Source organism: Nostoc mirabile CHAB5784 (genome assembly GCF_020829645.1).
Lineage (GTDB): Bacteria > Cyanobacteriota > Cyanobacteriia > Cyanobacteriales > Nostocaceae > Nostoc > Nostoc mirabile.
Map to the genome: position 1 here is coordinate 1 of NZ_JAIVFS010000007.1, position 57671 is coordinate 57671.

The 57671-nt window shown below is 43.4% G+C and carries 49 protein-coding genes, 1 tRNA gene and 9 pseudogenes (1 of these 59 running past the window's edge); 27 read left to right on the plus strand and 32 right to left on the minus strand.

All coding sequences use genetic code 11. The features are described from left to right. Positions 1-109 (plus strand): annotated as a pseudogene (locus tag LC653_RS47865) (IS982 family transposase); the annotation flags it as partial. A 19-nt stretch (positions 110-128) separates the two neighbouring features. Here the strand turns inward: LC653_RS47865 and LC653_RS07060 are convergent. After that, positions 129-878, minus strand: a pseudogene (locus LC653_RS07060) (chlorophyll a/b binding light-harvesting protein); the annotation flags it as partial. A gap of 83 nt (positions 879-961) precedes the next feature. Continuing rightward, positions 962-2020 (minus strand): chlorophyll a/b binding light-harvesting protein, encoded by a 1059-nt coding sequence (locus tag LC653_RS07065; protein ID WP_229493676.1) that lies wholly within the window; start codon positions 2018-2020, stop codon positions 962-964. Between the two features lie 230 nt (positions 2021-2250). On the opposite strand from LC653_RS07065, the pseudogene LC653_RS07070 reads away from it, so the two are divergent. After that, a pseudogene (locus LC653_RS07070) lies at positions 2251-2526 on the plus strand (hypothetical protein); the annotation flags it as partial. A gap of 334 nt (positions 2527-2860) precedes the next feature. Here LC653_RS07070 and LC653_RS07075 read toward each other — a convergent pair. Together LC653_RS07075 and LC653_RS07080 are read right to left on the minus strand one after the other, a co-directional pair. Next, complete coding sequence (locus tag LC653_RS07075) at positions 2861-3382, minus strand: 2'-5' RNA ligase family protein (RefSeq protein ID WP_229493678.1); 522 nt, start codon at positions 3380-3382, stop codon at positions 2861-2863. A gap of 66 nt (positions 3383-3448) precedes the next feature. After that, positions 3449-4141 carry a haloacid dehalogenase type II gene (locus LC653_RS07080; protein ID WP_229493680.1) on the minus strand — a complete coding sequence of 231 codons (693 nt, stop codon included), beginning with the start codon at positions 4139-4141 and terminating at the stop codon, positions 3449-3451. Between the two features lie 109 nt (positions 4142-4250). Between LC653_RS07080 and LC653_RS07085 the strand changes: the two genes are divergently transcribed. Beyond that, on the plus strand, positions 4251-4406 hold the full coding sequence (locus LC653_RS07085; protein WP_229493682.1) for a hypothetical protein: 156 nt from the start codon (positions 4251-4253) through the stop codon (positions 4404-4406). Here the strand turns inward: LC653_RS07085 and LC653_RS07090 are convergent. After that, positions 4354-4551 (minus strand): annotated as a pseudogene (locus LC653_RS07090) (hypothetical protein); the annotation flags it as partial. The gene LC653_RS07085 and the pseudogene LC653_RS07090 overlap by 53 nt on opposite strands. 173 nt (positions 4552-4724) lie before the next feature. Then, positions 4725-4871 carry a ribbon-helix-helix protein, CopG family gene (locus tag LC653_RS07095; RefSeq protein ID WP_229493684.1) on the minus strand — a complete coding sequence of 49 codons (147 nt, stop codon included), beginning with the start codon at positions 4869-4871 and terminating at the stop codon, positions 4725-4727. Between the two features lie 737 nt (positions 4872-5608). Here LC653_RS07095 and LC653_RS07100 point away from each other — a divergent pair. From LC653_RS07100 to LC653_RS07150, 11 genes and pseudogenes are all read left to right on the plus strand, one after another. Further along, positions 5609-6109, plus strand: a complete 501-nt coding sequence (locus tag LC653_RS07100; RefSeq protein WP_229493686.1) for a sterol desaturase family protein — start codon at positions 5609-5611, stop codon at positions 6107-6109. A gap of 382 nt (positions 6110-6491) precedes the next feature. Then, positions 6492-6938 carry a hypothetical protein gene (locus LC653_RS07105; protein ID WP_229493688.1) on the plus strand — a complete coding sequence of 149 codons (447 nt, stop codon included), beginning with the start codon at positions 6492-6494 and terminating at the stop codon, positions 6936-6938. Then, positions 6925-8886, plus strand: a complete 1962-nt coding sequence (locus LC653_RS07110) for a GAF domain-containing sensor histidine kinase (RefSeq protein WP_229493689.1) — start codon at positions 6925-6927, stop codon at positions 8884-8886. The genes LC653_RS07105 and LC653_RS07110 overlap by 14 nt, the downstream gene beginning before the upstream one ends. Positions 8887-8900: 14 nt before the next feature. After that, positions 8901-12650 (plus strand): PAS domain S-box protein, encoded by a 3750-nt coding sequence (locus LC653_RS07115; RefSeq protein WP_229493691.1) that lies wholly within the window; start codon positions 8901-8903, stop codon positions 12648-12650. A 66-nt stretch (positions 12651-12716) separates the two neighbouring features. Then, the gene (locus tag LC653_RS07120; RefSeq protein WP_229493693.1) at positions 12717-13094 is read left to right on the plus strand and encodes a response regulator transcription factor; all 378 of its coding nucleotides are present in this window, start codon (positions 12717-12719) and stop codon (positions 13092-13094) included. Between the two features lie 459 nt (positions 13095-13553). Beyond that, positions 13554-13691 carry a hypothetical protein gene (locus LC653_RS07125; protein WP_229493695.1) on the plus strand — a complete coding sequence of 46 codons (138 nt, stop codon included), beginning with the start codon at positions 13554-13556 and terminating at the stop codon, positions 13689-13691. A 447-nt stretch (positions 13692-14138) separates the two neighbouring features. Continuing rightward, complete coding sequence (locus tag LC653_RS07130; RefSeq protein ID WP_229493696.1) at positions 14139-15233, plus strand: phosphotransacetylase family protein; 1095 nt, start codon at positions 14139-14141, stop codon at positions 15231-15233. A 379-nt stretch (positions 15234-15612) separates the two neighbouring features. Continuing rightward, positions 15613-15795, plus strand: coding sequence for a virulence activator alpha C-terminal domain-containing protein (locus LC653_RS07135; RefSeq protein WP_229493697.1), 183 nt, complete (start codon positions 15613-15615; stop codon positions 15793-15795). A gap of 84 nt (positions 15796-15879) precedes the next feature. After that, positions 15880-16383, plus strand: coding sequence for a DNA recombination-mediator protein A (locus LC653_RS07140; protein WP_100902618.1), 504 nt, complete (start codon positions 15880-15882; stop codon positions 16381-16383). Positions 16384-16675: 292 nt separating this feature from the next. Beyond that, positions 16676-17097: pseudogene (locus tag LC653_RS07145) on the plus strand (MAPEG family protein). Positions 17098-17210: 113 nt separating this feature from the next. Beyond that, a complete protein-coding gene (locus LC653_RS07150; RefSeq protein WP_012411046.1) occupies positions 17211-17702 on the plus strand; it encodes a YajQ family cyclic di-GMP-binding protein in 492 nt (163 codons plus the stop codon). Positions 17703-17772: 70 nt separating this feature from the next. Here the strand turns inward: LC653_RS07150 and LC653_RS07155 are convergent, their stop codons facing one another. After that, positions 17773-18330 carry a glutathione S-transferase family protein gene (locus LC653_RS07155; RefSeq protein ID WP_229493698.1) on the minus strand — a complete coding sequence of 186 codons (558 nt, stop codon included), beginning with the start codon at positions 18328-18330 and terminating at the stop codon, positions 17773-17775. Positions 18331-18336: 6 nt separating this feature from the next. Beyond that, complete coding sequence (locus LC653_RS07160) at positions 18337-18801, minus strand: hypothetical protein (RefSeq protein ID WP_229493699.1); 465 nt, start codon at positions 18799-18801, stop codon at positions 18337-18339. 516 nt (positions 18802-19317) lie between these two features. On the opposite strand from LC653_RS07160, the gene LC653_RS07165 reads away from it, so the two are divergent. Next, positions 19318-20079, plus strand: a complete 762-nt coding sequence (locus LC653_RS07165) for a tetratricopeptide repeat protein (RefSeq protein ID WP_229493701.1) — start codon at positions 19318-19320, stop codon at positions 20077-20079. Positions 20080-20305: 226 nt separating this feature from the next. Here the strand turns inward: LC653_RS07165 and LC653_RS07170 are convergent, their stop codons facing one another. Next, positions 20306-20716 (minus strand): slr1601 family putative cell division protein, encoded by a 411-nt coding sequence (locus LC653_RS07170; RefSeq protein WP_229493703.1) that lies wholly within the window; start codon positions 20714-20716, stop codon positions 20306-20308. Positions 20717-20967: 251 nt separating this feature from the next. Further along, entirely contained in the window at positions 20968-21057 is a 90-nt protein-coding gene (gene psaM, locus LC653_RS07175) for a photosystem I reaction center subunit XII (protein ID WP_040630342.1), read from the minus strand. Positions 21058-21256: 199 nt separating this feature from the next. Between psaM and LC653_RS07180 the strand changes: the two genes are divergently transcribed. Next, positions 21257-22525 (plus strand): FGGY-family carbohydrate kinase, encoded by a 1269-nt coding sequence (locus tag LC653_RS07180; RefSeq protein ID WP_229493705.1) that lies wholly within the window; start codon positions 21257-21259, stop codon positions 22523-22525. 178 nt (positions 22526-22703) lie between these two features. On the opposite strand, the gene LC653_RS07185 is transcribed toward LC653_RS07180, so the two are convergent. Both LC653_RS07185 and LC653_RS07190 read right to left on the minus strand, forming a co-directional pair. Beyond that, a complete protein-coding gene (locus tag LC653_RS07185) occupies positions 22704-23420 on the minus strand; it encodes a transposase (RefSeq protein ID WP_229493706.1) in 717 nt (238 codons plus the stop codon). A gap of 419 nt (positions 23421-23839) precedes the next feature. After that, on the minus strand, positions 23840-24103 hold the full coding sequence (locus tag LC653_RS07190) for a hypothetical protein (protein WP_229493708.1): 264 nt from the start codon (positions 24101-24103) through the stop codon (positions 23840-23842). Between the two features lie 490 nt (positions 24104-24593). Here LC653_RS07190 and LC653_RS07195 point away from each other — a divergent pair, with 490 nt between their 5' ends. Next, entirely contained in the window at positions 24594-25274 is a 681-nt protein-coding gene (locus LC653_RS07195) for a dienelactone hydrolase family protein (protein WP_229493710.1), read from the plus strand. Positions 25275-25605: 331 nt separating this feature from the next. Here LC653_RS07195 and LC653_RS07200 read toward each other — a convergent pair whose 3' ends face one another. Continuing rightward, positions 25606-26280, minus strand: a complete 675-nt coding sequence (locus tag LC653_RS07200; RefSeq protein WP_229493711.1) for a helix-turn-helix domain-containing protein — start codon at positions 26278-26280, stop codon at positions 25606-25608. 442 nt (positions 26281-26722) lie between these two features. Beyond that, positions 26723-26860 (minus strand): annotated as a pseudogene (locus LC653_RS07205) (GxxExxY protein); the annotation flags it as partial. A gap of 60 nt (positions 26861-26920) precedes the next feature. On the opposite strand from LC653_RS07205, the gene LC653_RS07210 reads away from it, so the two are divergent. The 4 genes and pseudogenes from LC653_RS07210 to LC653_RS07225 form a co-directional block, all read left to right on the plus strand. Then, a complete protein-coding gene (locus LC653_RS07210; RefSeq protein ID WP_229493718.1) occupies positions 26921-29905 on the plus strand; it encodes a valine--tRNA ligase in 2985 nt (994 codons plus the stop codon). 288 nt (positions 29906-30193) lie between these two features. Beyond that, entirely contained in the window at positions 30194-30628 is a 435-nt protein-coding gene (locus LC653_RS07215) for an HmpF-related protein (RefSeq protein ID WP_229493720.1), read from the plus strand. A 392-nt stretch (positions 30629-31020) separates the two neighbouring features. Continuing rightward, positions 31021-31575, plus strand: a complete 555-nt coding sequence (gene cysC, locus LC653_RS07220; RefSeq protein WP_229493722.1) for an adenylyl-sulfate kinase — start codon at positions 31021-31023, stop codon at positions 31573-31575. A 62-nt stretch (positions 31576-31637) separates the two neighbouring features. Next, positions 31638-31828: pseudogene (locus LC653_RS07225) on the plus strand (hypothetical protein); the annotation flags it as partial. 182 nt (positions 31829-32010) lie between these two features. On the opposite strand, the gene LC653_RS07230 reads toward LC653_RS07225, so the two are convergent. The 4 genes from LC653_RS07230 to LC653_RS07245 all read right to left on the minus strand — a co-directional run bounded on the left by LC653_RS07230 (position 32011) and on the right by LC653_RS07245 (position 36398). Continuing rightward, positions 32011-32586: a hypothetical protein gene (locus LC653_RS07230; protein WP_229493724.1), complete on the minus strand. Its 576-nt coding sequence runs from the start codon at positions 32584-32586 to the stop codon at positions 32011-32013. A gap of 23 nt (positions 32587-32609) precedes the next feature. Then, positions 32610-33485, minus strand: coding sequence for an aspartoacylase (locus LC653_RS07235; RefSeq protein WP_229493901.1), 876 nt, complete (start codon positions 33483-33485; stop codon positions 32610-32612). 558 nt (positions 33486-34043) lie between these two features. Next, the gene (locus LC653_RS07240) at positions 34044-36053 is read right to left on the minus strand and encodes an ABC1 kinase family protein (protein ID WP_229493726.1); all 2010 of its coding nucleotides are present in this window, start codon (positions 36051-36053) and stop codon (positions 34044-34046) included. A 30-nt stretch (positions 36054-36083) separates the two neighbouring features. Beyond that, positions 36084-36398, minus strand: a complete 315-nt coding sequence (locus LC653_RS07245; protein ID WP_229493728.1) for a hypothetical protein — start codon at positions 36396-36398, stop codon at positions 36084-36086. Positions 36399-36544: 146 nt separating this feature from the next. On the opposite strand from LC653_RS07245, the gene recN reads away from it, so the two are divergent. Continuing rightward, the gene (gene recN / locus LC653_RS07250; protein ID WP_229493730.1) at positions 36545-38293 is read left to right on the plus strand and encodes a DNA repair protein RecN; all 1749 of its coding nucleotides are present in this window, start codon (positions 36545-36547) and stop codon (positions 38291-38293) included. Between the two features lie 608 nt (positions 38294-38901). Beyond that, the gene (locus LC653_RS07255; protein ID WP_229493732.1) at positions 38902-39294 is read left to right on the plus strand and encodes a hypothetical protein; all 393 of its coding nucleotides are present in this window, start codon (positions 38902-38904) and stop codon (positions 39292-39294) included. Positions 39295-39956: 662 nt separating this feature from the next. Here the strand turns inward: LC653_RS07255 and LC653_RS07260 are convergent. The 5 genes and pseudogenes from LC653_RS07260 to LC653_RS07280 form a co-directional block, all read right to left on the minus strand. Beyond that, a pseudogene (locus LC653_RS07260) lies at positions 39957-40505 on the minus strand (MFS transporter); the annotation flags it as partial. A 166-nt stretch (positions 40506-40671) separates the two neighbouring features. Next, a pseudogene (locus tag LC653_RS07265) lies at positions 40672-41412 on the minus strand (MFS transporter); the annotation flags it as partial. Continuing rightward, the gene (locus LC653_RS07270) at positions 41378-41851 is read right to left on the minus strand and encodes a MarR family winged helix-turn-helix transcriptional regulator (RefSeq protein WP_229493734.1); all 474 of its coding nucleotides are present in this window, start codon (positions 41849-41851) and stop codon (positions 41378-41380) included. The gene LC653_RS07270 and the pseudogene LC653_RS07265, both read right to left, overlap by 35 nt. A gap of 19 nt (positions 41852-41870) precedes the next feature. After that, the gene (locus LC653_RS07275; protein ID WP_229493736.1) at positions 41871-42725 is read right to left on the minus strand and encodes an ABC transporter permease; all 855 of its coding nucleotides are present in this window, start codon (positions 42723-42725) and stop codon (positions 41871-41873) included. Beyond that, a complete protein-coding gene (locus tag LC653_RS07280) occupies positions 42682-43533 on the minus strand; it encodes an ABC transporter ATP-binding protein (protein WP_229493737.1) in 852 nt (283 codons plus the stop codon). Before LC653_RS07280 ends, LC653_RS07275 begins: the two co-directional genes overlap by 44 nt. A gap of 208 nt (positions 43534-43741) precedes the next feature. Between LC653_RS07280 and LC653_RS07285 the strand changes: the two genes are divergently transcribed. Beyond that, positions 43742-44326 carry a hypothetical protein gene (locus LC653_RS07285; RefSeq protein ID WP_229493738.1) on the plus strand — a complete coding sequence of 195 codons (585 nt, stop codon included), beginning with the start codon at positions 43742-43744 and terminating at the stop codon, positions 44324-44326. An 85-nt stretch (positions 44327-44411) separates the two neighbouring features. Continuing rightward, on the plus strand, positions 44412-45203 hold the full coding sequence (locus tag LC653_RS07290) for an SDR family NAD(P)-dependent oxidoreductase (protein ID WP_229493740.1): 792 nt from the start codon (positions 44412-44414) through the stop codon (positions 45201-45203). Positions 45204-45337: 134 nt separating this feature from the next. Here LC653_RS07290 and radC read toward each other — a convergent pair whose 3' ends face one another. Continuing rightward, entirely contained in the window at positions 45338-46069 is a 732-nt protein-coding gene (radC, locus tag LC653_RS07295) for a RadC family protein (RefSeq protein WP_229493741.1), read from the minus strand. A gap of 995 nt (positions 46070-47064) precedes the next feature. Between radC and LC653_RS46775 the strand changes: the two genes are divergently transcribed. Continuing rightward, complete coding sequence (locus LC653_RS46775; protein WP_308189049.1) at positions 47065-47199, plus strand: hypothetical protein; 135 nt, start codon at positions 47065-47067, stop codon at positions 47197-47199. Between the two features lie 121 nt (positions 47200-47320). Here the strand turns inward: LC653_RS46775 and LC653_RS07305 are convergent, their stop codons facing one another. Next, the gene (locus LC653_RS07305) at positions 47321-48259 is read right to left on the minus strand and encodes a phosphoribulokinase (RefSeq protein WP_229493902.1); all 939 of its coding nucleotides are present in this window, start codon (positions 48257-48259) and stop codon (positions 47321-47323) included. 858 nt (positions 48260-49117) lie between these two features. Continuing rightward, positions 49118-49762 carry an ATP phosphoribosyltransferase gene (gene hisG, locus LC653_RS07310; protein WP_229493743.1) on the minus strand — a complete coding sequence of 215 codons (645 nt, stop codon included), beginning with the start codon at positions 49760-49762 and terminating at the stop codon, positions 49118-49120. A gap of 75 nt (positions 49763-49837) precedes the next feature. Between hisG and rppA the strand changes: the two genes are divergently transcribed. Beyond that, entirely contained in the window at positions 49838-50584 is a 747-nt protein-coding gene (gene rppA, locus LC653_RS07315) for a two-component system response regulator RppA (protein WP_229493904.1), read from the plus strand. A gap of 74 nt (positions 50585-50658) precedes the next feature. Here rppA and LC653_RS07320 read toward each other — a convergent pair whose 3' ends face one another. The 6 genes from LC653_RS07320 to LC653_RS07345 form a co-directional block, all read right to left on the minus strand. Beyond that, positions 50659-52155, minus strand: coding sequence for a flavin-containing monooxygenase (locus LC653_RS07320; RefSeq protein ID WP_229493745.1), 1497 nt, complete (start codon positions 52153-52155; stop codon positions 50659-50661). A gap of 154 nt (positions 52156-52309) precedes the next feature. Then, positions 52310-52579: an antitoxin family protein gene (locus LC653_RS07325; protein WP_229493746.1), complete on the minus strand. Its 270-nt coding sequence runs from the start codon at positions 52577-52579 to the stop codon at positions 52310-52312. A gap of 140 nt (positions 52580-52719) precedes the next feature. Next, a complete protein-coding gene (locus LC653_RS07330) occupies positions 52720-53157 on the minus strand; it encodes a DUF29 domain-containing protein (RefSeq protein WP_229493748.1) in 438 nt (145 codons plus the stop codon). A 1454-nt stretch (positions 53158-54611) separates the two neighbouring features. Beyond that, a tRNA-Lys gene (locus tag LC653_RS07335) sits at positions 54612-54683 on the minus strand. Between the two features lie 211 nt (positions 54684-54894). Next, positions 54895-57138 carry a sensor histidine kinase gene (locus LC653_RS07340; protein ID WP_229493758.1) on the minus strand — a complete coding sequence of 748 codons (2244 nt, stop codon included), beginning with the start codon at positions 57136-57138 and terminating at the stop codon, positions 54895-54897. A 329-nt stretch (positions 57139-57467) separates the two neighbouring features. Continuing rightward, on the minus strand, positions 57468-57671 hold the 3' portion of the coding sequence (locus LC653_RS07345; protein WP_229493760.1) for a hypothetical protein. It continues 360 nt past the right edge of the window; the window shows 204 of its 564 coding nt (coding positions 361-564); the start codon falls outside the window, past its right edge — the gene reads right to left on this strand; it ends in the stop codon at positions 57468-57470.

Sequence of the window (57671 nt, forward strand, 5' to 3'; positions counted from 1 at the left end):
TTTGGTTAACTTGATAGCTGGTTTAACCGCCTACACCTATTTACCCAAAAAACCTGGTATTGACATTTCCCCGAAAGATTTACCTGCTCTACCTCCTGCGATTTTTTAGTTCCATCGAACTCACGTTAAATTAAAACTTGTCGCGCCCAGGCAAATGGCTTAGTCAAGATATGGAAAATACCACCGCCAATTAGCATCAAACCAACCCAGATGTGACCGCCGACAACATCTTCCAAGTTATCGACAGCTGCCATTCCGTCTGATCCCCAAACCCCAAACAGATAGCCAAAGATGCGGAATGGGTTGAGCGTCGGATGATTGATTATCCTTACGTCTCCACCGCCAGCAGCCCAGGGGTCAAATAGTCCACCCCAAAACATTGCTTTGGCAACCAAAGCTAAAGCACCTAAACCTAAAAGCGTTAGGTGAATGCCCAAGATTGTAGTCATCTTGTCCTTATCCTTCCAGTCATAGCCAAAAAAGCCAGCCCAAGTAGGATTGTCTTCTAACACCTCTGGCCCCAGCAGAGAGTGGTAAATACCACCAGCTGCCAGAATTACTGAAGGTATCAGATGCAAGACGCTGATTACGAAGTATGGATACGTGCTAATAACTTGCCCGCCAGCACCAACACCAAAACCCAGAGTTGCTAGATGAGGTAGTATGATTAACCCTTGCTCATACATTGGCTCATTAGGGTTGAAGCGCGACAATTCAAACAGCGTCATCCCTCCAGCCCATAACAAAATCAATGCAGAATGGGCAATATGAGCGCCTAGTAATTTTCCCGATAAATTAGTGAGACGAAAGTTACCAGCCCACCAACCAACATCAGGTATCTGTTGCTTATATGGGCTATCTTCAATTACTGCTGTCATTTTCAGAACTCCTTGAGAATTTTTAGCAATATTATTGAGCTTTTATTTCAAGATAATTGCAAATTTATTGCATTAAATTGAATTTAGCTAATTGGTTGTGGAATTACCGCCTCCTGACTCACCCTACCTTTGCGAAAATCGAACCCACGCGCCCGCAAGGCGTGCCAGATATGACCTTGGAGAAAGAAGAAAGCTAACCAAAAATGGGCATTAGCTAACCAAGTCCGGGCAGTTACAAGGTCAGGATCGGGTGATGAAAAGTACGGCACGATATTCTGTCTAACCACGAGTGCGGGACCATAAAAAACTTCGGGATAAACAGTAGTGTTTACCGATACGAAGAGAGTTGCAATAAAACCCATCAGTGCTAAAGCGCCCAGACTGTATGAGAGGTAAGCTTCTCCAGACCAAACAAATAGTGGATGCGTCCAGGTAAAGGGCTTAGTGACAATGTGGAAAAATCCACCGAAAATCAATATCGCACCAACCCAAATGTGACCGCCAATCACATCTTCAAGGTTGTCAACACCAGCAATCCAGAATTTACTAATTCCGCCAAACAGATAGCCAAAAATGACACCTGGGTTTAATGTCGGATTTGTAATTACCCGCACATCTTCAATATTGGGGTCGTACAAACCACCAAAGTACATTGCTTTGACAACTAACAAGAATGCTCCAAAACCTAGTAAAACCAGGTGAATACCAAGAATTGTAGTCATTTTGCCCGTATCTGCCCAATCGTAGCCGAAGAAAGGAACTCTGCCCTCTAATTTTTCGGGGCCACGTAGGGAATGAAAGATTCCTCCAAAGCCTAGAAAGGCTGAGGAAATCAGATGTAAAGCTCCGATTACGAAATAGGGATAAGTATCCAAAACTGCACCCTCTGCACCTACACCCCAACCTTGAGCAGCTAGGTGAGGTAGCAAAATTAAGCCTTGTTCGTACATCGGGTTTGCTGGATTTAAATGGGCTAGCTCAAATAAAGTCATGGCTCCTGCCCAGAAAACTATCAGACCAGCATGAGCAACATGAGCGCCTAGTAATTTCCCCGATAAGTTAGTCAGCCTTGCGTTACCAGCCCACCAAGGCGAGTCGGCGAGGTCTTGCTCCACCGACAACGGACTTGTAGAAATTGTCATTTTACACCTATCTAGATTTGTTGAGAATCTTATGCAATAACTTAAAAAAAAGCTTACACCAAATTTTTGCTTATTGCAATTAAATTTCATTAATTCTAGGAAGATGGTGACTGACGACTTTCAGTAGACCGAAAAGTTCTGCGATGTACTCTGCCCTAAAAGGAAATCCCAATTTCTCAGTTACGGCTTGGTTTGAGCTTTGGTGTTAGTGGTCAGAAAGAGTTGGAAGGAGAAAGGGAAAGAAATATCACGAGATTGTTTGTTATCTCAGTAGCCCGCTTTGCACGGCAAAGGAATTTGCTGGTGGTATTCGCGGACATTGGGGTATCGAAAATCGCCTTCACTGGGTGAAAGATGTTGTTTTTCATGAGGACGGTTCAACAATACGCATGGGCAACGCTCCTGCAAATCTTTCAATCAGAAGTTACCGAAGAAGAATTCAGCAATTCTTGAGCCAGAATCCAGCTTGGGGATTTGTAGCGACTGGATGTATAAGAGAGGTTTAGAGCAAGCGATTTTAAACGCGCGTGATATTAAATTCTTTTTTTTTGCGAAACCTCTGACTTCAGACATGGGGTATTCACCAATTCTGAATTCAGAATTCAGCAGGACTTCTCATTCAATGCCGAAAATCTGGATTTCCTTGTTTTTTCCGTGGTTTACTCATGGCTCAAATCAACACCCTTGTGTTGAGTTTAACCATTGAGTTTAACCATTGAGTTTTACCCTCTTGACAAGACTCTAATTTTCTTAACTTGACACCAATGCTGCGCTGACTGCCCTTAGAAAATGCTTACTCTAATTCCCTCCTTTTTAAGGAGGGTTAGGGAGGATCAAGTCCTAACCCAAGCGTATTGATATTATATATTCTTCACTCCAAACTATTTGTCTATTCACATCAATAATCTTCAACAAACTTAGTTTGTCCACCATACAACGATAATCTAAATCTAACTCCTGTGCTTCTTCCAAGGCTTGTGCGTATTGAACTCTATTTTCACTAAACACTCCTAGCGTTAGATGTGGAACAAAGGGTGGATTTTCTCTGCAATATTCAGCCAATATACCCGTATATAATTCATTATGTAATTTGATAATATCTTCCTTTCCTTCCTGAACCATCAAGAACAGATATTCATCCCATGATTTTTGTAATCCCTTTAGATGAATAGGAAATGGTTTCCACGTACTCAGGATGCTCTTAATATGAAGAGTAAGACTATCTTCATCAATAGATTGCAGTAGGGGAAACACCAGGGTGATGTGCGGTTCAATTAAATCAACTTGCGGATCATATTTCTGCCTAAATTTATTGATCCGCTTTGTGTTGATATTTAGGTAATATACGAGCGCGTAAGCCATACTTATGAATACTTTTTGGATGCTACTTTTTGTTCCTCCCGTGGTTAAATCAAGATTAGCCAATTACTATGAACTCAAAGCAGCGAGAGTTTTTAAATCCGGCACTTCTAAGTCAGGTTGACTTATTGCTGAACCTGTGGTGGGGGGTCTTTTTTGGACTGCTCGACGGTTTACCCAGACTGTTGATATTCCCAGAGATTTGGCTGTAACGATATCGTGATATACACTAGCAGCAACGTGTAATATCTGCTCTAGCGGCAAATCAATTCTTTCAATAGCCAGTTTGAAGTTGTTTAAGGAGGGTTTGTAGCTTTTTGCCTGTTCTGCTGTGATTATCTGGTCAAATTCCACCTCCAAGTGCTTTGCCGAGAAAGCAAAGAGATCGTCATCTACATTTGAGATAATTACCAGCTTAAACTTTTGCTTGAGGATTTTAAGTGCCTCAACTGTATCAGGGAAAGGCAGCCAATGCTGAATCGAATCAGCAAGTGAATTTATTTCCTCAGCAGTTGGCTCAAAGCCAAATCGTTCACCAAATTTCTGGACTACTCTTGTCAAAACTTCTCGATATTTGATATATTCTCCAATTTCGAGTTCTGCTTCAAATTGAGCAAACAGTTCCAGAATTTGATCGTCATCCAAATTAGTGTTATGTGCCAGCAGAAGTGGCTTTAGCACCCCTAAGATACCGTTTTCCCAATCAATCAGGGTTCCATAACAATCGAAAGTTAAAGCCTTGTACTGATTGAAGTCAATCACTTTTTATACTCCAGAGCTTGATTAATAGTGTTCAGTTTTCACAAACCAAAAGAGGGGTGAACCCATCTGTGTTGGCGCAGCCCGCACTTCGACAAAGTTCAGCGCCCCAGTGTGGGCTGCGTTACATCAAAGTCCCATCCAGGTGCTGCACTTTCGCCAAGAAGCTGGAGCAGCTTTTGCAGCCATTGAGGCATATTTTGCTAGCGATCGCTCAATAAAGATTCCACAGCCTCTAGTAATTTTGCTGATGGTACTGGTAATATAATATTATTATCTCGCAATTGTGAGAGTGTAATCGACTCCCGATTAATCGCTAGCCAGTACATTATGTCTTTTTCTAAATCTGACAAGCGCTCAAACTGCTGATGTAAAATATCGCGAATGTCGCCAAAAACAACCGTATCTTGTTTTCGGCGTGCTGCACTCGTTTACGGCGGGCGTAGCACACCTTCACTCAATTTTTACGTCCCTCTCAATCCTCACAAAAAATTACCACTCGTTAATTTAACACCTCCAATTCAACCAGATTCTAATGCTTATATCTTGAGAATGAACCAAGGCGAAATGGTTCGCATATCTACTTTTATTTTATCAGTGGCAAAGCTCGAATCAGTTCTCGAATCACATCCGTTGCTGGTCTGCCTGTCTGTTCACAATACTTTTCAAGGTTCTTGGCTTCATTTGATGCCAGGTTTATAGTGATTCGTTTGACGGCCCATTTTTTGTTCATGCTGAAACAGATAAATCGTGTAATCATAGCTTCAAACCCTGATTTTACCTTCCAAACTGGAAAGTAAACTAAATTTGGGATATGCCGAGATACCTTTTCAAGAGGACAAGTTGTAATTGAAGGAGCCAGGAGGAGCAAATCATCCGGGAATTTAAAGAGAGGATGATGCTGATTTATAGCCTACTATTATGGCATCTAGTTAATTCTAGATGATCCAAATTTTGCCGCTTCTTAATTTAATTGTCAAGCAGCTTTCCTCACCTTGATAACCCACGTTATCTTGGCAGAATGCCTATTTCTATCGTTCTGATTAGATTTTTAATTAAAGCTTAATTGCAATCAGCTTAGTATTAATAATACTGAATAACGCCTTAACCTAAATTTGTACTAATTTTAACTTAACCTTTGCTTAAGCTGTATGCCTTAGTAAGAAGATTATGTAGTAACTATGGTTAAATACAGTATTCCTATCGGAATTTAGATGTATTGCGACCATTAATCCAGAGTTAAAAGCCAAATTGGAGGTTCTTACGAGTTGCTGTTTACTGCATTAAGGATTGTAGATTCATGAAACTGCAACTCACCCAATTACATATACTCTGAGCCAAATTAACTGGAGTGTAGACCCATGAAATGCACAGATGATGCTTGCATAGTAGAAAATGAGGTGTCTACGCCTACAGCGTAAAATTTGCATATTTTCTGTGGAGTTTTCTTAACTTACTTGAGGAGTACAAATGCTTGAGGCTATCGCTGTTGCTTGGTTATTACTGTTTTTTGGCGATTTTTTATCTACATTCTTTTATCACGTACCCGAGCACGTTTTTGGTAGCCTACATTTAAAAACGCACCACTCGTGGAAGAAGGACTTCCGCCACTACGCTATTTTGACTTTTAATCCCCAGGTTCTTTTAGATGGTATCTTGGGAGCTTTGCCTTATGTACTTGTAGCAGTTGTCTTGTGGCCTTTCTCTCCCATCGGCGTTATCTCTGGATTACTGCTTGGTCAGTTTCATGTATGGTGGAGACACATAAGTGTGCTAGGTTGGCAAACTTCAAAGGCTGGCAATATTTTATGCCAAATTCTATTTATTACTACTCCTGAGAGACACTGGTTGCACCATCACAAAACTAATTTGGGTTTCGGTGATATTTTCACGTTCTTTGAACAACCTGCACAAATGTGGTTACGCTGGCTTCGGCTACTCAGACTTCGTTTTCGCTACTCTCGGATCTAGGTGAAGCTACCGCTTACCTAAATACTTTTTAAAATTAACAAAAAAAGCTGCGATCGCAGCTTTTTTTGTACACTATTTATTTTTTGCCAAAGAGCGGATTGCGCTTACCTACATACTCAAAAAAGCTGATTCCCAATTTTCGACTAGTCGTAACAAAAGACATCAATTGACCATAAAGTTAAATCTATGCCTTTCTATAATTATGAAAGCTTTACTTATGTTTTTCTATAACTCATCAAAAAATAAGCGAGTTACGCAGACCCAAAGACGCCTCTGGTAAGGAGTTTAAATATATTTGCTAATGCTCAACTTCGGTGTTATATCGCCCATCTTTTTGGGAAAACTAGTCTTAATTAGTAAATTCTTATATCCCTAGATTTTTATGACAATTTCTCTCTTTTCCGGAGATGCTGGGCGTAGCTTACTTATCCGAAGGCGTATGGATAGCTATGGTGAAGTAAGCAGGAGGCAGGAGGCAGATAAAATTAATAACCCGGTTGGCTTGAACTTGAGGCAAGGGAGCAGGGAGCAGGGAGCAAGGGGGATAGAAAAGAATTGGGATGTAGCACTTCGACGTTGCTCAGTGACCACCCCACCTGTTGCATTAGCTTCCCGCTCTTTACGAGAACCACGCTTGCTTTTTTGGGGGAGTCAAACCCATGTTCCTCCTTTCATTCCACGGCAGTTCTTGATGGAGTCATTTCCCCAAGCTTTTAGCCCCCTCTCCCCCAATCCCCACTCCGTGGGGGCCCCGAGTCCCCCTGCCTCTTCGTTGAATGCGGTCAATTTACAACCTGCTGCTTATGAGGTGTTTCATGTCCGCAGTTAGCCTCAGAAAGATTCTTAACAAAAAAGAGTTGCCATCTCTCCTTCATAACTTGGTCAACCAGTTGAACATTGCAATTGATGTTGAACTGGTTGACGGCACGAAACTGATTAGCATTGGGGAGCAAACTGCAAAAAATCGATTTCCAATCGAGGTATCAGGAGAAATCATCGGTTGGGTTGTTGGGGAAGAACAGGCAACTCTACTTGCGACTTTGCTCTCCTTTCTGGCAAAGCAGGAAGCTGAGAAGAAAGTACTCGCCAAAGAATTGCTGGAGCGATACCAGGAAATTGATTTGTTTGAGGATATCTCGACTCAACTGACAACAAGTTTGGATACTCGACAGATTGCCCAACTCGTGCTTCAGGAATTGAGACAATTAATTGAATCATCTGCGGGGATGATTCTGCTTTTGAGTCCAGATGCAACTGCGTTTGAAATCATTGCTGAATTTGGAGTCTTTTTTGACCACAGTCAGCCGGAACCAGGTAAGGGAATTATTGGCAACATTGTGGAATCCAACCGGGCAGAACTGGTCAATGATGTGCAAGCCGATCCTCGATTAGAGGGGCAAAAAAACGTTAGCGCATTGATTTGTGTACCGTTGCGAGCCAAGGAGCGGGTCTTGGGAGCGATCGCTATTGGGACGCCCAAACCTGACTCATACAAGGCTGAACACCTGAAACTTGTGAGTATCTTTGCCTCTCAAAGTGCGATCGCCATTGACAAAGCTGTGCTTTACGAGCAAAGCACTCAAGCAGCCGTCCAGGCAAAAGCCCAAACACAGAAGCTTCAGCAAGCTCTCCATGAGTTGCAATTAGCCCAAACTCAGTTAATCCAAAGCGAAAAAATGTCCAGTCTCGGACAACTCATTGCCGGAGTTGCCCACGAAATCAACAACCCGGTTAACTTTATTTGCGGCAATTTAAAGTATGTTGCCGAATACTCCCAAGACTTGTTGCACCTGTTGGAAAACTATCAGAAATTCCTACCTGTTGCTCCTCCAGAACTGGAATCAGAGTTAGACAATATAGACCTGGAATTTATCATGCAGGATCTCCCCAAACTGCTAGATTCGATGAAACTGGGCACAAGTCGCATCGTTGAAATTGTCCAATCCCTGAAAAATTTCTCCCGCCATGACGAAGCTGAAATGAAAGCCGTCAACATCCACGATGGCATCGACGGGACGCTGATGATTCTTCACCATCGCCTGAAAGCGGCTATTCGCCGACCGAAAATTGAAATTGTTAAAGACTATGCCAAAGTTCCCCTGATTGAATGCTACCCCGGACAGTTAAATCAGGTGTTTATGAACATCCTGGCAAATGCCATTGATGCTTTAGAGGAGGGAATGAGCAATGAAGAAATATCCCCCCCTACTGCCCAAATCACCATTCGTACTGAAGTCCTCGACAACCAGTGGGTTGTGATTCGCATTGCCGACAACGGCCCAGGCATGAAAGAGGAGGTAATCCGCCGCATTTACGATCCCTTCTTCACCACGAAAGATGTTGGTAAGGGAACCGGGTTAGGCATGGCAATCAGCTACCAAATTGTTGTAGACAAACATAGGGGAATGCTCAAGTGTCGTTCTCAACCAGGTGAAGGGACAGAATTCTGGATTCAGATTCCGGTAAATTGTGCAGTGGTGGACGCGGCTGTTGAGGAGAATTGCACTTCTGCCTTGCCAACTCCCACAACCGAATCATCCCATACTCCCGATACCGATGGCTTCATTCCATCAACAACTCCAATGCTCAAACCGACGGATTTGTTGATTCGCCATACTCAATTGATCCAGCGACTTTCACAGCACAATCCAAATGTGGAAGGTGCATCACCCGATCAAATTTACCAGATGTTCCAACGCCACCCAATTTCGTTAAGGCTTTACGCCACTTTGTTGTCTTGGTTCTGTTGTTCTAACCCTACCCAAATACGCCATTAAAAGAAACCTCAACCATGTTTAACCAACTTGATGAATACAACAGTCACCTATTTGAACAATGTCCTGTTGGGCTAGTACTATGCCGAACAGATGGGACGCTAATTAACATCAACCCCGCCTATGCTGCCATTTTGGGGCGCACTGTTTCAGAAACCTTGAATCTCAACTACTGGCAAATTACTCCGGAAAACTATGTCGCCGAGCAAGCCGTGCTAGAGAATTTAGAACGGACTGGTCGCTACGGTCCCTATGAGAAGGAGTTCATCCACAAAAACGGGCATCTCGTTCCAGTCAGGGTCTCCGGACTCATGATTGACAAGGATGGAGAGCGCCTGATCTGGTCAAGTGTGGAAGATATTAGCGACCTCAAGCGTGTCCAGCAGGAACGTCAACACTCCGAAAAAATCTTGAAACAGAGCGAAGCACGATACCGCTCTCTGGTCAAAACTAACACACAAATTATCTGGGTCAGCACACCAGAAGGAATTTGCTTTGAATTGACAGACTGGATCGCCTACACAGGTCAAAGTTTAGCTGAAGCGGAAAATGGGGGCTGGATTGATGCTGTACATCCCGATGATCGTGGGTATACCGGAGAAGCCTGGGGTGTTGCCGTAGCAAACCTGAGCATGTATCAAATTGAATACCGAATTCGGGGCAAGGATGGCAACTATCGCTACTTTTGGGTCTGGGGTGCCCCCGTCATTGAAGATGATGGTAGCGTTCGGGAATGGATTGGCACCTGCACCGATATTCACGATCGCAAGCTGGCAGAAGCCGAAAAGCAGTATCTAGAACAACGGTATCGCTCTTTAGTAACTGCCACTTCACAAATTGTCTGGGTGACTACACCTGAAGGACTGGGGGTAAGCAGTGAAATGCTTACCTGGTTAGCGTATACAGGTCAGAGTGCAGATGAAATCGAGGATTTAGGCTGGCTCGAGCCGATTTACCCTGATGACCGTACTCGCACAGCCCAAGCCTGGAGTACTGCTGTGGCGAATCAGAGTCTCTTTCAAACCGAATATCGGCTGCGTGGCAAGGATGGCACATACCGCTACTTTTTTGTCTGTGGCACCCCCATCCTAGAAGCAGACGGTAGCGTTCGAGAATGGATTGGCACCTGCACCAATATTCACGATCGCAAGCTGGCAGAAGCCGAAAATCAGCGTCTTAAAGAACGATATCGCTCCTTAGTAACTGCTACTTCACAGATTATCTGGGGAGCTACCCCGGAAGGGCTGGGAATAAGTAGGGAAATGCTCACCTGGATGGCCTATACGGGGCAGAGCGAAGCTGAAGTTGAGGGTTGGGGCTGGCTCGATCCGATTCACCCCCATGACCGTGCCAGCTCCACAGAGGCTTGGAATGCTGCTGTGGCAAACCGAGGTATCTACCAAACCGAATATCGGCTGCGTGGCAAGGATGGCACATACCGCTACTTCTCTGTCTGTGGTGCCCCCGTCCTAGAAGAAGACGGCAGTATTCGGGAATGGATTGGCGCTTGCACCGATATTCACGATCGCAAGCAGGCAGAAGCTGAAAATCAACGTTTATTGGATATGTTAAATCATTCCAGCGATGCGATCATTGTGCGCGACATGAGCGACAAAATCTCTCACTGGAATCAGGGTGCTGAAAGGCTCTACGGTTGGACGCGTGAGGAAGTAAAAGACCAATGCATTCAAGCTTTTATCAAAAAAACTTTTCTAAAGCCAAAGGAAGAAATTGTCGCAGAGTTATTAGAGCAAGGAAATTGGGAAGGAGAAGTGGAACACCTCACCCATGATGGCAGACTGATTACCGTCCAGAGTCGATGGACTTTGCAACGAGACATCTCTGGTCAGCCCTGCGCTGTGCTAGAAATCAATACCGATATCACTGCTCGCAAACAAGCAGAAATCGCTCTGCGGCAACTGAATCAAGAACTGGAAGCCAGAGTTGCAGAGCGGACGGCTGCCCTGCAAAATACCCTAGCAGAAGCGCAGGGGTTAAATGCTATTTTAGATAACTTAGCAGATGGTTTGTTAGTGGCAGACACCGCAGGACAAATCACCCACTTCAATCCTGCCTTTTTAACCATGTATGGATTGACAGCTACCGCCCTCAACGGTCACTACCGAGAATTGCCGATATCTGGTTTAGCAGACCTGGTAGCACGAACTCAGTCCCATCCTAAAGAGGTGTTCTCTGCCGAAGTTGCACTGACAAAGGAACGCATTGGTCAGGCAGTGGCAACCGCCATTTTCAAAAAGACGGCAGATTCAGAACCAGATGCCTGCTTTGGTTCGGCGCTGCTGATTCGGGATGTGACGGCAGAAAAGGAAATCGACCAGATGAAAACCGACTTCATCTCAACAGTTTCCCATGAACTACGAACGCCACTGACTTCTGTTCTCGGTTTTGCCTCCATCATTCAAGAAAAGCTGCAAACCGATGTGTTCCCAATGATTTGTACCGAAGACCGCAAGCTTCAGAAAACGATTAAGCGAGTGGCTGACAATCTCAACATTATTGTGTCGGAAGCAGAACGGCTTACATCTTTGATTAACGATGTCTTAGACATCGCCAAGATGGAAGCAGGTAAGGTGGAATGGCAGATGCAGCCCCTCGATCCCAGCGAATTACTCGATTGGGCAACCAATTCTACCGCCGGGTTATTTGAAACCAATGGCTTGCAGTTGGTGTGCGAGATTGAACCTGGACTGCCTCAGATAGTAGGCGATCGCAATCGTCTGCTGCAAGTTTTAATCAACCTAATTTCCAATGCCGTTAAGTTTACCGAATCTGGTTGTGTCACCTGCCGCGTCAAACAAGGAAACGACGGTGTTTGCATCAGCGTCATCGACACAGGCATTGGGATTGCACCTGAAGACCAGCCAAAAGTGTTCGAGAAATTCCGCCAAGTTGGCGACACCCTCACCGACAAACCCAAAGGTACAGGATTAGGGCTGCCCATTTGTAAACAAATCGTCGATCATCACGGCGGTAGAATCTGGGTTGAAAGTGAACCAGGTAACGGCAGCGTATTCTCATTTATCATTCCCACATACACCAGCGATCAAAAAACCACTGCTAATCTGAATCTGGATACGCTAGTCAAACAACTCAAAGAACACGTCATCACCAAAAACCCTGTGCTGAACCAAAACCGTAAAACCATTTTGGTTGTAGATGATGACGCTAACATTCGAGAACTGCTCCGTCAACAATTGGAAAACGAAGGCTACAATGTTCGGGAAGGAAAGGACGGCATGGATGCAATTCATCAAATCAAAACAGCCCGTCCCGATCTGATTCTCTTAGACGTGATGATGCCCCAAATCAACGGCTTTGATGTGGCAGCCGTCCTCAAAAATGATCCTCAAACCGCAGACATTCCGATCATCATTCTGTCAATTATTGAAAACAAAGAACGGGGCTATCATATTGGCATTGATCGCTATCTCACCAAGCCCATTGACACAGAGAAACTCCTGAACGAAATTGGCTCACTGCTTTACCAGGGTACTTCTAGTAAAAAGGTATTGGTTGTAGATAAAAATGCATCAGCCTTAAAAACCCTATCAGATGTACTGCAAACTCAGGGATACAGCGTGATTGAAGCCTCTGATCCGCAAGAATGCATTCATAAAGCCCTGTCAGCCAAACCTGACATGATCATCATCGATTCTATCTTCTCTCAAGAAGCCGATTTGGTGAAAACCCTACGGTTTGAAAAGGAGTTGGAAAATGTATTTTTTATTATGCTGTCTGAACAGTAATCGCTGCGACTCTGTACTGGTAAAAAATTATTTTAACCCACTCCCCACTCCCCACTCTCTAATTTTATGACTCAGAAAATTCTAATTGTTGACGATGAACCCAATATCTTGATTTTGATGGAACAAGCCCTAGAAGCATTAGAAGACGAAGGTGTTGAACTTCTAACTGCTAAAAATGGAGAAGAAGCTCTCGAAACTATTAAAACTGAAAAACCAAATCTAGTTTTTCTCGATGTGATGATGCCTAAAATGAATGGTCTGCAAGTTTGTCATATTGTTAAACACGAACTGCAAATGACTGATATCTACATTATAATCTTGACAGCGAAGGGACAGGAATTTGATAAACAAAAAGGAATTGAGGTTGGTGCAGATTTATATCTAACTAAACCATTTCGCCCCAAAGAAGTACTTGAAAAATCAATGCAGGTGCTGGGTTTTTGAAGAAAATTATGAATGTTTTCCACCTGCTTTCGCCTACAGTGGACTGGAAGCGAAAGCAGCACTTTATCTTGCTAATTCATCATACATAATGGGCGTAGCTTGCTTCTGCAACTACGCTATTTTTATTTTCAATCACCAGGTTATTTTAGATGGAATTAAATACTTTTGAAAATTGTTAAAAGTAGCTGCGATCGCATCTGCTTTTGGTATAGTAATCCTATCTAACTTATGAGAAATAATTTTTTATAACGTAAACACCGAGTGGCTTGCCGTAGGCGATCGCTCCAGACGCCGAGAGAATCAAGAGAGATTTTCACGAATTATTTAAGATTGCTATACGTTATTTATATGATTAAATAGTTAAATCTGAAAATTACAATCCACATTCTACACTAATCTCAGGAAATTAGAAGCTCCTGAATTTATGCTTGATGTAAATAAAACCATAGATAAACACAAATGCATATTTTGCGTGAATATCATGCAAATCTCATCAGCAATGGTGTTTTTGGCTATGATTGGGAGCAACTGGTCAACGATTATAAACTTACCGCACAGTTCAAAGTCTTTACGTTGCTACAGAGTGGTGCGTTTTAGCACAAGACCGCCAACGGATGAAATGGCTATGGTTTTCGCAATTGCAAAAATCCATAACAGCTTTCTTGGACTTGGAATGCTCTGAATTATGGACAGGGAAAGTGGACTAGTTAGCATTTTCGCTTTCCCAACCCCAAGTTAAGGATAATCGTAGGTTGGGTGGAACTTAAGTGTTACCCAACAAACCCGCGTCGTAGGTTGGGTTTCGTTCCTCCAACGCCACTTGCTTCAAGTCGGGAAACCGCAAGGGCGCAGTGGCTCCCCAACCTACGCAGTTTATGGTTTTTGGCGCTAACTGAACTGTATTGAGTTATGCCCCTGCTTGTTCAATCAGAAGGTAATTCTGGGAAACCTTAATTTGTGAGAGCGAGAGGCTTTTGCTAGAAGGAACTAGAATTAGGAAACACCTAGTGGGTTCTTCTGACTTTTGAAATTAGGAGTGCATGTGTGCCAAAATCCCCTAAATATTTGCTGATTGGATCAACCGAGACTTACAGCGGTAAATCTGCAACTGTTCTGGGTTTGTCTCATCAGCTACAGCAAAAAGGACTGGATATTACCTACGGTAAACCGCTTGGTACGTGTTTGAATTCGTCCAGTGGAACCGTAATTGAGGAAGATGTCCAATTCATCGCTCTTAGCCTCAATTTGCCGGAAAACCGTGTTGCACCTACAATGCTGGCTTTGGATGAACTAAATGTGCAAAAACGCTTGCGAGGGGAAGACCAAACCGATTATCAGCAGTCCTTAATACAGCAATATTTGCATAAATCTCAAGGAGATTTAGTGTTATTGGAGGGGCCTGGTGATTTGTCCGAAGGCAATTTGTTTGACTTGTCTTTGCTACAAATGGCTGAACTATTGGATGCTGGCGTGCTGTTAGTAGCCCGCTATAAATCGTTGCTTTCGGTTGAGTCGCTATTGGCTGCTAAAGGGCGTGTGGGCGATCGCTTGATTGGAGTTGTAATCAATGATATCCCTGTCACCCAACTAGAAGCAGTTGACACTCTCTTGCGCCCATTTTTGGAACAGCAGGGGATTCCGGTGCTAGCAATGCTGCCTAATAGCGATTTGCTCCGCAGTGTCAGTGTTGGCGAACTGGTCAAACAGTTAAAGGCTGATGTTCTCTGTCGCAACGATCGCATGGATTTGTTGGTGGAAAGTTTAGCAATTGGAGCGATGAATGTCAACTCTGCTGTCAAGTATTTTCGCAAACGCCGAAATATGGCAGTGGTAACAGGAGGCGATCGCGTGGAAATTCAGCAAGCGGCTTTGGAAACTTCTACCCAATGTTTAATTCTCACCGGGCAACTACCGCCGCCGCCGTTTATTCTCAGTCGCGCTGAAGAACTAGAAATCCCCATTTTGTCTGTTGACTTAGATACCCTAACTACTGTAGAAATTGTTGACCGCACTTTTGGTCAAGTCCGTGTCCACGAGCCGATTAAGGTTCAGTATATTCGCAAGTTGATGTCGGAGCATTTTGACATTGACCGCTTGTTATCCAAACTAGGTTTAACTCCTGCATCGGCATTGTCTTAGATTCATTGCTCAGTTATCAGTTAGGAGGCTGTATTACTGGTAAGGGTACAGCTGGCTCACCGTCACCTCCCAAGGGACGGCGAGCTGTTTCCTTTTGCCCATAGCTGGGATGTGTTTATATCATGTCCGTATAATTAGTTATGATTTCCACAGTCATTGCACCCCACACGCTATCCGGCTCCACTTGGGGAGACCCCAAGACCGCACTGGCTCCCCAAAATCTCCCCTCCCCGCAAGCAGGAGGGGAGACAAAGCTACGCTTTGGCGGGGTGGGGTTCTTCGGGTTTAATAAGTAATCAAGCGGACATGATATTAGTTGCAGCAGCTAATCCAAAGACAGGCATATTGCCGTAAATAGCCTTTTTACTGGTTAAAATTTTTGTTAGTCATATCGTCTACGTACAAAGACATAGAACAGGATTACTTTCAGAATCCGCAAGAACTGCCAGAATCAGGCAAATTTCAGTACTTGACTCTTCCAAATGGCATTAGTTACGAAACACATTGGCTAGCCTGGTGTAACCAAGTAATAGAGTTACTGAACCAAACAATCGAAAATTAGTAGCAATGTTTAACTCAAGTTTTCCTCGCATCTACACGCTGTTTGGTAGAATATCTGGGTCGTTTAATCTGATTATCTCCATCTTTGAGCCAATCAACAGACCTTATTAACCTAGATACATTAGCGCAAGAACTAGCGACAATCCAGCAAACGGGTTCTAAAAGAATTGCCTTGCTGGGTTCTCGTCATGTCCCGATTACGCATCAGAATCTTATTGAAATGATGACATACGCCCTAGTTTTATCGGGTAATCGAATCATTACTTCTGGTGCTACAGGTACAAATTCAGCGGCCATCAAGGGAGCAACCCGGGCTGATGCAAATTTGTTGACGGTGATTCTACCCCAAAGCCTGGAACGCCAGCCTTTGGAATCGCGCCAGCAACTGGAACAGGTAATGCATTTAGTCGAAAATCCCAGTAATGATACTCTCTCCCTTGCTGAAGCTAGTTACCTGTGCAACAAGGAGATTGTCTCCCGTTGCCAGCAACTAATCTGCTTTGCGTTTCACGACAGTCGCACCCTGTTACAAACTTGTCAGGATGCAGAAGAACAAAGAAAAGTAGTGACGCTTTTCTACTTTGATTAGTCATTTGTCATTTGTCTTTTGTCATTTGTGTTTGACTAATGACTGATGACTGATGACCCTTACGGGTGACGCTCGTTCCTCGCTAACGCTGCGCTATCGCTCTAAGCGAAGCCATGCCGTTCGCGCAGCGTCTCGAAGAGAAGGCTTTACGCTGCGCTAACGCCAGTCACTCATGGGGGAAACCCCCAGACGCTCGCGGACTCGCTAACGCTGCGCTATCGCCCTTGGCGTCTCCCCTTGGGAGAAGACCGTGCTGGCTCACTGATGACTAATAACCAACGACTAATAAGTAATGATAATTTTTTTGTACTCGATCGCTGCTGCTGCCGTTCTAATTTACGTGCCATTTTTGCTAGTAGCTTATGCCCGTGTGCGTATTGGGTATGAAATGTTTTCTACTCCTGGCGCTATGTTTGATAAATTGCCACCTTATGCCCAACAAGCTACTTGGGCACATCAGAACACCTTTGAAGCGTTTATGGTGTTTGCGGCAGCAGCATTGATGGCTTATGTAACTGGTGTAAATTCAACTAAAGCCCAAGTGGCTGCGATCGCCTTTGTGGTGGCTCGTTTGTTATACTCAATTTTTTATATTTTGAATATACCCTTTTGCGTTAGCGTAGCTCCTCTGAAAGAGGCTCGCTGATGTTTGCCATTGGCATCCTTAGCTCTGGCACTCTCATCTTATTGAGTATTATCCAAACTAGTAGTTAATTGGGGAGTGGGGAGTGGGGAGTGGGGAGTGGGGAAAACTTTTCCCAATCCAAAATCCAAAATCGTTCGACTGAGCGAAGTCGAAGTCCAAAATCTAAAATCCAAAATGTTTTATGGCTTCTACTTTTTCCTTTGACATTGTGAGCGACTTTGACCGACAAGAGTTAGTTAACGCTGTCGATCAAGTTATACGAGACATCAAAGGTCGTTACGACCTCAAAGACACTGAAACTACTGTCGAGTTAGTTGAAGAAAGCATTAACGTTAGTACTGACAGCGAGTTCACCTTAGATTCTGTACACACCATTCTGCGAGAAAAAGCCGCCAAGCGTAACCTATCCCAGAAAATCTTTGATTTTGGCAAAGTTGAATCAGCCAGTGGTAATCGCGTGCGTCAAGAAATCAAACTCAAAAAAGGCATTAGTCAGGAAATCGCCAAACAAATTTCCAAATTGATTCGGGACGAATTCAAAAAGGTACAAGCTTCAATTCAAGGGGATGCTGTGCGGGTTTCTGCCAAATCTAAAGATGACTTACAAGTAGTCATGCAGCGCCTGAAACAAGAAGACTACCCGGTGGCTTTGCAATTTACAAACTATCGTTAACAGATTCGTAATTCGTAGTTAAGAATTCAATTACGAATTACGAATTACGAATTACGAATTACGAATTATTTTAAGCCCGGACGCTAATACTTTTTTGAAATGCCGGACGCTCAGATAACTGCTTCATATAGTTCAACACCTCTGGGTAGGAACTGAGGTCTAGCTTCAGCATGATGGGAATATAATTCAGAATAGACCCCACTGCCACATCAGCAACAGTGAACTCATCGCCAAGCAAAAAAGGTTGCTTACTGAAAATTTCATTTAACGGAGTCAACAAGCGGGGCATTTCCCGCTCCCGACTTGCTTCTACAAAAATTCCTGGGCCAAGGGTAGCATTGGCAAACAACACCCATTGGGAAAATACACCACGTTCTTGGAGTGAAAGTGGAGTTTTACTGTATTTATCGGCAAGATACAGCAAAATTGCCCCAGATTCCCAAAGTTTAAAATCCCCATCAACAATTGCTGGAACTTTACCAACTGGGTTAATTGCCAAATATTCAGGTTTGAGGTGTTCACCTGCCTGCATATCAAGCTTGACAAATTCGTAGGGAACTTTTAGTTCCTCTAAATACCAGTGAACAATTGACGCTCGACTACGAGCGCCACCGTAAAGTTTGAGCATAATTACTTAAAGAACTTTGTGAGTGTGAGAATGTTGTTTAACGTTGTCTTCTTTGGTGACAACTCTAGCGGCGTTTAACACCCGCTTGCGCTCAATGGAATACTTAAATTCGGTATAGTTTGTACCTAAGGGAATTAAAGATTTTGCAGATTCACGACGCTTGTAGGTACGAGCTGCTGCAAATGCCCGTGGGACAAATTCCTCTCCAAACTGAGCCGACTCTGGGAAGCCATCTGGAAACAGTTGTGAATCGCCATCCAGCACAGATCCCAAAGTTGTTGCATGAGCCAGCTTATAAGAGGTAGGGATGCCCTTTAAGAGCGCTTCCAAAGCCGCAGAGGGAATCGGTTCTATAACTTCGATTTGATAAACTTCTCCATCTTCTTTGACGAAGCAGGTTGCCAAGCCGATAACAATGTAATCATCGGTTGCTAAATCAGGGGCATTGGGATAGGAAATTGCGGTTGTCATCGGAAAATTTCTCAAAACTTAGAAATTGAATTTAGGGATTGGGGATTGGGGACTTGTACTGAGCGAACGCGAGTGCGTCTGGTAGAGAAGCCGTTGGTGCAGCCTCTCCAAGAGTTGTATTGGGGATTAGGGATTGGAGATTAGGATTGAGTGAAAGTGGGAAGTGAATTCTCCCCAGTTCCCAGTTCCCAGTCCCCAGTCTCCAATCCCCAATCCCCTCTTTAAGGAACAGCTTGTTGGCATTCTACCAATTTGTCGCTCTCACTACTTGACTAGCCTTTGAGATTGACATCTGCTATTTCTGGAATTCACCCTGGGGATGAAGTATTCATGATTAGGTTTGAGGATCAATTGTTTATCTAGGGGGTAGATTTCTCTTGTGCGGCTAGGTTAAGTTCTCTCTTGAGTGGCTTTACTGTAACCCTAATTACTTTAAAAATAGACATAGTAGTAAAACCACTAGCAGACAAAAACTAGAATTGGATTCCACAAAACACGGATTTAGTATAGGTAAATATGAATATTCACTCATTTTTAGCTGATGGTGACCAGCAAAGTAGCAAATGTAAAATCGTTTCAAATATTACACATAAAGCCCAAGCACAGAGGAAAAATGACAGTGGCGAATCTGTTTTAGGCGATCGCTACTTACGCTCTTGTGCTTTGAGGTCGGCTCAACAAGGAGATTATACTGAGGCGATCGCACTTTTAAGCCAACTAATTTCCTGCCATCCCCACAATGCCATTGATTACAACAACCGGGGGCTAATTTATTTCCAAAGTGGTGAAACGCAAAAAGCGCTTGACGACTATAATACCGCCCTCAAACTTAATCCCTATCTGGCTAGTGCTTATAATAACCGGGCAAATTACTACGCGGCTTGTGGAGAATTCGCAGCAGCACTTGCCGATTACGATCAAGCGATTGATTTGAATCCTCGCCATGTTCGGGCGTGGATTAATCGAGGCATTACCTGGCGTGATTTGGGGCAATATGAGGAGGCAATTGAGAATTTTGAGGTAGCACTGCTTTTCGGTCAACTAGAAGGTCATATCTGGGCTGAACGCGGCAGGACTTACCATCTTTGGGGCAACTCGAATTGTGCGTTAACGAAGCTTGCCGTTCGCGTAGCGTCTCGTAGAGAAGGCATCGCTGATTATCGTCGTGCCCTCACTCAACTGCCTTCTCTCGACAACAGTAAGGATATTACTGGTTATCGCTTGCGTTTACAACTCGAAAATTGGCTAAACGAGTTGCTATCTGAATCAGCGTCCTAGTTGGTAGATTAGTTCTTCTGGGGGATTCAAAATTCAAAATAAATTATTAAATTTTGAATAGGAGTTTAGTGACGCTGTATCGCTAATGACTAATAGATGATAGCTACATAGCTATTCAAAAATTAGCTATTAACCATTATTTATTAGCAATAATATAAATTAACACCCGGTTTATACGTAGCCTGAATCACAAGAAACTTAAATAATCCCAAATTCGCTATTTGTCTTAGGGTGATGACTCTGTTTGTTCATCTTCTCGGCGATCAGGATTCATCAACACGACCCGACGTTGATTAGGATCAAATCGGTATCCTTGTTGTTGCATAATACTTTTAGTTTGCTGAGGATCGAAGTTACGGCTAAATTCCACCTGCAAACCATTGACATGTCCTTCCATCAGCTTGACTTCAGTACTAATTTCGCGCAACTTTTCTTGCTGTGACCAATGATAAGGCAAAAGTTGTGATAAGGCAGATGCTGCAACGGCTGTAATCACAACATTAACCGCTATTTTGGCTGTGCTTTCCAGAGCCATCACCTGGTAAGAACGTTGGCGAAGATGCCGCTTTGGTCGAGGAATGACCCGGCGTTTTTGTATAGGTTGTAACGGTGGTCTGGAGGGTTGAATCGCGTTCATGATGCTAAAAAATAACCTCGCTGAGTGAAGGGAAGCACTGTAAAAGCTCTCTGGCGCTAATTACTGCTGATTTAGCTGTCATATTACTTCATTTTTTTAAAATAACTACAAGTGTTGCACCAGTTAAAAAATAACCTGGCTTACGCAAGTGCCAGTTTCCTAGATACTTGTGGCATAAAGCCACAAGTATCTGGAAATTGCACCCCGTACTGCCAGGATTATTAGCTTTTTAACTGTGTCACATCAGAGCCTTATTTGTAAAGTTCTGTGGCTAATCGCCAAGCGAGAACTCCGGGGATCAATGCTACAACTAGAGCGATGTAGACTTGAGTATCTGAGATGGAAGATATCTGAGCGATGTACAGAGTATCTAAGATAGGCATGGCTGAAAACCTCCTAACCTGAATAGATTTTGAACAGTTCGTTTACTACTTTTCCTTGTTTTGCCAAGATTGGGGAATATCTTGTTACAAGATGCAACAAAAGCAGTTATTAATCAGTAGTCCTTAGTGATTCTTTATTAAAAAAATTCATAAAACTATGGATTTGTATTTGGGTATCGACTTTGGCACCTCTGGCGCACGCGGTATGGTGATTGACGAGGAAGCTAGCATCCAGGCACAGGTGCGATATCCCTTCCAGGACTCACCAGCCGCCGTTACGCCCAAAATTTGGCAGGAGGCTTTGTTTATGCTGGTGGAACAAATACCTAACCAATTGCGGCGAGAAATTAAAGCGATCGCAATTAATGGTACTTCTTCCACCGTCTTGCTGGTCGATGCTGCTGGCAATCCAACAGATGCACCATTGCTGTACAACGATGCGCGGGGATCATTGGTGCTAGAGCATTTGAGGAGTATCGCACCCCCTAATCATACCGTGTTGAGTGCCACCTCCAGCCTGGCCAAGCTTTTGTGGATGAGGCAATTACCCTCTTTTAGTGAAGCTAGATATTTCCTGCATCAAGCAGATTGGCTAGCGTTTCTCCTACATGGACAGTTGGGTATTAGCGATTACCATAATGCTTTAAAGCTGGGTTATGACGTGGAAGAGTTGAAATACCCAGAATGGCAAGAATTGTTGCAAATACCGATTCAGCTACCCAAAGTTTTAACTCCTGGGACTCCCATTGCCGAATTGCTTCCTGAAATTGCGGACAAGTTCGGTTTCCGGCGTGATTGTCTGGTGTGTGCAGGTACAACTGATAGTATTGCTGCTTTTCTCGCTAGTGGGGCAAAATTACCTGGTGAAGCCGTGACTTCCCTTGGTTCAACGTTGGTACTAAAGTTGTTAAGTCGTACCCGTGTAGAAGATGCCAGATATGGGATTTACAGCCATCGCTTGGGGGATTTGTGGCTGACTGGTGGTGCTTCTAATACTGGAGGTGCAGTACTAAAGCAATTTTTCACAAACGCTGAGTTAGAAAGCCTTAGCCGTGAGATAGATGCATCAAAAGCCAGCGAGTTAGATTATTATCCGTTGTTGAAGGTAGGCGATCGCTTTCCGATTAATGATCCAAATTTACCTCCACGTTTGGAACCACGCCCAGATAACCCAGTGGAATTTTTGCATGGGTTGTTAGAAAGTATTGCCCGCATAGAAGCGCGAGGGTATGAATTATTACAGCAAATGGGCGCGGATAAATTGAGCCGTGTTTATACTGCTGGCGGTGGCGCGGCGAATGAAACTTGGGCTGCGATTAGGGCGCGTCATTTGCAGGTTCCTGTAGTAGCGTCAGTGTACACAGAAGCAGCTTACGGAACGGCGCTGCTGGCGATGGGAGGCGGAAGAAGGGGTGAACAAGAGTAATTGTGTAACAATCTTTTCGTAGGTATTTCGTAAATCAGTATCTATCCCAGTGACAATCAACATATCTCGGCCGATACTAGGATGATTAGATACCGGACTATAGATTCCAGGTTTATGATCTGGGCAGCTATTCGGGGATGGGTGCTTCGCAGCAAGCGAATGTCATCTGTCCCCTTTATTAATTACTGGTGTGAGTTTTAACTAGCCTGCATTCCGATACCTGGCACTGTTCCAAAAGTGTGAGTTGACCAGGTGAGCATTTGTGCTTACCCTTATTTCGGCTAATTTTATGGCCAGCCAGCAACTTACTTCCCCAGCAAGAAAGTTTGGCTGGTTTTGCTTTCGGTTTATACCTTTGACAAAACCCCCGATATTTTTTGGCACATTCATCTAATGTTTTACCCAGTTCTAGAAAAGCCGGATGCCATTGAGTCAATCCATCAACAGTCAATTGGTCATAACTGCCGTAATTACTGAAATCGTAGAAAAAACTGCGTCGCATTTGAGCAGCTTTGGGATTGCCATGAATGTAGCGTAGAGTATTTAATGCTCGCTTAGTATCCGTGGGTGGAAACCCACAGCTATAATATCTCGCCTCCCAAAAGTGCCCTGTGCGATTGAGCATCCGATTAAAGCACATGGCTGTGTACCAATTGAGAAAATGCATGATTTTAGGCAAATCTTCTGGGGTAGCTGGTTCTATGAGATAGTGGACGTGGTTCGACATGATGCACAACGCATAAAGTTTGAAGCCATATTTGTCCAAACCTTTTTTGATCGCATATAAGAAGACTTCGCGGCATTCCCGCCGCGCCAAGTTAAATTCGCGGTTGTTGCAGCGCGTAGTAATGTGGTAAGAAAATCCTGCTGACAAATTTCTTTTCTGGCGGGTCATTTAAGTTATACCAAGTTGTCAAACTTAACAGGCGGATTGCTAATTATCGGCTACGTTCTTTCACATCTTGAAAATAACGATACCGTTGCGTCAATTCTACGTTCTTTTACATCTTGACAATAGACCTCTTGCATAAATCAAAAATAAGAACCCCACCCCGCCAAAGCTACGCTTTGTCTCCCCTCCCCGCAAGCGGGGAGGGGTTGGGGGTAGGGTGTTAGGGACTTTTGCAAGAGGTCTAATGATATATAGCGCTTCTAGATTGAGTCCAATACAGACCTAACCCCCAGCCCCTTAAGAGCAAGGGAAGCTACGGTATACACACAAGTCGGAAAAACTTCATTCACCAAAGATTTGCAGTGCGTTACGCTGGCGTGACAAAGCTAAATTGTTGCAATCATGGCGATGCCTGCGGTGGGCTACGCCAACGCATTTGTTATTTGAGCGAACTCATTTGTTATTTCGGCGAACGCATTTGTTATTTCGGCGAACTCATTTGTTATTTCGGCGAACGCATTTGTTATTTCGGCGAACGCATTTGTTATTTCGGCGAACTCATTTGTTATTTCGGCGAACGCATTTGTTATTTCGGCGAACGCATTTGTTATTTCTGTGAACTCATTTGTTATTTTGGCGAACTCATTTGTTATTTTGGCGTTTCCATAACGCACTCTACGAAACAACTAGAAGAGTTGAAACCTATGCTGTCATACTTGTGTGTACACCGTAGTGCAAGGGAAGGGGAGTAAGATTCAAAGCTTCTCTCCTGAAAGGCTACAGTGTACACACAAGTCGAATTACCCCCCTTAGTCCCCCCGATATATTGGGGGGAAACAGGAAATCTAGTTCCCTCCCCTTTATAAGGGGAGGGTTAGGGTGGGGTGATTTGCAAACTGAAAACTCCTATTATTGCTTTGGCGTTACTGAATCAAGGCATGATTCTTATAGTGTGGGCAACATGAGCGCCCCGATATACAAGGGACGCTCATGTTGCCCGTCTCACAAAACTAACAAAATCATCCCGCAAATATGCAACGCCATTGCTTTCTTTCATTGACAGTTAGTAGCCTATCCTGATTCTGGAAAAACCTTCGGGTATTTTATAAATGCAGATGAATGCCTGACGGCAGTAGGCTGCTTTAATAACAGCAAGCGGAACATGGAGACAAAAAAGTGCAAATCACTAAGCGCAATGTTGAATTAAGAGTAGATGGCAGCTTAATGCGTGTTTATGTTGCGGCTCCCAAAGCAGCAGGAAAATACCCTGGTATTGTCTTCTACAGTGATATTTATCAGTTAGGTGATGCAATGATTCGTCTAGCTAACTACTTAGCAGGATACGGCTATGTAGTAGCAGCCCCAGAAATTTTTCACCGAATAGAGCCAGTTGGTTTAGTAATTGAGCCAGACGATCTTGGACGGATGCGGGGTAATGACGATGCTTGTCGAACCTCCGTAGCTGATTATGATGCCGATTGCCTTGCTGTAATTGAATTTCTGAAAGGAGAAAGTGCGGTTTCTCCAAATCAAATAGGCACTCTCGGCTTTTGTATTGGTGGACATTTAGCTTTCGGCGCAGCATTTCAAAACGAAATTCGGGCTGCGGTTTGCTGTTACCCTACTGGTATTCCCAGTGGTAAACTGGGTAAAGAGGTAGCCGATACAATCCAGAGGGTAAGTGAAATCAAAGGCGAGATGCTAATGGTGTTCGGTACTCTTGACCCTCATATACCAGAGAGCGATCGCCAAACCATAATAAGAGCAATTGAGAACTGTGCTTTTAGCACTGGAAAGGGGTATTCTCTTAAAACTTCAGTTACTTCTCGCCCAAGAGCAGTGTTAACGCTGGGATAATAGCGTCAACGGTATCCCAAATACGGTACATCCATTTTTAGAGTTCAAACACCTTCTGAGGCTGTATTCGCGTAGAACCATCATTTTTAAGAGTGCTTTTAATCTGCAAACAGTAGTTCGATGTTGCCACTAAGTAAAAAACAATTTGTATGAACACTAAAAAATACTGGATTTTTTGATCCCAAGCTTTGGATAAATTTGGATTTTTCATCATAACTCTTGATAAGATTCGCTTTTTTTAATTCTATAAAGCCATAGCTCAAAAGGAATTAGATGAGAAGAGAATCTGCACAAACATGATAGTTCTAGTGGCGGCTCAGTTAAAAACTTCTTAATCAGTTTCTAACGCATTGATAATTCGTTCAACATCACTGAGAGAATTAATTAAGTGCCAGTGAATAGCTTCAGTTAGTTGAGATTGGTTTTGCTCAAGGATAGCTTGAAACATATTCAAGTGAATTGGGTGTTGTCCTAGTGATATATTGAAATTTAGTTGGGGAATCCAAATTTTGAAGAATTCTATATAATCTTGTCTATATCGCTCGACTAAAATTCTTGTAGTTTCGTCAGGATGGGCATTCATGATGCGTGTGTGAAGATACTCATCCAAAAGGAGCATTAATACACTATCCTTTTGATGCGATGCCATTTTATAAAGATAAAAAACCTCTTGAAAACTATCTAAATCTTTCTGGTTAACAATATCTAAAAAATATTTACTTGCTGATTTTTCATGCTGAAATCTGATTTTCAATCGCTGCGAAAATTGTCCAATAGAATATTGTGGAAAGTATTCAAGTATAGGGTTAGATAAAGCTTTGGCGAACTCGACTCTAAGAGAGGGATTAGGGGCGATTTTTCCGGTTTCAATGTCTACTATTGTTCTCCGAGACGAAAAACACACTTGAGCTAATTTCTCTTGTGAGCAATTTTTGAGGTTTCGCACATTTTTTAATATGCGTCCATAGGCTTTCTTTGTTAACCTATCATTTGACAAGCCATCCATAGCTATTCTCGCTCGAATACACACGCCAGATTGTTCTTTAATTTATCAAACGCGAAAAGGCAGATTTACTAAATGAGCAGTTTTTCTGCACAATCAAGATGCCTGCGGAGATATCGGCAAGAACGGACATATAGTTAAGTTTTATTTCATTACTAAAATGCTACAACAGCACTTCCTAGATTTCCTTATGTCAAGAAGATAGCCTAACCGCCCCAAACCTCCATCTTGCGTGGACAATGCACTGAGTATTTAATCATGCTTATCAGTGACCGTGGCTGTAACCCTGATTCGGTCGTAAGAATATAACTAATTTTTATTGGCTGCAACGGCTAGGAGCTAACAGGGGCAGGGAACCACGGTTGAATAAAGTTGGGGAGAGGCTCTACAAACAGGTCAGGAACATCAAAATAGACCAGTTTTGGGCTGGATGAAGTGATTTTGACACTTCCTCCAAAAACCCTGGCTCCAACACCCTATGCACCTCAATCGCCGCCCCAATCACCTCGCCCGTAAGCCGATTCATTTCCTCTCCTACCTCTCTTCCCTCCGCGTTCTCTGCGCCTCTGCGGTTCGTTTCCATATAAACCCTCTCTCCAACCCTGTGGCAAAATTTATTAGAGTCCTTCCTTAGTTTTCCCGCATGACCGCAACCATTCCCAATCTCCCCAGCCTCTACGACCCCTTTTCTACCGAAGCCAAATGGCAAAAATTCTGGGAAGACAACCAAGTTTACAAAGCTGACCCCAACAATGGCGGCGAACCCTACTGCATCGTCATTCCCCCACCGAATGTCACCGGCAGCTTACACATGGGTCACGCCTTTGAAAGTGCCTTAATTGATACCCTCGTGCGCTACCACCGGATGCAGGGACGTAATACCCTATGGCTACCCGGAACTGACCACGCCAGCATTGCTGTGCATAGTATGCTGGAAAAGCAACTCAAAACAGAGGGTAAGACTCGCTACGAGTTGGGGCGCGAAAAGTTCCTAGAACGCGCTTGGCAATGGAAGGCGGAGTCTGAGGGAACGATTCTGAATCAGCTACGACGCTTGGGTGTCTCGGTGGACTGGTCACGGGAAAGGTTTACCCTGGATGAGGGTTTATCTAAAGCTGTTGTCGAGGCGTTTACTCGCCTTTACGAGGAAGGCTTAATTTATCGTGGTGAATATTTAGTTAACTGGTGTCCCGCTTCTGGGTCGGCTGTGTCTGACGTGGAAGTGGAAAATCAAGAAGTGAATGGAAATCTCTGGCACTTCCGCTATCCCCTCACCGATGGTTCCGGTTTTGTAGAGGTGGCGACAACTCGACCAGAAACGATGCTGGGTGATACGGCAGTAGCAGTTAATCCCAATGACGATCGCTACAAACATCTCATCGGCAAAACTCTCACTCTGCCAATTCTACAACGAGAAATTCCTATCATTGGCGATGAATTTGTTGACCCCACTTTCGGCACGGGTTGCGTGAAGGTAACTCCCGCCCATGACCCAAACGATTTTGACATGGGTAAGCGTCACAATCTGCCGTTAATCAACATTATGAACAAAGACGGCACTCTCAACGCCAATGCCGGGGAGTTTCAAGGACAAGACCGCTTTGTTGCTAGAAAAAATGTCGTTTCTCGCCTAGAAGCAGATGGCTTTTTGGTGAAGATCGAAGATTATAAGCATACCGTTCCCTACAGCGATCGCGGTAAAGTACCCATTGAACCCCTGCTTTCAACTCAGTGGTTTGTCAAAATTCGCCCCCTCGCTGACAAAACTCTCGAATTCCTCGACCAGCAAACTTCTCCAGAGTTTGTCCCCCAACGCTGGACAAAGGTCTATCGTGATTGGCTAGTAAAACTCACTGATTGGTGCATCTCTCGCCAACTATGGTGGGGACACCGAATTCCTGCTTGGTACGCTGTTAGTGAAACGGATGGGCAAATTACCGATAACACGCCCTTTGTGGTGGCAAAATCGGAAACTGAAGCTTGGGAGAAAGGGAAGTCACAATTTGGCGAAAATGTCAAACTAGAACAAGACCCAGATGTGCTAGATACTTGGTTTTCTTCTGGACTCTGGCCGTTTTCGACTTTGGGCTGGCCGGAACAAACTCAGGATTTAGCAACTTATTACCCGACTACTACCTTGGTGACAGGTTTTGACATCATCTTTTTCTGGGTAGCCAGAATGACCATGATGGCTGGGCATTTTACCGGACAAATGCCTTTCCAAACAGTTTACATCCACGGCTTGGTGCTGGATGAAAAAGGTCAAAAGATGGGAAAGAGCAAAGGTAATGGTATTGACCCGTTGTTATTAATTGACAAATATGGTACGGATGCCCTGCGCTATACCCTAATTAGAGAAGTTGCGGGGGCTGGACAAAATATCCGGTTAGAATACGATCGCAAAAAGGATGAATCGGCATCGGTGGAGGCATCCCGCAACTTTGCAAATAAGTTGTGGAATGCTGCCCGATTTGTGATGATGAATTTGGATGGACAGACGCCACAACAATTGGGGAATCCAGTTGCTACCGAATTGAGCGATCGCTGGATTCTCTCGCGGTATCATCAAGTTGTCAAACAAACCACCAATTACATCGATAATTACGGTTTAGGGGAAGCAGCAAAAGGACTCTACGAATTCATCTGGGGTGATTTCTGCGATCAGTATATTGAACTGGTGAAATCCAGATTGCAAGCAGATGCCGACCCAGTATCGCGGCGGGTAGCACAGCAAACCCTCGGCTACATACTAGAAGGGATTATGAAACTGCTTCATCCCTTCATGCCTCATATTACCGAAGAAATTTGGCAAACTCTCACCCAACAATCAGCAGATTCACCGCAAACTTTACCGTTACAAATCTATCCCCAGGTAGATGCAAACTTGATTGATCAAGCTTTAGAAGAACAGTTTGAATTACTGATTGCCACTATCCGCACAATTCGGAATTTGCGGGCTGAGGCGGATATTAAACCAGGGGTAAAAGTTACAGCGAATTTGCAAACTGAAAGTGAGAAAGAGCGGGAAATTCTCACTGCTGGGCAAGATTACATTAAAGATTTGGCGAAGGTTGAGACTTTAACCATTACTGACAAGCAAGAAAACCAAACTGTTGCTGTTAAAAAACCTTACAAGGGTTTGAAGATAATTGGCTTAATTATCGTGGCCATTGTCTTTGGTAGATTGGGTTTAGCTGCGGGAAATGCCGTTGATGACATTCCCATTGTCGGAACTTTCTTTGAACTAGTTGGTTTTGGTTACACAGCGTGGTTTGTTAGCCAAAATTTACTCACTGCTCAAGCAAGACTTAAGTTATGGAGACAGTTTTTTCCGCAGAAAGAATTAGAACAATCACAAGAACCAGAAAATGCGATTGCAGGTGTAATTGGTACAATACAAGTGCTAATTCCTCTAAGCGGTGTGGTAGATATTGAAGCTGTACGTGGCAAGCTAGAAAAAAGCTTGAGTAAAGCTGAAGCAGAAATTGAGTCCCTGAGTAGCAGATTAAACAATCCTAGTTTCGTAGATAGAGCTAGGGCTGACGTGGTACAAGGAGCGCGGGATGCCTTAGCAGAAGCACAGAAGCAAGCTGAAATTTTGCGCCATCGCCTCAAGGGATTGTCGTAGCGATCGCCTGCGTGGCTTAGGATAACTGTAATGGGTAATGGGATTATTAATTCCCCATTACCCATTACCAATTAAATTTATTCCAAACACCAATTTTGTCCTTGTTTTTTATTAAAAATCATTTTTTGAATTTTGAGCGGAGCCGGAGACGTTTCCGTTACTCCAGAGAAGTTGAAGCTAAGGTTTCCTTAGATGGCTTGGCCATCCCCAACGGGTACAGAACTTCTCCTCTCGGAGATGCTGCGCTAACGTTGATTTTGAATTTTGAATTGGAGCAAAGCGACTCTCATGCTATATCTAGCCCAGGTGCGTAAAAACGATTTTTTAGACCAGCACCAGTTACGCTTGTTGGCGCGTCAAGAAGCTGATAACTTGTGGGCGATAATTCCAGAAGAGACTCCTATTCTGCTAGGAAAGGGAAAGATTATGAGTGAAAACTTGCTTGTTTTAGTAGAACTTTCCCCTACAGGCGAAATTGAAAGAATAGAAGATGCCACCAACTGGGTACTCCATTTGGTACAAAGCTACCTCACCATCGGCATCACCCCGGAATTTTTGCAGCACGAAGCCGAACGAGCAGAACATTGGCGACAATCCCTGACGTTGCAAAACCAAGACTTAGCGCGGCGTTCCTTAGAATTGGAAGCTCGTCGTGAACAAATTCAAGCCTTAGAAGAAAGCCTCAAACGCGAGAAAAATGGTTATCCCCAAGAGGAAAGTTAAAATAATTCGTAATTCGTAATGACGCTCGTTCCGAGGCTCGATGACTCGCTCTAAGCAAAGCCATGCCGAACGCGAGTGCGTCTCGTTCGCGTTAGCGTCTCCCCTTGGGAGAAGAGAAGGCTTTACGCTGCGCTATCGCTACCGCAACTCTTGGAGACGCACTCGCGTTCGCTAACGTAATTCGTAATTAAGTTTTGCAACGGGGATTTATACTCCGCCACAAAACTTACCGCTTGTTAGAAGCGGGGGACTTAAACCCCCAGAATTTGTTAAAAGTTTGCAATTGTATTGCCCATAAAGCCACAACATGCTCAAGTGTGTATTTATTGACCTAAAATTACCCAAAAAAGCATTTTTTTGGTGTGCCATTTGAAGGGTACGGCGGAGGTAAGATGAGACAACAAGAGTATGGCGTGACAGTATGGTTCACTGGTCTAAGTGGTGCAGGTAAAACTACTATCTGTAAATTCGTGGAGAAGGAACTGCGGATACAGGGATACAAAGTTGAAGTTCTAGATGGCGATGCGGTACGTCAAAACCTATGCAAAGGATTGGGTTTCAGTAAAGAGGATCGAGAAGAGAATATTCGGCGCATTGGCTTTGTGGCTCATCTTCTTACGAGAAATAATGTAATTGTATTGGTTTCGGTCATTTCACCATACCGTGAAATTCGGGAACAAGTGCGCCAAAGTATTCCATCTTTCATTGAAGTTTACGTCAATGCATCATTAGAAGTTTGTGAACAGCGAGACGTAAAAGGGTTATATAAAAAAGCAAGATCCGGGCAGATTAAGCACTTCACTGGTATTGATGATCCTTATGAAATACCACTCCGTCCGGAAGTCGAATGCAAAACTAACCAAGAAAGTGTTACCCAAAGTGCAACTAAGGTCTTAGAAAAGCTGGAAGAGTTGGGTTATATAGTTGCTAAAATGAATCACTTATGAGTTAAAGAAAGTTTTTAACTCATAACTTTTACTAGGATGCCAATAATTACCGAATTAATCTGGCCGGCATTACCCCGCAATTTTTGCAGCAGCAAGCCGAGCCAGCAGAACATTGGCGACAATCGCTGAAGTTGCTCCCACCAAGACTTAGCGCGACGTTCCAAGGAACTTGTCAGCTCGTCATAAACAAATTCAAGCCTTAGAGGAAAGCCTCAAACGTGAGAAAAATGGTTATTCTCAAAATGAGGGATGAGAGGCTAGAAATTATTCTCCCCTACTCCCAATACGCTTCGGATAAGACTCGATCCCCCCAACCCCCCTTAAAAAGGGGGGCTAATTTCCTCGTTTACCCCCTTTTTAAGGGGGTCGCCACAGGCGGGGGGATCTTATCCGAACCGTATTGCCCCTACTCCTGTGCGCCCATTAACAGGAATCTTAAAACGAAACGGGATTAGTTAGTTGAGGGTTGATTTCAAATTCAGGATTATTTAGTTGAGAGTTGATTTCAAATTGTACAAGTTCTGGTTTACTATCCTTCACCAACCAAAAAAAAGTTTCCCGAACAGATGATTTAGAGAATACTGTAATGTAGCGAAGGAGAATGTACTTATCAGAGTCCTTGTCAGTAGGTTGTCCCCACCAATCAGTTATTTGAGCCGAGTTTACAGTTCCAATTTGCTGTTTTAGTCTTGCACAAACACTGAGCATTTCTGACTGACTTAAACTCTTCTTAAACATCTCATTTGCTTGGTCATAAATATCTTGACATTTGCCTTGTCCTAGTTGGGTATGAAATTTTTGCACAGCTTCCTCAGCGAGTTTCTTACTGGACTCCAAATCAGTTAAGTAGTTATTGATAATTTGTTTTTGATCAATTAGATTTTTACCTAGCACAAAACCAAAGCTACCAACCCTCATTAAAACTCCTCCGCCAAAGAACATTGAGCCAATGAAAGTCCAGAAGACCAAAGCACCTAAACAACCAAGACAACCAGATCCATTATTAGACATAATTTCTCCTTATAATCACTGTTTTAAACTATTACTTGGTGCTGCTGAGTTATGCACATGGCAATTCCCTTCTCGTAGTAAGCCGCTTCGTTAATAAAAACCGGATAGATTGTTGAGGTTCCTTCATAGGCGATCGCTTTCCCTTCAAATGTTAAAAATATCGGCTCGCCGGGGGTAAGTGGTTGATAATCTTTAAACTGAAGTTGGGGATGAATCATTGCTTGAATCTCACCAGACTCATTTCTGGGATAATCAATTGTTCCACTATGCCGATAAAATGTTAGTTTGTTATCAAATAATAGAATTTCTCCCCGATTATATAGCTCGAAATAATTCAAAGCAGTGTCAATCAATGCTTCAGTTTGCTGAAAGAGATCGGCTTGCAAAACCCCTTGAGGTACTGCTCCCACCTCAATCGTGCAGCCTAATTCACAAATTGATGGCAAACTAGAAGATTCTTTCGATATTGGGATAATATAAACTTTTACTAAGGAATTTACACTCTGAAGATAAGTAACTAATTGCAAGTTGAAAGGATGCTCATTGGTAATTACAGTTAAGCCCATATTTGCAGTCGTACTATGGATATCTACAATCACATTAACTGGAGTTTTACCATTTGCACCAAATAAATTATTGATTTCTCTAGCTCGAATATCTTCGTAACTAGAGCGCGTCAAATCTTGCAGATCCATTTGTCGAAAAGAACGGTTGAGGTCTTGATCAATGTATCGCCGCACTGCTGCAAATGCTTTCGGATTTGCCAACAAAGTTACAGTTTCAAAGTTTGCGCGACGCACCAGATTAGGATGCTGATCAAGTTTTTTGATGATATAAGCACCAGTGAACTCATTCCCATGAGTTCCTCCAACAAGCAAAACTCGTTGAATTGGAGGTATTGAATTTGTAATCAAGTCTCTAGTTCCTAATGATTGATATCATGTCCGCCAAATCACCCATAATAAAAGAACCCCACCCCCAACCCCTAAGAGCTTGCTCTTAGGCAGGGTGGTTTCATACGAAAAAAGAAAAATACATAAGTCTTGATTTCTCGTTTTGTGACATAGCTTTTTACCCCACTTCCATTCCTCTCCCCGAAGCGGAGAGAGGCTTTGAAACCCAGTTTTAGTTTTTCTCTGCTTGTATGAAACCACCCTGCTAAGAGCTTGCTCTTAGGGGAGCTAAAGCGCAGCTTTTGCGGGGTGGGGTTCCGGTTATTATGGTTAATTACCCGGACATCATATGATATAACGAATCTTAGGAGATCACAGACTATAACTCAATGATCAAATTAGACATCGTACTATATGTAAATACATATAGTAAATCAGTTCTATCGCTTGGCGACGAGATAATCAATCGAAAATCTTGTCTAACTTCCTCAACGTGGTCAGAGAAGTTTCCCGTAGGTAGCTTCACTAGTGCTGAGTGCATACTTAAAAAACTCCTAACTCTGACTAAGATGCCAATAATTGCCGAATTAATCTGGCTACAGCTTTTTGCGTGAAGCGGTTGGCAATTTGTTGACCCAAACGCTGTACATCTGAATTTACCAATAACTGGGCAATTTTGGGCGCAAGTTCCATTGGATCAAAGCCTCGTGTTTCTCGAAGAATACCTAATATCCGTTTGATATGCTCCAAGGTTTGTTGTTGCTCAACTGTCGCCGCCGGAGTTTCATTAACTGCTGTCAACCCAACGCGTTCCCGCAGCAAATAGGTGAAGTTATGCAAAACATTTTTACCTAAAGCATCGAGTCCATTAACAGATTCATCTACTAGCTTGTCACGAATGAAAGCACCACGTTCAGATGACAGAAATTCTATCCCCTGATTCAGCACTAAATTAAAGTCGTAGTCTTGACTATTACGCGCATTTTTTAACAAGTTTTCTAAGCGATTCCAGCGAAATCTGCCATCTTTAAAGAGCAAATCTTGCAATGATGCTCTTAATTGCGGTGCTGGATCGGTTAACAGGCGTTTAGAAACGTAGGGATAAGCTTCACTGAGAACTTTAAAGTTGGGATCTATATATATTGCAATACCTTCCAGCGTCACAAGGGAGCGAATAATTAAGGCGTAGTAGGGCGGTACGCGGAAAGGATACTCATACATCAAAGCCGATAGTTCATCGGTGATGCTTTTAATGTTAAGTTCGGCAACGCTGGCTCCTTGGGCATCAGCAAAGACTCTGGCAAAAGCTGGGATAATTGGTGTTAAATCGGTTTCTGGTGATAAGAAATCTAACTTAACATAGTCTTTTGCTAATCCTTCAAAGTCGCGGTTGACGACGTGGACGATCGCTTCAATTAAACCATAACGTTGTGCTGGCTTAATCTCGCTCATCATCCCAAAGTCAAGATAAGCTAATTTGCCATCGGTTGTCGCTAACAAATTACCAGGGTGGGGATCTGCATGGAAAAATCCATGTTCTAGCAGCTGGCGCAAGGAACACTGCACACCCACTTCAATTAAGTAACGAGCATTTATACCTTGGGCGCTAATTTCTTCTGTCTGCGTTAATTTAGTGCCGTTAATCCACTCCATCGTCAAGACGCGGCGATTGGTGTATTCCCAGTAAATTTTCGGTACATATACGTCTTTCATGTGACCGTATAACTCGAAAAATCGCTCCGCATTTTCACCTTCGTGGATGTAATCCATCTCTTCAAAAATGCGATCACCTAATTCATCGAGAATCCCAACTAAGTCACTTCTTACCCGTTTGACCTTTTTCTGCACCCAAGCGGCGAGGTTACGCAAGATATACAAGTCAATGGTAATCCCCTCTCTTAAGTCAGGGCGTTGAACTTTAACAGCGACTTCTTCACCAGTTTTTAGTTTACCTTTATACACTTGCCCCAATGAAGCCGCAGCAATTGGATGGGCCGAGAGTTCGGCGTAAACCTCTTCTGGACGTGCGCCTAGTTCTTCTTTAATAAACTGGTAAGCAATTTCGTTAGGAAAAGGCGGTAATTGGTCTTGTAGTTTAGTTAATTCTTCTAGGTATACGGGAGGAACCAGATCCGGTCTGGTGGATAAAGCTTGTCCAATTTTGATGTAAGCAGGCCCCAGTTTAGTCAGCAATACTCGTAGCTGGGTAGCTCGGCGGCGGTCATTTTTGACGACAATTCCCCGTTTACTATCCGACCACAACCCAAAAACAAAGGATAGAACTGGCCCCAACACGGCGAAAATCCGCCGTAGAACTTGCACTTTTCTGTTTTGGTAATGCGCTGCTATGCCCACGGGATCGTAAAGCGTCTCAGGTTGGGCTATTGTCCTCACCTTTTGGGCTGCTAAGAGCCTTGGCGATGTCTGCGACGGGCTATGCCTACGCACAACTAAGCTTGATGTACCATCTTCTGGCACTACATCAATAAAGTCCAGTTCGCCTCGGCGATTTGTGCCGTTGCGACTGTCCTCCTGAATCGGTCGGGAACTAGGGGGAAGTGTCTTAACAATCATGAAGAATGGCCACCAGTCAGAACGATCACATTAAGTATTGTAACAATATGTTGAGGGATTGGGGATTGGGGATTGGGGAATAGGAAGTTCTAAGGTCGAAGTTCCGAGTTCTAAGGTCGAAGTTCCGAGTTCTAAGGTCGAAGTTCCGAGTTCTAAGGTCGAAGTTCCGAGTTCTAAGGTCGAAGTTCCGAGTTCTAAGGTCGAAGTTCCGAGTTCAAAGGTCGAAGTTCCGAGTTCAGAGGTCGAAGTTCCGAGTTCAAAAGTCGAAGTTCCGAGTTCAGAGGTCGAAGTTCCGAGTTCAGAGGTCGAAATAATAATCTTTTCTCCCCAGTCCCCAGTCCCCAATCCCCAGTCCCCAGTCCCCAGTGGTCTGCTACACTTGGATGGGCATACTAGTTCAGTAGTAGGTATTGCTAGTTGCTAAAAGATGAGACTTATTATCTTGTAAGTTGGAAGTATTTGGCATCTGCCCTCATGGAGAATTTGGCTTGATGTTGCTTTGCCTGCGAATTGAAAACTTTGCCCTAATTGACCAACTGGAATTGGAATTTGGCGCGGGATTAAATGTTTTAACAGGTGAAACCGGCGCTGGAAAATCGATTATCTTGGATGCCATTGATGCCGCTTTGGGCGGTAAAGTCTCTAGTCGAGTCATTCGCACGGGGACAAGTCGGGCGATGGTAGAAGCTACTTTCACCTCAAACGCCCCCCTAGCCGCTTGGTTAACTGAACAAGAAATAGATTTGCTTGATGAAAATTCCGTAGTCATTAGCCGAGAAATCACAGCTACTGCTAGTAATATCCGCAGTCGATCGCGGGTGAATGGCGTGTTGGTTAATCGGCAGATTATGGGAGGAATGCGCGATCGCTTGGTGGAAATCACAGCCCAAGGTCAAACTGTACAAGTGGGACAATCTGCCCAAGTCCGCGATTGGTTGGATTTATATGGCGGTGACTCTCTGATGCAACAGCGTCATAAAGTCGCCACTAGCTTCAGTGCTTACCAACAGGCGCATTTAGCACTTGAAAAACGCCGGACATCAGAACGGGAACGGTTGCAACAACTCGACTTGCTCACTTATCAAGTGCAAGAACTGGGAGCAGCCAATCTCAGCGAAGCTAATGAATTGGAACAGTTGGGACAAGAACGGGAACGCCTAAATCATGTCGTCGATTTGCAACAGATGAGTTACAAGGTTTATCAGGCTTTGTATCAAAACGATAATGAAACTCCCGCCGCCGCAGATTTATTGGGAGACAGTGAGGCAACATTAAATGACATGGTGGATTATGATACCCAACTACAACCCTTATTAGAATTGGTGAGGGACGCGCAAGCTGCGGTAATGGAAGTGGGAAGGCAGATTAATGCTTATGGGGATGGTTTGGAAGCCGATCCGCACCGATTGGAAGAGGTGGAAGAACGAATTCAGGAATTGAAGCAAATTTGCCGCAAGTATGGGCCGACACTTACAGAAGCGATCGCCTATTACCAACGTATCCAAGGGGAATTAGCCCAACTTAACGACAGCGAACAATCTATCGAAAGTCTAGAACAGCAAGAAAAGGCGTGTTTTGAGAAACTCACCCAAACAAGTAATCAGTTAACTCAATTGCGGAGTAAGGCGGCTGCTAATTTAGAATCACGTTTGATCGCTGAACTCAAGCCCCTAGCGATGGAAAAGGTAAAGTTTCTGGTTGAGATAGTGCCTGCTCCCCCAACTGCTATGGGAGCAGATAAAATTACCTTTATGTTTAGTTCCAACCCTGGAGAACCACTGCAACCTTTAACGGAAGTTGCCTCTGGCGGGGAAATGAGCCGCTTTTTACTGGCGCTGAAAGCTTGTTTTTCTCAGGTTGATGCGGCTGGGACAATGGTTTTTGATGAAATTGATGTTGGGGTTTCCGGAAGAGTCGCCCAAGCGATCGCTGAAAAATTACACCAGCTAAGTCAACGCAACCAAGTATTATGTGTTACTCACCAGCCTTTAGTTGCGGCAATGGCCGATCGCCATTTCCGCGTAGATAAACAAACTATCAATCAAGGCAAAGGTAAAAAAGCCAACAATGACAACGCCGATCAGCGTACCGTTGTCAGAGTTACTACCTTGGAGAATTTAAATACTCGCCGGGAAGAACTAGCACAGTTAGCTGGTGGTAAATCTGCAAGTGACGCGATCGCTTTTGCCGAATCTCTGTTATTACAAGCTGCTAACCATCGTCAAAAAATTAAAAATTAAAGATAAATTTACACTTTGGTGCTTTACAGACTCTGCCCTAACGCACCCTACATATACCTAGATTTTTTTCACATTATCAAATCAGACGTAGGTTGGGTGGAGCGGAGCGCAACCCAACATATATCAGGATGTTGGGTTACGCAAAGCCTCCACCCAACCTACATTTTTTTTGCAACATTTTAGCCTTGTCACGCCACTACATATACCTAGATTTTTTCACGTAATCAAATCAAGATTGCTCTAGGAGTAATCTGCTCATTGCTATTTTTTACTCATGATGCCCATTTGTCAAGTCCGATTTATACCAATTTAGATGATCTTACCCTTCAAATTGCATTAGTAAAAGTATCTAAAGATTTGGCACAAGCATCTAAAGATTTTTCATTGTAAAAATAAGTTAATTTTTTTATATTTATTGGCATAACCAGCGTTAATTGCAGGTTTCTTTTAATCAGTAATTTTCATAAAAACACTCTGTAATTTAGTCAGAAAATATCAATATTAGTAATTAAAAAAACAATAATAAAGCTACAAATGAAGCTTAATTGTGCTTTTTTGACATTTATAAATGAAGCAAAATTTATGTCCCAATAGGAGGATTAACTCTAATGGCATCTAATACAAATTCTGTTCCTGGTAACCCCGTTAATAGTGGTGGTCAGGCTAGCAACCCCAGCGATCCTTTCGCACCTGGAGGAGCTTTTGGCATCCCAACGGCTGAGAGCTTCGATTTTGATAAGTATGGAATTCCAAAAGAAGGCAGCTTCGATTCCGCTAAGTATGGAATTCCACAAGAAGGCAGCTTCGACTTTGCTAAGTATGGAATTCCACAAGAAGGCAGCTTTAGTTTGGGTAGCTCTGGCATCCCAACGGCTGGCAACTTCGACTTTGCTAAGTATGGAATTCCACAAGAAGGCAGCTTCGACTTTGCTAAGTATGGAATTCCACAAGGAGGCAATATACCATTTGGTACTGGTGACGGCGGTTTCCCAATTGCTTAGTACCAATTGCATAACTTTAAAGGCGAATTTAAGTTAGAAATTATCCCAAAATTCTGGGTTTGTCTACCTTCTAATTACGCGATGTGCGATCGCTAAACCAAAATCCCACCTGATGCAAAAGCTAACATGTTCTGATTGTTATATCTTGCTGGGGTGGGACAGATATTATTTATGGAATAAATGGTAGTAGCTATGACTTTATCATCTGATACTACCATTTTCCTTTTTACAGCAGTTTGCAAGTAACTGAGGTACAAAATCAGGGCTATTTCATTCTCATCTAGCCCGCCTCAGAATGAATTCTGAGTCTAATAGCACTCATTCGTCTAAAGACGACTGAGAAAAGGTTATAGTCCGTTAAAACGGACTTTAGTTAAAAGCCTGTGAACTTTAGTTCCGGGCGGTTTATGTCTAGAATGAAATAGTCCTGGGTACAAAATGCAGGAATTAAAATCAGACATAATTCTAGGACTTACGCACTGTACAAATGCATCGTGATGTGCATTACCTAAAATGGGAAGTTTTCAGGCTTTTCTTAATTATCCTGCGATTGTAAATAGACGATGCTATAGGGCCACAGCAATGCTGTGCCCTTACGAAAGATATGGTTTTTAACCTTAATCCATATTTGGTATTTCTTGTCAATGCGTAAGTCCTAAATTCTATTTATACTCCTGCAAAGCCCCTAACTTACGAATTCCTGGCCAAATCATTGCGGTAGCTATCACCACTACAATTGTGCCAATTCCACCACCCACAACGGAAATCACTGGGCCAAATAAAGCCGCAGTTAAGCCTGACTCAAAGCCTCCTAGTTCATTCGATGCACTAATAAACACGCTATTAATAGCAGCAACCCGACCACGCAAATGATCCGGTGTTCTGATTTGAACTAATGTATGACGAATCACAACGCTAATACTATCTAGGGCGCCACCAAGAGTCAGCATCAACATAGACAGCCAAAAGGAACGAGAAAGTCCAAAGATAATTGTTACAACTCCAAAGCCAACCACTGACCATAATAAGGACGGCCCAGCTTTGCGTAACGGTGGTAAATACGCCAGGGTAATCGCCATAGTCAAAGCACCGACGGAGTGCGCTGCTTGTAGATATCCCAACTCAACTGGCCCCACATGTAAAATATCTTTGGCAAAAATTGGGAGGAGCGCGATCGCACCACCCAACAATACAGCAAACATATCCAATGTAACTGACTTTTCACGGTAAGTCCTCAAGCCCCAAAAAAACGTGACTTTTTCCACAGGCTAATTCTCAATAGCTTTAAGTTAATGAAAATAGCTAACGAAAAAATCAGGGCTTGGAAAACCCTCAAAATGGGCTTTTCCACATACCGTGAAAAGTCAGATCCAATGTAATCGCTGCTAAAATCAACTGATTCTGCCAAACAAATTTAGCACCAGCTGCAAGTGCTTTGAGTGAGATTGGCTCGGTTGAGCGAATACTTTTTTGCTCTTTGATCGCCAGCGTTAAAATAAAACACAGTAAAGCTGCGATCGCTGCTAATACATAAACTCCTGTAGCACTTCCTAATAGCGCAATCCCAAATCCTCCGAAGGCTGGGCCGATAACTGCGGCTAACTGAAAGCTACTACTATTCCAGGTGGCTGCATTCGTAAACGCACTGACAGGTATTAATTGCCACATCAAAGCATCACTGGCAGGTTTGAGGAATGCCCTAGCGACACCTGTTAATACCAAGCAGGCGTAAATTAGAAAAATTGCCCCTTGAGTATAAGAAAGTACCCCTAAAGCTAGGGAGCAGAGGGCTAGCAACATTACCGAGAGTAACATGGTCACTTTGCGTAGGCGCAGCCCGCCGTAGGCATCGCGGCGATCGGCAACATCTCCAGCAATTAAGGTGAGAATAATCATCGGTAGGACTTGCGCCAGTCCCACACCACCTAAAGCGATCGCTGAGTTAGTCCGCTCATAGAGTTCCCAGCCAATCGCTACAGTTTGCATTTGCGACCCCACGAAGAGCACCAGCCGTCCAATGGTAAATAGCCGATAGTCTCGAAACTTAAAGGCTGCAAAGGGATCGTGTTGTGCAACCTCAAAGTTATGGGGCTTTGAGTTCTGTTTTCTCGAAGACATTTTTTAGTAGAGTTAAGCCTTCTTCAATGTTGGAAATTTGGTCTTCTGTAAGACCTTTCAGCAGATCAGTAATATGAGCGCGAGTTTGATCTTGGGATTGTTTGAGATGATGTTTTCCATCTTCAGTTAAATTGAGCAGCACCCGCCGCCGCTCTTGAGGATGAGCAATCCGTTTCACAAAGTCGCGTTGTACCAAACGTTCTATGGTTGCTGATGCCGTGGCAGAGGTGACACCTAAATGCTCTGCTAAGTCAGATAATGAAGCACCAGGATTGCGGTTGATAAATGCTAGCGATCGCAATTGAGGTATAGATAAAAAAGCGGCACTATGGGCACGCATATCCGCTCGGATAAACCGCATCACTAATGGAACTGTTTCCATTACTCTAGCGGCACATTCTTCGGAAGTTGCACCTTGATTAGGTTTATCCAAGGTCATGGGCTTGTTGTTCTCCTAGTTACATGGCCACCCGTGGATAAAGTTTTCCACCAAGGATGGCCAAAATTATTAATGTTAATAAGAGAATTGTACAATCCAGACCAAAGCCATAGACGCTAGTGCCGTTTAACAGCATGGTGCTGCGTAAGCCATCAACCTCATAAGTCAAGGGATTTAAATGGGAAATGAACTTTAACCAATTGGGCATCAACGAGATCGGATATATGGCATTGCTAGCAAAAAATAACGGCATGGTTAACAATTGTCCAATACCCGTCATCCTTTCTCGGCTTTTCACCAAACAGCCAATAATTAATGAAAAAATGCAAAAGGAACCCGCCCCCAGCATGACTATCACTAATACTTGGAGAATAGCTAGGGGATGAAGATTTAGTTTGACACCTAATAAAAATGACAATCCGTAAATGAATATTACCTGAGATAAGCACCGTACCCCACATGCTAAACCTTTGCCCAACACCATCGCTACACGGGGTGTAGGACTAGCTAAAAATTTATGTACAATCCCTAAATCTCGCTCCCAGATTAGCGTCATCCCACCACTAAAAATTGCCACAAACAAAATACTCTGAGCCAAGATGCCAGCAGAAATGAAGTCTAAATAGGGTAAGTTGCCTGTTGGAATCGCGCGAGTCCGGGAGAAAACTTGCCCAAATATCAGCAGCCATAATGCTGGTTGCACAGCTCGAACTATTAAATCAGTGGGATCGTGGCGGAGTTTACGCACTTCCAATTCAGCGATCGCCAGGGTTTTCGTAACTAGCTCTTTAATTGCAGAGATCAAATTTACTCGGACAGTGGGTGGTGATTTAACCCAACCGTTGAGCAGTACGTCTGGTTCTTGCTGTGTCACGGTAGTTCACTCCTGATGTTAACTGGTCGCCTGTATAGTGAATAAAGACATCATCCAAAGTTGCATTTGGGTTATCTAAAGAAGCTTTTAAATCGCTTGGTGTACCTGTAGTAACGACTTCACCTTGCTGCATAATCGCCACTCGGTTACATAAGCTATCCGCTTCTTCTAAAAAGTGGGTTGTTAAAAATATAGTTGTGCCGTAATCAGCACAGAATTGTAGTACAAGCTGCCATACTTGAGTTCGAGCGATGGGATCTAGTCCGACAGTCGGCTCATCAAGAAACAAAATTTGGGGTTGATGTAGAACTGATATGCCAATTTCCAGTTTGCGGATCATCCCACCAGAGTAGTTTCGTACCAAGCGTTTCGCCGCATCTTGCAAACCCATGTATTCTAGAATTTCATAGATGCGGCGATCGCGTCCTTTGGCAGGTATTCCATACAGCTTGGCGAAGATTAAGAGATTTTCGTAACCCGTGAGACTACCATCAGCAGACAGCGCCTGGGGTACATAGCCGATAGCTCGTCTTACAGGATTAGATTGACGAGCCACATCATAGCCAGCTAAGGTTGCTTTCCCTGCACTGATAGGCAGTAAGGTTGTCAACATTTTAATAACTGTACTTTTCCCTGCTCCATTAGGGCCAAGCAGTCCAAATACTTCGCCCTGTTCCACAGATATGCTCAGGTTATTAACTGCGGTTAACTTCCCAAAACGGCGTGTGAGTCCCTGAGTTTCCAAAATCAACAGTTTTGGTTCTTCTTGAGGTTGCGATCGATTTATTTTTCCCGTCAGTATTGTCACAAGTTTGATGCACCTGCATTATTTAGTTAAGCTAACTATTAGCTTCTCAATAGAATTGTCTGAAGTCAATAGACTTCTGGCATAAATTTGAATCAGAGTAAAAGGAAACTCAGTAGAGTGGCGGCGAAGTTATTGATGGGCGAAGTATCACTGACAAATTAAGTGCAAAGACTTGCTAAGATAACCAATAGGTGAGGAAATGTTCAGAATGCCTACTGCTGCCCAGCTAGAGAGCAATGTCGAGTTAAAAGACCTGGACAAGAAATTTTATCAACTGGAAACTAGGGTTGCTTTGCGTGGTCTTCCTATTCCTATATACGAGCAAGCGATCGCTCATTATTGCCCAATCACACAAGAGTTAACAAGAACGGATAAACCCGTTCCTCTGTTTACAGCCTTTTTAATCCCAAAAAACTCAGTCAGTGATGATAATGTCTGTAGATATGCCCTGCGTTTAGCACTGCATTCCTTCACAAAACAAGAGACGAATTGGTTGCGTGAGAGTCATCTCGACCAAGTACCCCTGTGGTCTGACTATCTAATTACTGATGTTGCCGCAACAGATAGCACATATGACGCTCAATACAGTTGGAATTCCGATGAAAAAGAGCCAGTAACGCAGTCAAATCCGACTTCAGAATCTAGTTCAGGTGTATATGTTGCATACGTATCTCTACCCAAACGTGGACAAAAAGTCTTAGGAACAAAAGCGGCAGTTGCTTGGAAATTTCTCGATGGCAATAAATCTGATGAGCAAAACCTTACTGTGAAAGGATTTTCGATTTTACTCTAGCGAGGGTGATTAAAGAACGTTAAGTTACTAATGACTAATAACTAATGATTCATTTTTATTTCAAGCAGTTAAGAGAGGAAAATTTATGCAGAGTAATCGCAGACAAACGGCTCTTATTACTGGTGCATCTGGCGGCATCGGTTATGAATTCGCTAAGTTATTTGCTCAGGATGGTTACAATCTTGTGTTGGTAGCTAGAAGCGTAGAAAAGCTGAATAAAATCGCCGATGAATTTAAAAATAAATTTGGCATTGATGTTAAAGTTATTTCCAAGGATTTATCTAACCCATCAGCCCCAGAAGAGATTTTTACTGAGCTAGAACAAGCATCTATCAAAGTTGATGTGCTAGTAAACAATGCTGGGTTTGCTACCTACGGATTATTTAACGAAATTGACCTGAATGCTGAACTGCAATTGCTACAGGTTAATATTTTATGTCTCACACATTTAACCAAGTTATTCCTCAAGGGTATGGTTAAGCGGGGGTCTGGAAAAATATTAAACGTGGCCTCCACTGCTGCTTTTCAACCAGGGCCGCTGATGGCAGTATACTACGCTAGTAAAGCTTATGTATTGTCGTTCTCAGAAGCGATCGCTAATGAATTAGAAGGTACAGGTGTCTCTGTGACGGCGCTTTGTCCAGGCCCAACAGAATCTGGTTTTCAACAAAGAGCCGCGATGGAAGACTCAAAGCTGGTAAGCGGTCAAAAAATTATGACTGCGGAAACAGTAGCCCAAATCGGCTATCGTGGTCTATTGGAAAACAAAACTGTTGTTGTTCCTGGAATTAAAAATAAGCTACTCGCTGAATCTGTAAGATTTACTCCCAGAAAGCTAGTGACTAAACTAGTTAGAAACATGCAGGAAAGCAAATAAGTTGTAACATAGCAATCCTAAATCAAACGTGCAGAAACAAGATCCCCAACAACTTTTACGAAGTCGGGGATCTGCGGGTTGCAATTCTCACAAGTCTTTAATTACGAATTACGAATTACGAATTACGAATTATCTTAATCCCCCTGCGGATGCTCATCCCACAAGGTTGTCAGTTCCCGTAAACTCTGATGATTGCCATTACCCAAAATCAGATGATCTAGTACCGGAATGCCCAAAAGCTGCGCCCCTGTTAGCAACTGACGCGTCAATTCTATATCTTCCTGGCTAGGTTCAAGGTTGCCAGAAGGATGGTTGTGGGCAACTATTACCCGCGTTGCACCTTGACGAATAACTTCCCGAAAAATATCACGGGGAGAGGCTAGGGTTTCGGTTGCTGTGCCAATGGTAATTACTTGCGTACCTAATAAGCGATTCTTAACATCTAATAGCACTACTGCAAAACGTTCTTGTATCTGCCACATCAAATCTTGACTGAGGGTAGCAGCCGCAGCAAGTGGACTATCAATTAATGTGCCGTCATTAGGCCGAGATTGAAAGGCGCGTTTACCCAGTTCAATTGCTGCTAAGATACTTGTCGCCTTTGCCGGGCCAACACCAGAAATTTGCATCAACTCAGCAGGGCTAACTTCTCGCATAACTGCCAAAGGATCGCGTTGGTGTTTGCCTAATTCGCTCAAGATATATTGTCCCAAACCCACAGCAGACAGTTTTCCTGGCCCTTGACCGGTGCCTAGAAGAATTGCGATTAATTCGGCTGTAGCTAAAATTTTGGCACCATGCGTCATTAATCGCTCACGCGGACGCTCATTTGTAGGTAGGTCGGCAATTCTGAGGCAATAGGTCATAAAAAACTCAGAGAATAGCATCAAAGATAGAACTATCCTTAGTTATCCCTTGTTTGCTCTCAAAATCATCTTTATTTGAGAAAATCTTTAATTTAGGACTTACGCATTGACAAGAAATACCAAATATAAAGCAAGTTAAAAACCATATCTTTCGTAAGGGCACAGCAATGCTCATAGGTGTCAACTTAACGTAAAAGCTATGTCCCGCAAGGAACTGAACTTCCTTGGCTTTTAGCGGAAGTCTTCTGTTGATGACTAAATATAGCCAAAAATCTTTAGTCTACTTCAGTAGACTTTAGCTATCAGCCTTGAACTTTAGTTCGAGGCGGGTGAGGAAGCTTTCAGTTAAGCTACTTTTAGCTTAAGTTGACACCAATGAGCAATGCTGTGCCCCTACAGCATGGTCTATTTACGATCGCAGGATAATTAAGAAAGCCTGAAATAACCTATTTTAGGTAATGCACATCACGATGCATTTGTACAGTGCGTAAGTCCTATAATTTTGCTAAGTTTGTATGGGTAATCTTATTTGCAACTTTCAAAGGGAAGACTAAAAATAATATGATTTGGAGCGATGCCTACGGCGGTAAACTACGCTATGTTCGATGATTTATTCAACAATCTGAAAAGTTGGCGTTGCTGAATTTGAATATGAAAGTTTGATAGGACTTACGCAAAAAACCTCTCAAACTCTTATTCCTCCGTGTCGCGCCAGTTGCTGTCATAGCGGGAACGCGCTTGAGCGAACAAGTCTCTTAACCGCAAGGGCGCACTGGCTTCTCTGCGTCGCGCCAGTTGCTTCAAGTCTCTTAACCGCAAGGGCGCACTGGCTTCTCTGTGATTCTATTTTCCATTGTTTGTGCATAAGTCCTGTTTGAGTAAGCAAAGTACGTAGTTTACGGCCGTAGGCATAGCATAATTCTGACGCCAAAGTTCAACTAAGCTGCAATTGGTGCTAGCTTTAATAAAAGAATTTTATATGAGAGCAGCACCCCATGTCATCCGCAGCGATCGCTACTGTAGTGAAGATGATGGAGTTTTTATCTGTTGAGGTACAGGATAGAGTTGCAGAGCATCTTCGAGAATACATTGAAACGAATTTTTCCAAAGAACGCAACAAAAGCTTGTAGCTGCTGCACAGCGTGCTAAACAAGAATGTCGCTGAGGGACAAGCTAAGGCGTTGGATTATGAGCGGTTCTTTTCGTAACTCGTCTTTTACATTGATGGAACTAGACTACTCCCTATCCCAGTTATTGATAGATTTGCGTTGCTTTGAGCATGTGGTAGGTAATTATTAACTGAGTCAAAGCGAGTGGATAACTTTGCAGTGTTTCCCCAGTTGTACCAGCAATTTTACCCAGTTCTGGGTTACTTTCGCGATCGCAAATACTTCGTAAATGGGGCATATCAGAACAAATAATATGCTCTAGCTTATTCACTTGGTCTAAGGTTGCATGACCATCAACTTCTAAGACATCCACAGGCTTACTCATATCCCTGTCTAGCCCCAAGCGGATTGCTGAGTCAGAATTACCATAGCCAGAGTTGACAATTTGGGTAAAATCTGGGTGGGGAATTGTCGGACGTAGTACCAAACGCACATTTAAATGTCCATTGGTTTCATCATCTTCCCCAGTGGGTGGATAGAAACTAATGACTATATCAGACCATTGTCGCTGCGGACGAATAAATTGTGCTGAATCTGGTTCACGCTTTTCTAATTCTGCTAATACCTGTTCATCTGTGTAGCCCCGCTTTTGGGTATCCCGCTTAACTTTCCACTTAGCGCGTAGTGTTTCCGGGGGTGCAAGGTAAACTTTAACATCGTAAGAGTCACGGGCAGCACGGGTAGAATAACCGAGTAATCCCTCAATAATCACGAATTTATTGGGCTTGATATACTGCGGTGGCTCGAATGTACCGGTTTTATGGCTGTAAACAGGTTTAAGAATCGGTTGTCCTGTGCGTAGCAACGACAGGTGTTGCTGCATTATATCTAAGTGGTTGCAGTCCGGGTGGAGAGCGGTGATCCCAATATCTGCACGTTCTTTGCGATCGTAACGGTGATAATCATCTGTGCAAATGAGCGTAACATTTTCTGGGCCGAGTACCTGAGCGATTCCTCGCGTTAGTGTTGTTTTCCCAGCAGCGCTGTCGCCTACAATACCAAGAATTATTGGACGGCTCATCATACCTCTCAGAATAAAAAAAAGTTTAGTAATAAAATTTTCCTACATATAGTTTTTATTCTAGAAGGGTTTAGGCAAGTAACTCAAAGGATGGGCTTGGTATGCAATATCTCTACATATATAGAAATATATAGAATTTCTGTGTGCTGGTTTATTGCATAACAATTACAAACCACATCGCTTTTATAAAACCCACGTTTGTAAATTAGGACTTACGCAAAAACCCTCTCAAACTCTCATTCCTCCGTGACGCGCCAGTTGCTTCTCCCAAGGGGAGACGCGCAAGGGACAAGTCTCTTAACCGCAAGGGCGCACTGGCTTCTCTGCGCCGCGCCAGTTGCTTCAAGTCTCTTAACCGCAAGGGCGCACTGGCTTCTCTGTGGTTCGTTTTCCGTTACCCGTGCGTAAGTCCTATAATCTTCTCACTAAAACTGCGTTTTGATTGAGAATGAACAACGAACGAATCATATCATGTCCGCTTGATTGCTTATTAAACCCGAAGAACCCCACCCCGACAATCGTCGCTTCGTCTCCCCTCCTGCTTGCGGGGAGGGGATTAAGGGGAGCCAGCGCGGTCTTGGGGGTTTCCCCCATGAGCGACTGGCGTGTGGGGTGCAATGACTGTGGAAATCATAACTAATTATGCGAACATGATATCATATCATGTCCGCTTGATTGCTTATTAAACCCGAAGAACCCCACCCCGACAAAGCGTAGCTTTGTCTCCTCTCCTGCTTGCGGGGAGGGGCTGGGGGTGGGGTGTAATGGCTGTGGTTAGCATAACTATTTATGCGGACATGATATCAGGGTTATAAAGGTCTTCGAGAAACAAACATGTCACCTTGACAGCACTTACTATTAGATTTCTACCAAAACGGCTTCTCGCAGCTTGGCAATCACATCACTTAAATTACCCGTGTTCAGGCGGTAACTCAAAGGATGGGCAATCAACCGCGCCGTGCTTTCATAGAGAGTCGCAATTTCAATCAAACCATTTTCGCGCAAAGTCCGCCCTGTAGAAACCAAATCCACGATCGCTTCTGACATTCCAGTAATCGGGCCTAGTTCAACTGAACCATACAACGGCACTATTTCCACAGGTAAATCTAGACTGTGGAAATATTCACGAGCGCAATTCATATACTTAGAAGCAACTCTACCATGCGGTAGTAAATCTAAAGGCGATCGGTAAGAACTGGATGCTTTTACCGCCACCGACATCCGACAATGCCCAAACTGCAAATCCACCAAGTGGGCAACTTGCGGCTGCTTCTCTCGCAGCACATCGTAACCAACAACACCCAGTTGTGCTTGACCATATTCTACATAAACCGGCACATCCTGCGCCCGCACCAACAAAGCTTTCGCAAGTCCCTTAGTATCAAGAATTTGAAGTTGGCGAGTTCCTGAATCTAAAAAAGCACTAAAATCTAATCCCACAGATTGTAGCAGGCGGATGCTATTTTTAAGGAGTTCCCCTTTTGGCAATGCAACAGTCAGCATTCTTTTTTTAATATCCTTGGCGTTCTGTCAGTTGAATAATATTGAGAATATCTCTATATGCTTACCACAAGCAGCATGAGAATTTTATTAGTTGATGATGAAGTTGAACTAACTGAACCCTTGAGTCGCTTATTAACTCGTGAGGGTTACATTGTGGATGCCGCTTATGATGGGACAAGTGGCAACGAACATGCACAAACAGGCAGTTATGACCTACTAATTTTAGATTGGATGCTCCCAGGAAAAACTGGGTTAGAAATTTGTCAGCAATTGCGACGCCAAGGTAAAACCACTCCCGTGCTGTTTCTCACAGCTAAAGATACTCTAGATGACCGCGTACAGGGTTTAGATGCTGGTGCAGACGACTATTTGGTTAAACCTTTTGAACTGCGGGAGTTACTAGCGAGAGTCCGGGCTTTATTGCGTCGTTCCGGTTCCCAAACCTATGAAACCACGACTGGACGTTTAACCGTCGCTGATTTAGAACTTGATTGTGAAAATCAAGTAGCCTATCGCCAAGGACGAATAATTGAGCTATCGCAAAAAGAAAGCCAGTTACTGCAATATTTTATGGAACACACTGGACAACTAATGACTCATGCCCAGATTATGCAAAATTTGTGGCAAGAGGAAGAACAACCCAGTAGTAATGTGATTGCGGCATTAATTCGTTTGCTGCGCCGTAAGATTGAGGTAGGTAGAGAAACTACGCTGATTCACACAGTCTACGGTAAAGGCTATCGTTTCGGTGCTTCCTCAGTGGAGTCAACCCCTTCGGGGAATTCAAAATTCAAAATTCAAAATTACAATCCTCATAAATAAATAATAGCAAAGAAGCAAGCTACGCGCAGCATCTCGTAATTACAAATTACGAATTACGAATTACGAATTACGAATTATTTTAGTCTTTGCAACTTTAATTCCTGTCGAAGTTTGTTGTAGAGGGATGAATCCACAGGCATCATAATCTGTGAAATTTCCTTCCAGACACCAAGCTGATTATTTGCACCCATATCTTCCATGAGTTGGTCAATATAACGCAAGGAAAACGAGGAGATGCATGTCGCCTTCGCTACAACATTATTGTATTGAGTTTTCATCCAATCCATATCTGCTGCCATTTCTTGATACATTGCTGAGGGCGAAGGCAATAACAAGTTGCCTTTGATATACTCCAGCAGCCACCAAGCACCAACTTCTGATGTCAACTGACAATAGAAACTGCTGTTATAGCCAACAAAACCCATCTGTGGAATATTAGGGTGAATCAGATAACGGTAAAGGTTAAAATTACCATCTTCATCGATTATCTGTCGGCGATATTCTTCTTCGAGAAAGGGAAGTTCCTGGTTAAATCCTGTACCAAAAATTACTATATCTGCCTGTAACTGCTGACCATTGGCTAATTCCACACCATCAGGGATAAACTTAGCGATGCTGGTTTTAATTGCCTGAATTTTACCAGAGTGTACGTACTTGAAAAAATCTGGAGGAGCTATGGTAATTTGACAGTTAGCCTGATTAATCGGTTGTTCGGGTAACATGCCGCAGCTATCAAGACCAAATTGCAGGCGTAGCACCATCTCGTTAGTTTGCCAAAAAGCCCACACTAGTGGCTTACCCAGAGTGTGCAGCAATCTTTCAATCCGTCCCATCTGACGGTAGGGGAACCAAGCTTCTGCAAAGCGGGTTAATAAAACATACTTCAGGTTTACTAAACCCAGGAAAAATCTAGGAACCTTCCACAGGGGTTGACGGAAGACGAGGGTGGATTTTTTGGCTATGTTTGCCGCTAAAGTCGCAATGTCACAGGCAGATTTGCCAAAACCCACTACAACTACGCGCTTACCCTCAATGATTGAAGCATCATTAAACTCAGTAGAATGGATTACTCGTCCTCCAGATGCTACGAACTCCTCCCTACCGGGTAAAGAAGGTAAATTAGGGAAACTAAATATTCCATTGCACACTAGCACAAAGTCAAATTCGTGCTTTTCCTCTTTTGTCTCACCCCCATTACCTTCCTTCACTCTGATGGTAACTACCCATCCTGGACGTTCTCCAGTTTTTCGAGAAACATTAGTAACTTCCGTTTGGAAGCGAATTCTTTCAAGAACTCCAAAATTCTGGGCGTATGAATTTAGATAATTCTGCATATCCTTTGCTGTCGGCCACTCTGGGTAGAATGTAGGCATGGGATAGTCAGAAAAATTATATGTGTCACCTGTATTTTGGGTTGTTAATCCTGGATAACTTCGAGATTTTTCCCAAACACCACCAAGTCCTTTTTGTTTCTCGAATACAGTAACGTCATAGCCTTCCTCGACAAAAGTTTTAGCTGTTACTAGACCGCTAATTCCAGCCCCAATCACGCAAATTTGTTTATTTCCCATTCTTTTTTAAGTACGCAAGTTATCAATGAGGTTTGTGCAAATTTAATCCGCAAAGCAAAGCAAGTATTTTGTACTCAGAAGATATGCAAGATGGCTTAATTATCGAAAATGTCTTACGGATTGTGAATCCATTTTTAGAGCATAAGACATGAATCTATAACTTGATGATTTTACACTTACTGAAGCATAGCGATCGCACTTTTTTCGGTGTACCATACAAATAATGGTCGTGTTCGCTAGACCAATCCTGCGGTGCGTCAATAGTTCCCGCGATCGCTTCCAGCACATCCCAAGCATCCCCGGATGATGATGTATCCTTTAACTCTTGAATTGTAATTACATAACGCGTGTTAGGTGCTAAATCTAAAGGGACATCTGGACGCAAAACACCCCCGTCAAATATAACTGTTACTCTCTTGTTCATAAAAAACCTCTGAAACTTGTGCAGCGATTATAAAAGCACAAAATCCTCTCTGCGCTTTTGTGCCTCTGGGTGAGACAATCTCTCAGGTAAAATATATGCAGCCATGACCGAAAACTGATGACTACAGGTTTTTAATAACACTAAAAACTATCATTCAATAATGTTTCTACATCATTAGGAAAAGGACAATCGTCAGGAAATTTTATTTCATATTCCTTACTCATGTTTTTATGGGCATTTTGATAACATTCATTACATGTAGTTAATAAATAATTACGTAGACTAGGGGAATCTCGAAGAATACGACTTAATTCCTGTTGTGTGCGGCTAATTGTTGCTTCCCAACCGCCATAACATTCTGGTAAATTTACATAATTCCGTTTTAAGGCGTGTTCAAATAAAGTTGTCAAACGACTTTCTAATTCTCGTCTATCTCTCCTCCCCAATCCTTCTATCTCCTCAATTAAGTTTTCCCAGTCTACATTGCTATAGTCTTGGGATTTTAAGCTCTTGAGAGTCTGCTCAATCCATAATGCAAAGTCTGTTACATAGAGAGTTTTTATTGGTGATTGAGTCATAAAAAACTTTAGAGTGCTTTAGCAATAGTTTAACCAAGGGTTTAACAACAATATAATAATTGAAGAATTGGCAGAAAGCTGTGAGCCAGTGCGGTCTCAATACGGTTCGGTTAAGATCCCCCCGCCTACGGCGACCCCCTTAAAAAGGGGGTAAAAGAGGGTTAGAAGCCCCCCTTTTTAAGGGGGGTTGGGGGGATCTTCAAAATATTCAAACGTTAACCGAACCGTATTGAGCGCGGTCTTCTCCCTACAGCCCTTCTCAAGACAGGAGATAAATTCGCGTTCGGGCATCCTACGGCAGGTGCTAGCTTCTCACGAATGGGATTCGGGGAGACGCCAAAGGCGATAGCAAAGCATTAGCCATTGGTGTCAACTTAACGTGAAAGCTATGTCCCGCAAGGAACTGAAGTTCCTTGCTAATAGCGAAAGTCATCTGAAGATGACTAAATAGGGATAGAAGCCACACAGCTTACAAAATAGTTGTTTCATCGCTCAGTTTCCAAATTTACCCAGCGATCGCTAACGATTGTGCAAGGGTTTTGAGACTCTAGATGTTATAACAAAAGCACTTGTTTGTTGGAAAAAGGCTTAAAACCCTTATCTGGTCTATATTACAATTCTATTCAGCAAGCCCTAAATATATATCCAAAAATCTTTAGTCTACTTGAGTAGACTTTAGCTAAAAGCCAAAGAACTTTAGTTCTAGGCGGGTGAGTCAAGCCGAAAGTTTTGCTATTTGTAACTTAAGTTGACACCAATGGGCATTAGCGTACCCCTACGGGGATCTTGCTACGCGCAGCGTCTCGTACAGAGGTACCAGCGTCTGGGGGTTTCCCTCATGAGCGACTGGCGAACTCCGAAGGAGTCATATCTTGCCTGTATTGCTAGAAACGAGAATGGCTGTATTTTGCCCTTCATTGATAAGTTTTGCTTAAGCTGTGGTAACAACAACATAAGCGTTTGCCACAAATAGATAAGCATTCGTAACCAAACAGTTAGTGTTGGTAACGAACGCATAAGCATTTGTTACCAAACACTTAGCGTTAGTAACGAACGCATAAGCATTTGTAACCAAACACTTAGCGTTAGTAACGAACGCATAAGTTGTCGTTACTAACGGATAAGCATTCGTAACAAAACAAGTTGTGTTGGCAACTGCAACTCCACATACGTGTCAATAATTTACAGCATTTTTCAGGTATTTAGACCACAGATGAGACGGGGAGTAGGGAGTGGGCTTGCCGTGAGCGTAGCCGAACGGGAGTAGGGAGTGGTATAGTTCAATTACTAGAAAAGCGCTGTAAGCTATGTCTAACTTAAGTTGACACCAATGGCAACTCCATACCTTTAGACTTTTCTACATACACTAAAAAGTCAGATACTTCTAGGAGTGGCACTATACCTAAATTCCCATCTGAATTATTGATTAACAAGCTTTGAAAATACTTTAAAAGTGGGTGACGAGGGATTTGAACCCGCAACCAATAGATTAAGAGTCTACTGCTCTACCGTTGAGCTAGTCACCCACACGAATAACCATAATAGCAGACTTCTGACAAATTAGCCAGTGCCATGCCCAAAAAACGAATTATATCATGTCCGCTTGATTACTTATTAAACCCGAAGAACCCCACCCCTTAATCCCCTCCCCGCTTGCGGGGAGGGGAGACAAAGCGACGATTGGCGGGGTGGGGTGCAATGACTGTGGGAATCATAGCTAATTATGCGGACATGATATTAAAGCGGGAATTTGATGGTGAAGGTGGTTTGACCGGCTCCACTCTCTACATAAATTGAGCCGCCTAAATGTCTGACCATTTTCTGCACTAATGCCAATTCCAGTCCAGTGCCGCTATGTTTCCAAGGATCATGTTTGGAAAGGTGATAGAAAGGCTCAAATATCCGTGACAGTTCATTGCTGGTAAGCTCTAGTCCAGAATTGCTAATATTAAGCTCTACTGCTTCCCCTCTCAGGTGAGCAGAAACTGTGACAGACTCACCTGCTGGGGTATATTTGCAGACATGGTTGAGTAGTTCGGTGATAATCCTCTCCATATCTGTGATATCTGTTTCTAAAAGCGGCAGTGCAGGATCAACACTCAGGTTTAACTGCTGTCGCTGGCAGTTGGTAAGGTCTCGAAAAGACTCGACAATGGGGTGAAGCCAGCTTTGTAAGTCAATAGCAATTAAAGTTGGGGGATCGGGTTCGGCTTCTAGATATGTGAGTGTGAGTAGGTCGTTAATTAACTTGTTTTCTCGCGCACATTCGTTATGCAGAATCTGCAAGAGTTGTGGAACTATTTCTATCTCTAATATTTCTGCTGGTGTCAAGACACTTTCGAGGGTTTGGACTGCAAGGCTGATGCTAGTTATTGGTGTCCGCAGTTCTTGGGACAGGGTTCTGAGAAATTGGTTTTTGAGCCGATCGCATTTTTCTAATTCTTTAACCTGTGCCTGGTTTTGTTGGTAAAGCTGGGCTTGACGAATGGCGATCGCACATTCACTTGCTACCTGCTGTACTAACTCGATTTCAAATTCATCAAATGCCTCTTGTGTCGGTCTTGTCAACCAAATGTTTCCCAAAATCCCTTGAGTATCAAAAATTGGACAAGCCATCTGGGACATAACCAATAGCTTTGGTTGCCATCCCGGCACAATTTCCAAAAATTGCAAAGGTTGTTTTTGCAACAGGGGCTGATAAACTTCAAGCCGGTCTGCAATCTGTTTAGTCAATCCTTGACACCGAGGTAGGTTAATGCTGTACTCGTAGGTAATAGTAACCAGAGTTTGACAGGTGCTATAGAGTTCGATTTGGCAACGATCAAGGTTCAGTAACTCTGCTAATTCCTGGGTGAGTGTCTGCAATACCTGAGTTTCATCCAGACTGTCGCGGATTTGTTCTGTCATGCGTCGCACCAAGGCTTCAAAGTTTCGCACCTGCTGCAACTGATTTTTGTGCTTCTGTTTTTGCAACTCTAACTTTGCTTTGAGATCCTTAAACTGCTGACGAAGTTCTGCGTGTCTAGCAGCAATGCCGATTTGAGTTGCCAACTGAAGAGTCAAGTCAGTTTCTGTTTGCTGCCATTGACGCGATTGGTGGCAATGCTGGGCAATCAATAGCCCCCACATATCTTGCTCTTTGAAAATCGGTACGACTAGATTGGCTCTCACTTGCAAAGATGCCAGAAAATCTATATGGCAAGGATGCAACCCAGCTGCATAAATATCTTCGACAACTTGAATGCAACCTCGCCCGTAGTGTTCTCGATGTTTGCCACTGAAGCAGGGATCGGTGATGTTTTTTCCCAACAGGGGATCAGTCACAGTTGATTCGGCAATGATTACCCCACTGCCATCAGCCTCGAAGCGATAAATTAGGACGCGATCGCAATTCAAAAATTGCCGCAGTTCAATTGTTGTCTGATGCAGAATTGTCTCAAATTCTACAGATTGGTGAATTCGTCCTGCGATCGCTTCTAGCAGTTGTTCCCGTTCAACCTGGAGTCCGGCTGCTTGTTCTGCTTGCTTCACAGGAGTGATATTGCTACTTGTACCAATCAGTCGATAAATTCTGGAGTTAGCATCTCGTAGCGGGGTGAGAGTCGTACTCCACCAAGTCGGAATCCCCTGGAATTGCAAACATTGTTCGTAAGAAATAGTTTTGCCGAATAGCACACATTCAGCATAATGTTGACGCACCTTAGCAGCATCGATTGGGGAGAGAATATCCTCTGGTTTTTTGCCTCGGAGATCATCTGAGCGAATGCCTATCCACTGCTCATGAGTGGGATTAAGTGCCACATATCGAAAATCTCCGTCCTCCAGAACATCAACTACAAATATTGATGCTTGCACAGAATCGTACATGCTCAGTATAAACTGCTCAATACTACTTTTCTCATCTACTTCTGTGCCGAAGAGAATTTGAGGTGGTGATAATTTTGTCAACTCTATAGTTGATTCCGTTGGATTTATATTCATGCGAGAGTCCCTGTCTGGTATTACTGACTCTTCTAGGCGCTCTCTTGTTGTTACGCTTGTAGTAGATGCATAGCGCCTATAGCAAAGTCTTGTCAGCTGTTGCTCATCGAGATTTGGATCTTTCTCTACTTCTTGTCAGAAATCTAGGAAAGCTAATAGGAGTCAGCTTAACAAATCCTGCTTTTTGAAGGCGAAAACACATTTGCAGATTAGGGCAAACTTACTGAAAATAAGTTTTTAACAGTTTTTCAAGATTGTTGCATATATCTAAGTGCAAGCATCAGTATACATCAACTAAATTTACAATTCTTAATAAAGGGAGTGGGAACTCACCATCGCAACTTGTGAGCATTCATTCCGGTGAGGATACCAACCAACAGCCAAGTAATAGCTAATCCCATGACTTCGCCTAAGAATAACTGCGTCAGGCGATGTAAGATTATCCCGATAGCAGAACCCACGGGGACAGCAACAGCCCAACTTGCCGAAGAGACAAATATCCATCGCCACGCCGCAGGCTGGGGAATTGCCAA

Coding starts and splice junctions, on each gene's coding strand:
- LC653_RS07110 (WP_229493689.1), top strand. CDS start 6,925: ATGTCCGCAGTTAGCCTCAGAAAGATTCTTAACAAAAAAGAGTTGCCA.
- LC653_RS07270 (WP_229493734.1), bottom strand. CDS start 41,851: ATGACCTTGGATAAACCTAATCAAGGTGCAACTTCCGAAGAATGTGCC.
- LC653_RS07230 (WP_229493724.1), bottom strand. CDS start 32,586: ATGTCTAATAATGGATCTGGTTGTCTTGGTTGTTTAGGTGCTTTGGTC.
- radC (WP_229493741.1), bottom strand. CDS start 46,069: ATGACCTATTGCCTCAGAATTGCCGACCTACCTACAAATGAGCGTCCG.
- LC653_RS07075 (WP_229493678.1), bottom strand. CDS start 3,382: ATGGCTTACGCGCTCGTATATTACCTAAATATCAACACAAAGCGGATC.
- LC653_RS07200 (WP_229493711.1), bottom strand. CDS start 26,280: ATGGATGGCTTGTCAAATGATAGGTTAACAAAGAAAGCCTATGGACGC.
- LC653_RS07180 (WP_229493705.1), top strand. CDS start 21,257: ATGGATTTGTATTTGGGTATCGACTTTGGCACCTCTGGCGCACGCGGT.
- LC653_RS07160 (WP_229493699.1), bottom strand. CDS start 18,801: ATGACAACCGCAATTTCCTATCCCAATGCCCCTGATTTAGCAACCGAT.
- LC653_RS07305 (WP_229493902.1), bottom strand. CDS start 48,259: ATGAGCCGTCCAATAATTCTTGGTATTGTAGGCGACAGCGCTGCTGGG.
- LC653_RS07340 (WP_229493758.1), bottom strand. CDS start 57,138: ATGAATATAAATCCAACGGAATCAACTATAGAGTTGACAAAATTATCA.
- LC653_RS07255 (WP_229493732.1), top strand. CDS start 38,902: ATGGCATCTAATACAAATTCTGTTCCTGGTAACCCCGTTAATAGTGGT.
- LC653_RS07210 (WP_229493718.1), top strand. CDS start 26,921: ATGACCGCAACCATTCCCAATCTCCCCAGCCTCTACGACCCCTTTTCT.
- LC653_RS07185 (WP_229493706.1), bottom strand. CDS start 23,420: ATGACCCGCCAGAAAAGAAATTTGTCAGCAGGATTTTCTTACCACATT.
- LC653_RS46775 (WP_308189049.1), top strand. CDS start 47,065: ATGTCATCCGCAGCGATCGCTACTGTAGTGAAGATGATGGAGTTTTTA.
- LC653_RS07290 (WP_229493740.1), top strand. CDS start 44,412: ATGCAGAGTAATCGCAGACAAACGGCTCTTATTACTGGTGCATCTGGC.
- LC653_RS07065 (WP_229493676.1), bottom strand. CDS start 2,020: ATGACAATTTCTACAAGTCCGTTGTCGGTGGAGCAAGACCTCGCCGAC.
- LC653_RS07150 (WP_012411046.1), top strand. CDS start 17,211: ATGGCTTCTACTTTTTCCTTTGACATTGTGAGCGACTTTGACCGACAA.
- recN (WP_229493730.1), top strand. CDS start 36,545: ATGTTGCTTTGCCTGCGAATTGAAAACTTTGCCCTAATTGACCAACTG.
- LC653_RS07165 (WP_229493701.1), top strand. CDS start 19,318: ATGAATATTCACTCATTTTTAGCTGATGGTGACCAGCAAAGTAGCAAA.
- rppA (WP_229493904.1), top strand. CDS start 49,838: ATGAGAATTTTATTAGTTGATGATGAAGTTGAACTAACTGAACCCTTG.
- LC653_RS07215 (WP_229493720.1), top strand. CDS start 30,194: ATGCTATATCTAGCCCAGGTGCGTAAAAACGATTTTTTAGACCAGCAC.
- LC653_RS07095 (WP_229493684.1), bottom strand. CDS start 4,871: ATGAACAAAAAATGGGCCGTCAAACGAATCACTATAAACCTGGCATCA.
- LC653_RS07100 (WP_229493686.1), top strand. CDS start 5,609: ATGCTTGAGGCTATCGCTGTTGCTTGGTTATTACTGTTTTTTGGCGAT.
- hisG (WP_229493743.1), bottom strand. CDS start 49,762: ATGCTGACTGTTGCATTGCCAAAAGGGGAACTCCTTAAAAATAGCATC.
- LC653_RS07170 (WP_229493703.1), bottom strand. CDS start 20,716: ATGAACGCGATTCAACCCTCCAGACCACCGTTACAACCTATACAAAAA.
- LC653_RS07115 (WP_229493691.1), top strand. CDS start 8,901: ATGTTTAACCAACTTGATGAATACAACAGTCACCTATTTGAACAATGT.
- LC653_RS07120 (WP_229493693.1), top strand. CDS start 12,717: ATGACTCAGAAAATTCTAATTGTTGACGATGAACCCAATATCTTGATT.
- LC653_RS07240 (WP_229493726.1), bottom strand. CDS start 36,053: ATGATTGTTAAGACACTTCCCCCTAGTTCCCGACCGATTCAGGAGGAC.
- LC653_RS07330 (WP_229493748.1), bottom strand. CDS start 53,157: ATGACTCAATCACCAATAAAAACTCTCTATGTAACAGACTTTGCATTA.
- LC653_RS07105 (WP_229493688.1), top strand. CDS start 6,492: ATGACAATTTCTCTCTTTTCCGGAGATGCTGGGCGTAGCTTACTTATC.
- LC653_RS07320 (WP_229493745.1), bottom strand. CDS start 52,155: ATGGGAAATAAACAAATTTGCGTGATTGGGGCTGGAATTAGCGGTCTA.
- LC653_RS07125 (WP_229493695.1), top strand. CDS start 13,554: ATGCATATTTTGCGTGAATATCATGCAAATCTCATCAGCAATGGTGTT.
- LC653_RS07325 (WP_229493746.1), bottom strand. CDS start 52,579: ATGAACAAGAGAGTAACAGTTATATTTGACGGGGGTGTTTTGCGTCCA.
- LC653_RS07285 (WP_229493738.1), top strand. CDS start 43,742: ATGCCTACTGCTGCCCAGCTAGAGAGCAATGTCGAGTTAAAAGACCTG.
- LC653_RS07155 (WP_229493698.1), bottom strand. CDS start 18,330: ATGCTCAAACTTTACGGTGGCGCTCGTAGTCGAGCGTCAATTGTTCAC.
- cysC (WP_229493722.1), top strand. CDS start 31,021: ATGAGACAACAAGAGTATGGCGTGACAGTATGGTTCACTGGTCTAAGT.